Source organism: Colwellia sp. RSH04 (assembly GCF_003545765.1).
Classification (GTDB): Bacteria; Pseudomonadota; Gammaproteobacteria; order Enterobacterales; family Alteromonadaceae; genus Colwellia.
In genome coordinates this window covers 57,672-101,361 of record NZ_QXIO01000012.1, presented here as the reverse complement: position 1 = coordinate 101,361, position 43,690 = coordinate 57,672, and the positions used below count along the sequence as shown (strand labels likewise).

Annotated in this window: 35 protein-coding genes (1 of these 35 running past the window's edge); 10 read left to right on the top strand and 25 right to left on the bottom strand. The window is 36.2% G+C overall.

Annotated features, from left to right (window positions below; all coding sequences use genetic code 11):
• Window positions 1–253: 253 nt before the first annotated feature.
• The 3 genes from D1094_RS16330 to ppsA form a co-directional block, all read right to left on the bottom strand.
• On the bottom strand, window positions 254–1,399 hold the full coding sequence (locus D1094_RS16330) for a porin (RefSeq protein ID WP_118961178.1): 1,146 nt from the start codon (window positions 1,397–1,399) through the stop codon (window positions 254–256).
• Window positions 1,400–1,462: 63 nt separating this feature from the next.
• On the bottom strand, window positions 1,463–4,555 hold the full coding sequence (locus D1094_RS16325; RefSeq protein ID WP_118961177.1) for an FAD-binding and (Fe-S)-binding domain-containing protein: 3,093 nt from the start codon (window positions 4,553–4,555) through the stop codon (window positions 1,463–1,465).
• Window positions 4,556–4,781: 226 nt separating this feature from the next.
• Complete coding sequence (gene ppsA, locus D1094_RS16320) at window positions 4,782–7,163, bottom strand: phosphoenolpyruvate synthase (RefSeq protein ID WP_118961176.1); 2,382 nt, start codon at window positions 7,161–7,163, stop codon at window positions 4,782–4,784.
• A 195-nt stretch (window positions 7,164–7,358) separates the two neighbouring features.
• Here ppsA and D1094_RS16315 point away from each other — a divergent pair, with 195 nt between their 5' ends.
• Window positions 7,359–8,168, top strand: coding sequence for a pyruvate, water dikinase regulatory protein (locus D1094_RS16315; RefSeq protein ID WP_118961175.1), 810 nt, complete (start codon window positions 7,359–7,361; stop codon window positions 8,166–8,168).
• A 169-nt stretch (window positions 8,169–8,337) separates the two neighbouring features.
• A complete protein-coding gene (locus tag D1094_RS16310) occupies window positions 8,338–9,387 on the top strand; it encodes a 3-deoxy-7-phosphoheptulonate synthase (RefSeq protein WP_118961174.1) in 1,050 nt (349 codons plus the stop codon).
• A 112-nt stretch (window positions 9,388–9,499) separates the two neighbouring features.
• On the opposite strand, the gene D1094_RS16305 is transcribed toward D1094_RS16310, so the two are convergent.
• From D1094_RS16305 to D1094_RS16280, 6 genes are all read right to left on the bottom strand, one after another.
• Window positions 9,500–9,982 (bottom strand): low molecular weight protein-tyrosine-phosphatase, encoded by a 483-nt coding sequence (locus D1094_RS16305; protein WP_259337991.1) that lies wholly within the window; start codon window positions 9,980–9,982, stop codon window positions 9,500–9,502.
• A gap of 326 nt (window positions 9,983–10,308) precedes the next feature.
• Window positions 10,309–11,547, bottom strand: a complete 1,239-nt coding sequence (locus D1094_RS16300; RefSeq protein ID WP_118961172.1) for a DNA cytosine methyltransferase — start codon at window positions 11,545–11,547, stop codon at window positions 10,309–10,311.
• Between the two features lie 49 nt (window positions 11,548–11,596).
• Window positions 11,597–12,340, bottom strand: coding sequence for an Eco47II family restriction endonuclease (locus D1094_RS16295; protein ID WP_118961171.1), 744 nt, complete (start codon window positions 12,338–12,340; stop codon window positions 11,597–11,599).
• Window positions 12,341–12,730: 390 nt separating this feature from the next.
• Window positions 12,731–13,030, bottom strand: a complete 300-nt coding sequence (locus D1094_RS16290) for a PilZ domain-containing protein (RefSeq protein ID WP_118961170.1) — start codon at window positions 13,028–13,030, stop codon at window positions 12,731–12,733.
• A gap of 115 nt (window positions 13,031–13,145) precedes the next feature.
• On the bottom strand, window positions 13,146–17,252 hold the full coding sequence (gene hrpA, locus D1094_RS16285; protein WP_118961169.1) for an ATP-dependent RNA helicase HrpA: 4,107 nt from the start codon (window positions 17,250–17,252) through the stop codon (window positions 13,146–13,148).
• A gap of 228 nt (window positions 17,253–17,480) precedes the next feature.
• Window positions 17,481–17,915 (bottom strand): CBS domain-containing protein, encoded by a 435-nt coding sequence (locus D1094_RS16280; protein ID WP_118961168.1) that lies wholly within the window; start codon window positions 17,913–17,915, stop codon window positions 17,481–17,483.
• A 243-nt stretch (window positions 17,916–18,158) separates the two neighbouring features.
• On the opposite strand from D1094_RS16280, the gene D1094_RS16275 reads away from it, so the two are divergent.
• Window positions 18,159–18,749: a zf-TFIIB domain-containing protein gene (locus D1094_RS16275; RefSeq protein WP_118961167.1), complete on the top strand. Its 591-nt coding sequence runs from the start codon at window positions 18,159–18,161 to the stop codon at window positions 18,747–18,749.
• Window positions 18,750–18,814: 65 nt separating this feature from the next.
• Here D1094_RS16275 and D1094_RS16270 read toward each other — a convergent pair whose 3' ends face one another.
• The 3 genes from D1094_RS16270 to D1094_RS16260 all read right to left on the bottom strand — a co-directional run bounded on the left by D1094_RS16270 (window position 18,815) and on the right by D1094_RS16260 (window position 20,761).
• Window positions 18,815–19,024 carry a hypothetical protein gene (locus D1094_RS16270; RefSeq protein WP_118961166.1) on the bottom strand — a complete coding sequence of 70 codons (210 nt, stop codon included), beginning with the start codon at window positions 19,022–19,024 and terminating at the stop codon, window positions 18,815–18,817.
• A gap of 170 nt (window positions 19,025–19,194) precedes the next feature.
• Window positions 19,195–19,605 carry a phosphate ABC transporter substrate-binding protein gene (locus D1094_RS16265; RefSeq protein WP_118961165.1) on the bottom strand — a complete coding sequence of 137 codons (411 nt, stop codon included), beginning with the start codon at window positions 19,603–19,605 and terminating at the stop codon, window positions 19,195–19,197.
• Window positions 19,606–20,116: 511 nt separating this feature from the next.
• The gene (locus tag D1094_RS16260) at window positions 20,117–20,761 is read right to left on the bottom strand and encodes a hypothetical protein (RefSeq protein ID WP_118961164.1); all 645 of its coding nucleotides are present in this window, start codon (window positions 20,759–20,761) and stop codon (window positions 20,117–20,119) included.
• Between the two features lie 325 nt (window positions 20,762–21,086).
• Here D1094_RS16260 and D1094_RS16255 point away from each other — a divergent pair, with 325 nt between their 5' ends.
• Window positions 21,087–21,857 carry a hypothetical protein gene (locus D1094_RS16255; RefSeq protein WP_118961163.1) on the top strand — a complete coding sequence of 257 codons (771 nt, stop codon included), beginning with the start codon at window positions 21,087–21,089 and terminating at the stop codon, window positions 21,855–21,857.
• Window positions 21,858–21,944: 87 nt separating this feature from the next.
• Window positions 21,945–22,253 carry a DUF6172 family protein gene (locus tag D1094_RS16250; protein ID WP_118961162.1) on the top strand — a complete coding sequence of 103 codons (309 nt, stop codon included), beginning with the start codon at window positions 21,945–21,947 and terminating at the stop codon, window positions 22,251–22,253.
• Between the two features lie 65 nt (window positions 22,254–22,318).
• Here D1094_RS16250 and D1094_RS16245 read toward each other — a convergent pair whose 3' ends face one another.
• From D1094_RS16245 to D1094_RS16235, 3 genes are all read right to left on the bottom strand, one after another.
• Window positions 22,319–23,101 (bottom strand): ABC transporter substrate-binding protein, encoded by a 783-nt coding sequence (locus D1094_RS16245; protein ID WP_259337990.1) that lies wholly within the window; start codon window positions 23,099–23,101, stop codon window positions 22,319–22,321.
• Between the two features lie 429 nt (window positions 23,102–23,530).
• Complete coding sequence (locus D1094_RS16240) at window positions 23,531–24,301, bottom strand: elongation factor-1 alpha (RefSeq protein ID WP_118961161.1); 771 nt, start codon at window positions 24,299–24,301, stop codon at window positions 23,531–23,533.
• A gap of 156 nt (window positions 24,302–24,457) precedes the next feature.
• On the bottom strand, window positions 24,458–24,985 hold the full coding sequence (locus tag D1094_RS16235; RefSeq protein WP_118961160.1) for a GbsR/MarR family transcriptional regulator: 528 nt from the start codon (window positions 24,983–24,985) through the stop codon (window positions 24,458–24,460).
• Window positions 24,986–25,867: 882 nt separating this feature from the next.
• Between D1094_RS16235 and D1094_RS18680 the strand changes: the two genes are divergently transcribed.
• Both D1094_RS18680 and D1094_RS16230 read left to right on the top strand, forming a co-directional pair.
• Window positions 25,868–26,041: a hypothetical protein gene (locus tag D1094_RS18680; RefSeq protein WP_182440220.1), complete on the top strand. Its 174-nt coding sequence runs from the start codon at window positions 25,868–25,870 to the stop codon at window positions 26,039–26,041.
• Between the two features lie 170 nt (window positions 26,042–26,211).
• Window positions 26,212–27,141, top strand: coding sequence for a hypothetical protein (locus D1094_RS16230; RefSeq protein WP_118961159.1), 930 nt, complete (start codon window positions 26,212–26,214; stop codon window positions 27,139–27,141).
• Between the two features lie 82 nt (window positions 27,142–27,223).
• Here the strand turns inward: D1094_RS16230 and sucD are convergent, their stop codons facing one another.
• From sucD to sdhC, 8 genes are all read right to left on the bottom strand, one after another.
• A complete protein-coding gene (gene sucD, locus D1094_RS16225; RefSeq protein ID WP_118961158.1) occupies window positions 27,224–28,096 on the bottom strand; it encodes a succinate--CoA ligase subunit alpha in 873 nt (290 codons plus the stop codon).
• Window positions 28,096–29,262 (bottom strand): ADP-forming succinate--CoA ligase subunit beta, encoded by a 1,167-nt coding sequence (gene sucC / locus D1094_RS16220; RefSeq protein WP_118961157.1) that lies wholly within the window; start codon window positions 29,260–29,262, stop codon window positions 28,096–28,098. Before sucC ends, sucD begins: the two co-directional genes overlap by 1 nt.
• Window positions 29,263–29,425: 163 nt before the next feature.
• Window positions 29,426–30,892 carry a 2-oxoglutarate dehydrogenase complex dihydrolipoyllysine-residue succinyltransferase gene (gene odhB, locus D1094_RS16215; protein WP_118961156.1) on the bottom strand — a complete coding sequence of 489 codons (1,467 nt, stop codon included), beginning with the start codon at window positions 30,890–30,892 and terminating at the stop codon, window positions 29,426–29,428.
• Between the two features lie 62 nt (window positions 30,893–30,954).
• Complete coding sequence (gene sucA, locus D1094_RS16210; RefSeq protein WP_118961155.1) at window positions 30,955–33,759, bottom strand: 2-oxoglutarate dehydrogenase E1 component; 2,805 nt, start codon at window positions 33,757–33,759, stop codon at window positions 30,955–30,957.
• A gap of 189 nt (window positions 33,760–33,948) precedes the next feature.
• Window positions 33,949–34,656, bottom strand: coding sequence for a succinate dehydrogenase iron-sulfur subunit (locus D1094_RS16205; RefSeq protein ID WP_118961154.1), 708 nt, complete (start codon window positions 34,654–34,656; stop codon window positions 33,949–33,951).
• Window positions 34,657–34,667: 11 nt separating this feature from the next.
• Window positions 34,668–36,434: a succinate dehydrogenase flavoprotein subunit gene (gene sdhA / locus D1094_RS16200; protein ID WP_118961153.1), complete on the bottom strand. Its 1,767-nt coding sequence runs from the start codon at window positions 36,432–36,434 to the stop codon at window positions 34,668–34,670.
• The gene (sdhD, locus tag D1094_RS16195; protein WP_118961152.1) at window positions 36,435–36,782 is read right to left on the bottom strand and encodes a succinate dehydrogenase, hydrophobic membrane anchor protein; all 348 of its coding nucleotides are present in this window, start codon (window positions 36,780–36,782) and stop codon (window positions 36,435–36,437) included.
• Window positions 36,776–37,150: a succinate dehydrogenase, cytochrome b556 subunit gene (sdhC, locus tag D1094_RS16190; RefSeq protein WP_118961151.1), complete on the bottom strand. Its 375-nt coding sequence runs from the start codon at window positions 37,148–37,150 to the stop codon at window positions 36,776–36,778. The genes sdhD and sdhC overlap by 7 nt, the downstream gene beginning before the upstream one ends.
• 560 nt (window positions 37,151–37,710) lie before the next feature.
• On the opposite strand from sdhC, the gene D1094_RS16185 reads away from it, so the two are divergent.
• Window positions 37,711–39,000, top strand: a complete 1,290-nt coding sequence (locus D1094_RS16185; protein ID WP_118961150.1) for a citrate synthase — start codon at window positions 37,711–37,713, stop codon at window positions 38,998–39,000.
• A gap of 246 nt (window positions 39,001–39,246) precedes the next feature.
• Window positions 39,247–40,056 (top strand): tRNA cyclic N6-threonylcarbamoyladenosine(37) synthase TcdA, encoded by an 810-nt coding sequence (gene tcdA / locus D1094_RS16180; RefSeq protein WP_118961149.1) that lies wholly within the window; start codon window positions 39,247–39,249, stop codon window positions 40,054–40,056.
• A gap of 32 nt (window positions 40,057–40,088) precedes the next feature.
• Here the strand turns inward: tcdA and D1094_RS16175 are convergent, their stop codons facing one another.
• Window positions 40,089–41,768 (bottom strand): SufS family cysteine desulfurase, encoded by a 1,680-nt coding sequence (locus D1094_RS16175; RefSeq protein ID WP_118961148.1) that lies wholly within the window; start codon window positions 41,766–41,768, stop codon window positions 40,089–40,091.
• A 203-nt stretch (window positions 41,769–41,971) separates the two neighbouring features.
• On the opposite strand from D1094_RS16175, the gene D1094_RS16170 reads away from it, so the two are divergent.
• The gene (locus D1094_RS16170; protein ID WP_118961147.1) at window positions 41,972–42,298 is read left to right on the top strand and encodes a hypothetical protein; all 327 of its coding nucleotides are present in this window, start codon (window positions 41,972–41,974) and stop codon (window positions 42,296–42,298) included.
• Window positions 42,299–42,319: 21 nt separating this feature from the next.
• Here D1094_RS16170 and D1094_RS16165 read toward each other — a convergent pair whose 3' ends face one another.
• A protein-coding gene (locus tag D1094_RS16165; RefSeq protein WP_118961146.1) for a hypothetical protein crosses the window boundary here: on the bottom strand, window positions 42,320–43,690 show its 3' portion. 108 nt of this gene lie beyond the right edge of the window; only the last 1,371 of its 1,479 coding nucleotides appear in the window; its start codon lies beyond the right edge, outside the window — the gene reads right to left on this strand; the stop codon is at window positions 42,320–42,322.

Genomic DNA, 43,690 nt, shown 5'->3' with positions numbered 1-43,690 from the left:
CCAAGTGCAATACACAATGCACTGATTATAATTCCTGTCACACCTAAAGATTCCATATATTCACTAAAGTTGTGCAAATAAATTCCTAATAGCAACAAGCATAAGCCAATAGCAATTGATGTTTTTAATAGCAATATTATCTTATTTTCTGACATACCATTCTTTTACAATTAACATATTCATAATACTTAGAGTGTTGTGCAATAAGTACTTATCAAAACCTAAATACCTTTATACTTTAATAAGCCTGAATTTAAAAAACAAACATCATACCAATACCTGTAGCATCTTCAGCTAAGCTAGTGGTGTTTTCAGAAAGGGTTGAATCATCAATTTTGCTTTCTACATAAAGATAAAAGTTCTCATCCCAATGATATTTCGCACTAACAATGTAATACTGCTTATGAAACGTACCATCAGAACCAATTGCTCCTGTAGAATTATCTTTTAAAGAGTTATATCCAAGAATTACAGATATATCATTTTCAAAACGATATGATGTCAGCAACTCAATACCTGAAGATTTGCTCATTATTTTACCGACATCATTGATATCATGATATTTCATATCTGTATAAACAGCTGCAATATGTAAACCTATATTATCAAAAGTTTTGTATGTAACATGCACGGTAATTAATTCATCATCAACAGCATTTGTACTTTGACCATTAGCGCTTAATTTAATTTTTGCTTTGTTATAAGCAAGACCTAAGCCGATATCATAAGGCGCTTGATAGATAACTGAAAATCCAAAAGAGTTACTAAAATTCAAAACTGCGGATAATTCTTCACCATTTTCTCCAGTTGTATGTAATTCATCTTCAGAAGCTAAATACTGAGCACCAAAACTAACATTTTGAAAGTTATACCTATATTGTAAAGCCTGCTCTGCCCTACCACTACCTGAAAAACCGCCATCAGTACCAAAGTTATAGGTTCCAGAGGCTTCAGCACCAAAGATTTCAAACCAGTCTGTGACACCACCAACATCATATGAAACCCCCCACTGTTTACCTAAGGTAAGCTGACCATAATTGTCATGATTAAAGCCGACATAGCCTTGCCTTAACCATAAGTTATCAGTTGCTGGCCCAGTACTTGTTAAACCATTGTGGTTTACAATTATTTTGTCATCGGTGTTTGAAAGTTGAATACCCCATTCGATTTTTGCTATAGCTTGCCAGTCATCTTTCATTTTATGTGAGAAATCAAAATAAAAACGCGAAAAACCATCATTAACTTCTTCAAAATCTTTATTTCTTAGGTAATAAATAGACAAGTTGCCTTCAAGATCAAAAGTACTTTTGCCATTATTATATAATTCTAATCCTTGTGCAGTTGGTAAAGCAAAAACTGAAATAGCACTTAATACAAATGAAAACCGATTGAAATTCATAAATAATCCTTTTAGTGAGTCTAATAAGTACGTGCTATTACAGCATCATGTTAATGTAGCAAATTAAGACATTGCTGCAACTAAAGCTTCTACAGGGTGTCGTGCTTTCTTCTCTGAGAATCTTTTTACTTGGCTTCGACAAGAAAAGCCTGTAGCAAGTACCTGTTTTGAATTAAGTTCTTCCAGCTTTTTCTGCCAGCTTAACTCAAAAAGTCCCTTAGAGTTTTCTACATTTGAACCTTCATGGCCATAAGTACCTGCCATACCACAACAACCGACTGCCACTTTATCTAATGATAAACCAAAGTGTTTATATATTGTGGTCCAGTCATTTTCACTGTTAACTAATGCTGTTTTTTCGGTGCAATGAGAGAATAATTTAAATGACTCTTGTTGCTCAGAAGAAAGAGTTACCGACTGTGTTACCTGTGGATTATCATTAATATAAGAAAGTAACCATTCGTGTGCGAGCTGTACATTAAAATCACCGCGCTTATCAGACAGTATTTTTTTATACTCATCTCGATAACAAAGTACCATCGAAGCATCCATACCAATCATAGGAATTGATAACATAGCGAGTTGATTCAAAAAATCACTACTTGATTTAGCTGTTTTAGCAAACTTAGTTAAAAACCCTTTAACATGTTGCGCTTTTCCATTTGGCTTAAACGGTAATAATATCGGCTCTAAACATAACTTTTTAATTAAAGCCATCATCGATTCTACGGTTTTTGCATCATAGTAAGAAGTGAATGGGTCTTGAACAATAAATACATACTGTTGGCGTTGCTTAGCTGTTAACTGTCGAAGTTTGTCTAAATCAAAGCCACAATAGCCTTTTTCTTTAACCTGTTCGGCCAGTGTTGGTACTGATAATAAAGGCGTATCGACATAGCCAATCACTTTGCTTGATATTTTTTCATAAGCTTTAGAAGATAATACGCCATTCACAACCTTAGGTAACTTAGCCATTAATGGTGCTAATAATTCAACATTCGCCACTAGGTGATCTTTAATTGGCCTTGGATAGCGAGAGTGATATAAATTAATAAAACGCGCTCTAAAGTCTGGTACATCGACTTTTATAGGACATTGACTAGCACATGCTTTACAAGCTAGACAACCTTGCATAGCTTCCATCACTTCATGAGAAAAGTCCTGACTGTTATCAAGACGATTAACTTTAAACTTTTCTAATGCAGTGTTTAGTAATTTTTTTACAGACCAATGGTTTATATCTTGTTCAAGGGCTAGTACATCGACACCTTGTTTTTCTAGCAAACGTAACCATTCTCTCATTAAGCCTGCCCTGCCTTTTGGCGAATGTCGGCGATCTTTAGTAATTTTACTCGAAGGACACATTGGGCTATCAGTGTCATAATTAAAACATAAGCCATTACCGTTACAATCTAATGCAGCATTAAAACTGTCTTTGACGGTTACTGGGATTTGTCTATCATAAAACCCTCGTTTAACGTCATCCACACTCACTAATTGTTCATCAGATTCAATCGGCGTACAAATTTTACCGGGATTCATTTTATTGAATGGATCAAAAACCGTTTTAATGTTTCTTAATTCTAAAAACAATTCTTCGCCAAAGAACTCAGGCCCGTATTCGCTGCGATAACCTTTACCGTGCTCACCCCACATTAAACCACCATATTTAGCTGTTAATTTAACAACTTCATCTGATAGTGTCCGCAGTAATTTCTCTTGGTTTTCATCACACATATCAAGCGCAGGTCTTACATGCAATACACCTGCATCAACATGACCAAACATACCATAATGTAAATTATGCCCATCAAGTAATGTTCTAAACTCTGCAATAAAGTCGGCTAAATTTTCTGGCGGCACTGCAGTATCTTCAGCAAAGGCTAAAGGCTTTTCTCTACCCTGAGTATTACCTAGTAAACCAACCGCTTTTTTGCGCATAGCGTATATTTTATTAATGCTTGTTAAATCAGAAGTTACTTGATAACCAATAACGCCTAAATTATCTTTTTCACTAGCGACTAACTTATCTAATGAAGAGGTTAAAACACTAACTTGCTCAGCTAACCCTTCAACGCTATCGCCATTAAATTCTACAATATTAATACCGTCCATGACTTTATTTTCAACATCACTAATAAGGTCACTTACTGAATGCCAAACAATATCTTGCTTAGCAAGATTTAATACTTTGCTATCTATTGTCTCAACAGAGGTTGCTTTAGCTTCAACTAAATGGGGAGAGTGTCGTAATGCAGAGTCAAAGCTATAGTATTTAATATTAATTAACGTTTTAGCGGCTCTAATAGGGGTGATGTTCAGTTTTGCTTCACTGACGAAGGCAAGTGAGCCTTCAGAGCCTGTAATTAAGCGAGATAGGTCGACACCTACTATGTCATCATTTTCAGTTTGAATAACATTCTCAAGATCATAACCTGTTAAAAACCTATTTAATCGTGGAAATTTGGCTAATATTTTTTCTCGTTTATCTACACATGAAGATAAAACTTGTGACATTATTTTACCAAGACTTGTTGGCTCTTTAGCTAACGCTTGAGCTTGTGATAATGTCATTGGGCTTGTTGCTAAACTTTCACCATTTGCGAGTACTGAGTTTAACCCTAAAACATGATCTGACGTTTTGCCATATACTAACGACCCCTGACCTGATGCATCAGTGTTTATCATACCGCCAATAGTAGCTCGGTTACTGGTTGATAAATCTGGAGCGAAGAAAAAACCATAAGGTCTTAAATAATCATTAAGCTGATCTTTGACTACGCCCGCTTCAACTTTGACCCAGTTTTCATCAACATTTATCTCTAAAATACGGTTCATGTATTTAGATAAATCAACAACAATACCGGGGGTTAAACTTTGTCCATTGGTACCCGTACCGCCACCACGCGCACTAAACTTTATTTCAATAAACTTATCTTTACTCGCTACGTTAGCAATAATCGCTAAATCTTGATGACTTCGAGGGTGAAGTACTAACTGGGGTAGCTGTTGATAAATACTGTTGTCAGTAGCAACCGCCAACCGACTACTGTAACTGGTATTTATATCACCAGTAAACTGACTTAATTTAATGGCTTGAACAAAATCTTCATAAACAGGAGAAAGGTGAGCACTTATATCAATATGGGGCAACATAATCAGGGGCTTTTTTAAAATTTTAACAGGACATTAACGCGAGTATATCATGTAGAAATTGAATTTTTCCTCTAAAAGTGACTATTTATGCATTGTATACATTTATTGATGAATAAAAGGGTTCACAGTTGAAGTAACTCAATGTAAAAACTAACTACCAGGCAATAAAAAACGCCTTAACCAATGAAAGTTAAGACGTTTTAACGACAGTAACTTAGAAAACTAACTATGAAGTAGTTTTCATCTGTTCCGCTAAATATAGCCATGTAGGTAAAACAGTGTCAGGGTTTAGTGAAACACTGTCTATTCCCTGCTCTACCAACCACGCAGCAAAATCTTCATGATCTGATGGACCTTGACCACAAATACCTACGTATTTTCCACGTGCTTTACAGGCTTTTATCGCCATAGAAAGTAACGCTTTTATAGCTGGATTACGCTCATCAAATAAGTGTGCAATTAAGCCTGAATCTCTATCTAAACCTAACGTTAATTGCGTTAAATCATTTGAGCCAATAGAGAAACCATCAAAATAATCAAGGAACTGATCAGCTAATAAAGCGTTTGATGGTAATTCACACATCATAATAATACGTAAACCGTTCTCACCTCGTTTTAAACCATGTTCAGCAAGAATATCAATGACCGCAGAAGCTTCTTCTAACGTTCTTACAAACGGGATCATGATTTCTACGTTCGTTAAACCCATTTCATTACGCACACGCTTGATAGCTTCACACTCTAAAGCAAAACAATCTCTAAAATCTTGTGAGATATAACGAGACGCACCACGGTAACCAATCATCGGGTTTTCTTCTTCAGGTTCAAACTCTTCGCCGCCAACTAAGTTAGCATACTCATTTGATTTGAAATCTGACATACGCACAATAACCTTTTCAGGGGCATATGCTGCTGCAAGTGTTGAAATACCTTCGGTAAGTTTAGCAACATAAAACTCAACAGGGCTGCTATAACCTGCGATAATATCTTTGATCTCATCTTGTAAGTCAGCTGATTGACTATCAAAATTAATCAATGCTTTAGGATGTACACCAATCATTTTATTAATAATAAATTCAAGACGGGCTAAACCAATACCTGCGTGAGGTAAACGAGCAAACGCAAATGCTCTATCTGGGTTACCCACATTCATCATTATTTTTAAGGGTAAATCTGGCATTGAATCAATTTCAGAGGTTGTTACCGTGTAATCCAATTTACCTTGATAAATGAAACCTGTATCCCCTTCTGCACAAGAAACAGTTACTTCATCACCCGTTGATATAACTTTTGTTGCGTTACCACAACCAACAACAGCAGGTATACCCATTTCGCGTGCAATAATGGCCGCATGACACGTTCTTCCACCACGATTGGTAACAATCGCTGAGGCACGTTTCATGATAGGTTCCCAGTCAGGGTCTGTCATATCAGTTACTAATACATCACCTGGTAAAATTTTATCCATTTCCTCAAGTGAAGAAAGTACTTTTGCTTCACCACTACCAATTTTGTGACCAATCGAGCGACCTTCACAAATAACATTTGCTGTAGATTGTAATTGGAACTGTTCCATCACATTAGCATTTTCACGACTTTTTACTGTTTCTGGACGTGCTTGAACAATATATAGTTTATTATCTAAACCATCTTTTGCCCATTCTATATCCATTGGGCGGCCGTAATGCTTTTCAATAATCACTGCCTGTTGCGCTAACTGTTGCACTTCATCATCAGTTAATGAGAAGCGATTTGAATCTGCTTCATCAATATCAATTATTTCAACTTGCTTAGAGTGTTCTTGGCTTTGAGAGTAAACCATTTTTATCGCTTTACTACCAAGGGTTCTGCGAACAACCGCTGGGTTACCTTTGGCTAAGGTTGGTTTATGAACGTAAAACTCATCTGGATTTACTGCCCCTTGAACAACCATTTCACCAAGGCCAAAGCTTGAAGTGATAAATACTACGTCTTCAAAGCCAGATTCAGTATCAATTGAGAACATGACACCTGAAGATGAAATATCACTTCTTACCATACGTTGAATACCCGCAGACAAGGCAACACCGCGATGATCATAACCTTGATGTACGCGATATGAAATAGCTCTATCATTGAATAAAGACGCAAATACGTGCTTGATAGCCACCATCACAGCGTCTAACCCACGTACGTTTAAAAAGGTTTCTTGTTGTCCTGCAAAAGATGCATCTGGCATATCTTCGGCCGTTGCAGATGAACGTACAGCAAATGAAGCATCATCAGCAAAACCTGCTGCTAATTTATCATAAGCTAACTCGATATCACGCTGCATTTCAGGTAAGAAAGGTGTATCAATTATCCATTGTCTAATGGTTGCACCACATTCAGCTAACGCATTAACATCATCAACATTAAGCGTATCAAGTAGCTTATATATTTTTTCATTTATGCCACTTTGCTCAAGGAATTCATTAAAAGCAAATGCTGTCGTAGCAAAGCCACCAGGCACTTGCACACCAACATTGGCCAAATTTGAGATCATTTCGCCCAGTGAAGCATTTTTTCCACCAACACGTTCGACATCATTCATTCCTAGGTGTTCATACCAAAGTACGTTCTCTTGCACAACTCATCTCCAAAAGGATTAAAATAGTTAAATTAGGGTTTCCATTTTAAACAACCTATTAATAATAGTTTTAAAACTGAAAACTTCTCAAAAAATACCTCTTTATATTCAACGGCTATCATTCTACACTGCCCTATATCTAAAAAGAATCACAATTTAGTATAACTAGGTAAAAGTTTTCATAAGGAACTTCAAATGCGCTCCGCTTTTTATATCTCTGATGGTACAGCAATCACTTCTGAAGTGTTTGGTCATGCATTATTGTCACTTTTCCCCACAGAGTTTGAACACCACACTATCTCTTTTGTAGAAACCATTGAGAAAGCCAATGAAGCGAAAGAAACCATTAATAAAGCTTATAAGCGCTCAGGGCAACCGCCTTTAGTTTTTCACACATTTGTTAACAACGATATTCGTGAAATTATTGATAGCTGCGATGGTGTTATCTATAACTTTCTAGAACATTTTGTTTCCCCATTAGAAAAAGAGCTAAAACTTGAAGCAAAACCTAAAGCGCACAGAACACACAGTATTCATGAAAATAGTTACGACTACAGAATTGAAGCCGTTAACTATGCTCTTGCTAATGATGATGGCTCAAACGTCAGCAACTATGAACATGCAGATGTTATTTTGGTGGGGGTATCACGCTCAGGGAAAACACCAAGTTCACTATATTTAGCGCTTCAATACGGCATTAAGGCTGCGAACTACCCTTTTACTGATGATGATATGGAAGAGTTAAAGTTACCTGACTTTCTAAAGCCCCATAAGAAGAAAATATTTGGCTTAACAATTGATGCTGACAGATTAATGGATATCCGTGATGGTCGAATGGCAAATAGTAAATACGCTTCTGCTAGACAATGTCGTATGGAAGTGAGAGAGGTAGAGAAACTTTATAAAAAAGAGAAGGTACCTTACCTCAACACGACTAAGTTCTCTGTTGAAGAAATTACCGCGAAAATCCTTTCTGCCACAGGTCTGCAAAGATATAAATACTAATTTGTACTAATTCATATCAACTAATGTGATTAATTATCAGTAAAACGGTTCACATTAGTTGTGAATTTAGCTATGTTAGCGGCATAGATTATACTGTGCTGACTTTGATATATTCTTAATATACCTTCTGTCTCAAAGAAAATAGCGCCATAACAAACATAAGATTTTCATGACTATTAAAACAGACGAATTACGTACGAGCCTAATTGAAAATTTAGCCTCGCCCGCTGAGCTTTCTGAGCAAATTCCTTTAACAGAAAAAACAGCTGATTTTATTATTGAAAGCCGACGTGAAATTGAAGCGGTAATAAACGGAAGCGACAAACGTCTACTTGTTATTGTCGGCCCATGTTCAATTCACGATACTGAAGCAGCGATTGATTACGCTAAAAAGCTAAAAATCTTACGTGAAAAATATAAACATGAATTACTTATTGTTATGCGTGTATATTTCGAAAAACCACGTACTACAGTAGGCTGGAAAGGTTTAATCAGTGACCCTGACCTGGATAAGTCATTCCAAGTCGCAAAAGGTTTAAAACTCGCTCGTAATTTATTAGTCGATATAAACGATCTTGGCTTACCCGCAGGCACAGAGTTTTTAGATATGGTGACAGGCCAATATATATCTGATCTTATAAGTTGGGGAGCTATTGGCGCTAGAACGACTGAAAGCCAAGTGCATAGAGAATTGGCCTCTGCTTTATCATGTCCTGTTGGTTTCAAAAATGGTACCGATGGCAATGTAAAAATAGCTATTGATGCTATAAAAGCGTCAAGCGTTCCACATGTATTATATTCACCCGATAAAAGTGGCCAAATGTGTATTTATCAAACACATGGCAACCCTTACGCTCATGTCATATTGCGCGGTGGTAAAGAGCCAAATTATCATGCTGAAGATATTAACTCGACATCAGAACAGTTAAATAAAGCTAACTTACCTGAAAGTATTATGGTTGATTGTAGTCATGGAAATAGCTACAAAGACCACAACAAACAGGTTGATGTAGCAAAATCATTAGCTGAGCAAGTTATTAATGGTGAGCAAAGTGTCTTTGGTGTGATGATAGAGAGTTTTTTAACCGCCGGCAATCAAGCGGTAAAACCAGGAGAACCGTTAGTTTACGGGCAAAGTATAACTGATGCATGCGTGGACTTAACTGTCACTGAAGAAATATTTGCATTACTCGCTGATGCCGTGAAAAAGCGCAAATAATTACAATAAATATCGAACACAAAAAAGGCGATGGTAACATCGCCTTTTTACTTATATTTTGTGACCCGTCCTAAATAAGGATTATCACGATAGCATTATGATCTATCGTCGATTACTTAATCTGGGAAATTAAGCCATCACTTGCCGCTTCAATTAAATCTAATACATAATCAAAGCCTTTTGCGCCGCCATAATAGGGATCAGGCACTTGTTGCTCTTCTAACTCAGTAGCAAAGTTTAAGAATAATTGGTTTTTATATTGAAGCGCTTTGGGTGAAACATTGTTCATGTTAACTAAGTTATCATCATCCATAGCCAAAATTAAATCAAACTTATCAAAATCAGCTACTGTTAACTTACGTGCTTTAATTCCATCAAAAGAATAACCGCGCGCTTCACCCGCTTTTAATGAGCGATGATCTGGTCTTTCTTTCGCATGTGCCCCTAAAGTGCCTGCAGAATCTATAAACAAAGAAAGACCTTGCTCTTTCGCTTTATGACGAAATACCGCTTCAGCACTTGGCGAGCGACAAATATTGCCCATACAGACGAATAGTACGGATTTAATTCCTTTTAAACTCATATCGTTTGACATATTACCTGCACCAATAAAAATGAATAAATCTTAATACCTTCAATAAAATCAGTAGGTTGTATTAAAGGCTGATTAAATAAATATCTATTTTGAGCGATAAAATTAAAAACGTAAAGACTATTTACTCATTTCTATTAATTTTTTGATATTTTTATCAACTAAAGTTCATCATTGAGGAGTAACACATCAAACTATTTATCGAAAAATTTATTTAGATACCGCTACTTTTGTAAATAAAGAAAGGTATTAAAAGTTACTGACTGATATTTTATAGTAAAAAAGTTATGCCTGATAAAGACACCTAATTATTGCTTTCAATCTTAAATTTATAATTTATTTAAATACTGAACTAAAGCTCTGCCAACAGCAGCAGCTAAATTCACCGGAACCGCATTTCCAATCTGTTTATATACTGAAGTCAAAGATCCTTCAAAGCGCCAATCATCAGGAAATGTCTGAATTCTTGCATACTCTCTGGTTTGCAAAGGCCTAGTCTCTATAGGGTGGCATCTTTCTGTTTGATTTTGAGCAGGAGACGTTGTGAGTGTTAAGCTTGGCTCATCTAAAGAAAGTCTTCTAGCCATGCCGGTCTTACCTCCACTTAAATAAAAACTCTTTTTCATATATTCTTTCTGCAAATCAAGTGGTAAATCTTTCCAATATCCTCCTTGAGGTACGTGAGACATAATCTCCTTTTTCCTCTTGGGATATTCCTGTCCTTTAGATTTAATTACATCAGAATTAAAAAGTTCGCCTTTAAAAAGTGCATCTTTTAACGTCATGACTTTATGATATGGTGAAGGCCAATCAAATTTAGGCTCTTCTCCATTTAAAAGATCTTTTCTAATACCGACTAAAATTAAGCGTTCTCTTTTTTGTGGAACTTTATAAAAAATAGATTTTAAAACTTTAGGTTCAACTAACGCATAACCTAATTCTTCAATAACATTTTTAATTGTATTGAGAGTATTACCATTATCATGAGTTAATAATGCTCTAACATTTTCTGCTAAAAATATTTTTGGATTTGTTTCCTTAATAGCTCTTGCCATTTCAAAAAACAAAGTTCCTCTAACATCCTCAAATCCTAAGCTTTTACCTGCATAAGAAAATGCTTGGCAAGGAAACCCCCCTGTCAATAAATCAATTTGATCATGGTAATTAGAAAAGTCGACTTGAGAAATATCACCTTCAACAACATTCCAATCTGGTCTATTAGCTCTTAGAGTAGCACAAGCATTTTTATCAAGTTCATTTAATAAAACGGTATTAAAACCAGCTTGCTCCATTCCTAAAGCTAGTCCACCTCCACCAGCAAATAATTCTAATAAATTATATTTTTTATTAGGTTTTATTAAAAGTTCTGACTCCCATGTTGAATTTATCAAACTTTTTATTTCAGGGAGATGTGACACTTGCTTTTCAGATATCAAGCCAGATTCTTTGCATTGGATGAGTTCACCTTTCTTAACTTTAGACTCTACAGATCGCTTAGGAAGTGAAAGGACATCTGCTAAAATTTCTAAAGTATAAAAGTTCTCAAAAGTAGTTTGTGTATTTAGCATATCTTACGAACCTAAAAGCTGTATATAAAAACAGTATAGCATAAATTTATTATTTATCTTTTAAATTAAAATTTTCGAAGCCATTATATTTATTGAAAGAAAGTAAATATATACTTTTAACTAATTCTGGTGATAACTCATTTAATTCATCAAAAACAGTATTTCCAATTGTACCTATTTGAGATTCTTTAGTAACATTCTCTATGACTAAGGGTAAAACTTCACATAACTTTTTAAATGCATCAGGTATACCTGTTACAATCTCATAAAATCTATCTATTGATGTCCTTCTGATATTCTTATTAGAAACTTGTTCACCATCCAAACTAATCTTCCATGGAATATCTTGGCTATTTTTTGCAATAACCTCCACTAAGTAGCAAGTAGCCTCATCATCTCTTAATATCTTATTTTGCATTTTAATATAAGTTTTTTGAGATGAAGCTGAATTCATAGTGTTATGCTTATTTTTCATTTCAACGAAGATTTTTTTTTGCTCATTAATAGCATCGAACCCTTGCTTAGGTACATACCACCCTGAAAAATAATTAAAAATATTTTGATGAAAATAACCAATATGGTTGGTATTTGATTTATCAATTTGACGAAGAGCTTCTGACTCAATTATATCTTCAATACTTTTACCATATACCTTAGAATCAAAACTTAGTTTTATAGGGTCTATCAAATTTTTATTAAACTGCTCTAAATTTATCGAAAATCGATATTTAGAAATTGTTTCTTTGACATGTTTAACTAAATCCTCATCAGAAATAAAACCTAATCCGTACATATATTTTTAATTCCATATTCTTGTTATAAAAATCATCTAATTAAAAGAGCTTTAAATTATAGCCTCTACTGCTAGAGGGGGATTATATATTAATTAGCGAATCTAAACATTAACAACAAGTTTCTACTTTCTTATAAAATAAACTTGAAAATATGAAACTTAATTATGGTAAAAAGGTAAGTACACTACTTGAAGTAGTGAAAAAGATGATATTATGAGCTAGAGAGTTATAGTCTGAGCTATTGTAAATAGTTTTTAGAGAAGTTAAGCAAAGTGGTGCCTTTAAGCGAAATGTTGACAAACATACCCACTATAGTCGTAATCATTATTCTCCAGATAATATATATGTAGTAAAATTATAATTTTAGCCACCTAATTAAAACTGATAACTTAGTCTATTTCTTCAATTGTAATTCCAATGAGGTAACAGTCCTTACTTTCTTCTTCAATACGTACTACTTTACCGCTTACGTCTAATGCTTGAACTTGATTACTTGCAGAATCCACTTTCACTCTAACATGGGTTGATATTTCCAGTGGATGTTCCATTTCCACTGCCATACCTGTAGCACTTAAATCTCTACAAGTTGCTGAAAGTTGAGAGTTAACCTCATCATCTAGTATTGTTAGCACAACTTCAGTGTTCAACATCATTCGATAAAAATTACGTTTATCATCATAACTATTCATTACCACTCCTTTAGAATGTAAAACAACTGTGAACAGTTATACTGAGCCAAAATCGCGCTGTCAATAAACTTAAGTAAATTCCTGCTATTTCCCTATTAAATATCCTGCACTTAAATTAAACAGCAAACTCTTTTAAATGGTTAAGTATTCGTTTGACCGAAATAGGCGCGGCAGTTCCTAAATTTTGTGCAAATAATGATATACGTAGCTCTTCAATTAACCACCTTGTCTCAAGAAGAGCAATATCTAGTGGCTTATCTTTACGTTGTTTGGCTATTAATGCGTCGTAGGCGCCTTGTACTTTAGTCACTTCTATTAACTTCAATCTATCTTGGTTAGGATCAATCGGGAGTTTCTCAAGTCTTCTGACTATTCCTTTTAAATATCGAATAATATCATCAAGCTTAGCTATACCACTTTTATTAACAAAGCCTTTAAAAATAAGCTGTTCACTCTGTTGCTTTATATCACCGTGTGATTGAATCACAGTAAGCGAGACATTACCTTTTAGCTTCTTACCAATATCATGACGTAAACTAAGCGCCTGTTCGACTTTAATCGCAGCTGCTAGCACAGTGTCTGCAATCTCAGCTCTAACAAAGTCACTACAGTGTTTGAAGTCTTTTTCTGTTCTAGGTAAAGATTGACACCTATCACCCTGTTTCGATAGAAATGCCATAACCAAATGATTACAGGCTGCTTGAATACAATCTTCTAGCAATTCATTAATTGAACCAAACGGATTAAAATATAAACCTAGCTTGGCTTTGTTAGGTAGCTTTTGTTGTAGGTATTTAATTGGCGAGGGAATATTTAAAAGAATTAAACGTGTGATACCCGCTAACATTGCTTGCTCTGCATGCTCTTCTTGCTCAAACAATTCTATTGCAACACTTGTTTTATGATCAACTAAAGCAGGAAACGCTTTAATAGAAATATTTGCTACTTTTTTCTCGTAACCTTTTGGTAGTTCTTTAAAATTCCATTGCTTAATGTCAGTTTTTTCAATACCTTTTTCTGCAACCTTTTTAATTGATGCTTTTACTTTTCCTTGAAGCTCAACCTTTAAGTCATGTAAATCTCTACTTTGATTTAATAACTTACCTTGTTCATTTACGACTTGAAAGTTCATAGTTAAATGGGCAGGTAAAGCTATTTCATTCCATGCATCATCAGGCAATCTAACACCCGTCATACGAAGTAATTGTTTTGCTAGACTATCGGTAAAGCTCCCTTCAAATTCAGGCATATTATCTAAACACGCTTGGGCATAATTTGGTGCAGGTACAAAGTTACGTCTTAACGTTTTAGGTAACGCTTTAATTAACGACACCGCTAAATCAAAACGTAATGCTGGGATCAACCAATCAAAACCTTCAATTTGCACCTGATTTAAAAGGGCAATTGGAATAACAACACTGATACCATCATCAATGTCACCAGGGCTAAAATGGTATTTTAATGGTAGTGTTAAACTTTGCTGTTGCCACGTGTCAGGGTATTCTTTTTTAGATAAGGTTGTAGAAGTTTCATTAAGTAAAAATGCTTCGGTGAAGTTTAATAATTTAGCATTGCGTTGTTTTTCTTTTTTCCACCACGCTAAGAAACTACGTTGACATATGACTGTGTCAGGCGTTTTTTCTAGATAAAACTCTATCAATTGCTGTTCGTCTATTAAAAAGTCTTTACGGCGCGCTTTTTGCTCTAACTTTTCAATATTCGCCACTAATGTTTGGTTATGCTTTAAAAAGTCTTCTTTAATAAAACAATCGCCGTGCACTAACGCTTCTTGAATAAATAATTGGCGACAGGTGTCAGGTTCAATTTGGTTAAAGTTTACTTTACGTTTACCGACAATTACCAAGCCATATAAGGTGACTTGTTCAAATGCCATCACCGCGCCTTGTTTTTTCTCCCAATGCGGTTCACTATAACTTTTTTTAATGAGGTGCTTTGCTAGTGGTTCTATCCATAACGGATCAATTTTCGCGTTCATACGAGCGAATAACCGACTAGTCTCAACTAACTCTGCCGACATAATCCATTTAGGTGGCTTTTTCGCTAACGTAGAGCCAGGAAACACAAAAAACTTACTACCACGTGCTCCCTTGAACTCTCTGTTTTCATCTTGTTGACCCAGATGACTTAATAAGCCTGATAAGAGTGCTTGATGTACTGTTGTTAACGATTTATCCGTACCTTCATCTTCAGATTTCTTTTTATCTTTTTGATGAGGGTTTTCAATCACTTTAAAATGATAGTTAACGGTTGACAATGCTATTTTTTGCTCTTTAAGCGTTAACTTTAATTGACTAAAAATATCCTGCCATTCTCGAATTCTTACATACGATAGATATTCTTTTTGACACAGTTTACGAAATTGATTTTGCGAAAGTTCGCCCTGCTGTTCGGTTACATAACACCATAAGTTAAGCAAACTAATAAAATCAGATTGTTTATCTTTAAATCGACTGTGTTTTTCATCACTCGCTTGTTGTTTTTCGTGAGGTCTCTCTCGCGGATCTTGAATGCTTAAAGCACTCACTATAATTAATACCTGCTCCAAACAACCAAAATCAATGGCACTCATTACCATTTTAGCTAATCGAGGATCTATTGGAAATTTAGACAACAGCCGACCAGATTTAGTTAACTGAGTATGAGATTGGTTAGCATGCTTATTTTTACCTGTTGTCGGTTTTATCGCTGCGAGCTCTTCTAATAATCTTACACCGTCATTGATATTGCGATTATCTGGAGGCTCAACAAAGGGGAATTGACTAATATCGCCAAGATCTAACGCCAGCATTTGCAGAATCACTGTAGCAAGGTTAGTTCGAAGGATTTCAGGATCGGTAAACTCAGCACGATTAGTAAAGTCTTCTTCGCTGTAAAGGCGAATGCAAATACCTTCAGAAACACGACCACAACGCCCTGCTCTTTGATTTGCGCTCGCTTGAGAAATAGCTTCAATGGGTAAACGCTGAACTTTAGTACGGTAACTGTACCTCGATATCCTTGCAGTTCCTGGATCAATAACATATTTAATACCCGGAACGGTTAAACTTGTTTCTGCTACGTTGGTTGCTAAAACAATATTTCGGCCACTATGTGCTTTAAAAATACGGTTTTGTTCTGCTATGGTTAAACGAGCATACAAAGGTAAAATTTGTGTATGAGGTAAATTCGCCTTTAATAATGCTGCCGCAGTATCGCGTATTTCTCTTTCACCGTTCAAAAAGATCAGGATATCCCCCTGACTCTCATGACTTAGTTCATCTACGGAATTTAGTATGCCCGAAACAATATCATTGCCCTCATTTTGGCGGGGTAATTCATCTTCTTCTTGAGCATCATCATTTAAAGGTCGATATCTTATTTCTACAGGATAAGTTCTCCCTGACACTTCAATAATTGGAGCTTCAATACCCGTTTGTGTAGCAAAGTGCTTTGCGAAACGTTGTGGGTCTATTGTTGCAGAAGTAATGATAACTTTAAGATCTGGTCGCTTAATTAATATTTGCTTTAAATAACCTAAAATAAAATCAATATTTAAACTACGTTCATGTGCCTCATCAATAATAATAGTATCGTACTGACGTAGTAATCGGTCTTTTTGCATTTCAGCAAGTAAGATACCGTCCGTCATTAATTTAATATAACTGCGTTCACTTACTTGATCATTAAAACGAACTTTATAACCAACTTGATCACCTAATTGAGTGCCTAGTTCTTCGGCAATTCGATTAGCTACTGTGCGAGCTGCTATTCTTCTTGGTTGTGTATGGCCTATTAAACCGTTTACACCACGCCCTAGTGCTAAACAAATTTTAGGAATTTGCGTTGTTTTACCTGAGCCTGTTTCACCGGCAATTATCACCACTTGGTTATCAACTATAGCCTGACCAATTCGTTCAGCACTGTCAGAAATAGGTAAGCCATCAGGAAAAGTGACTTTAGGTAAACTAGCAAGCTTTGCTGCTTTATCGTTTGCTGACTTGAGAATATCTTTATGAATTCTTTGCAAGGTGTTTTGCAGTTTAGTTATTTCATTTTGTTGTTCTTTTTGATTTTCATGTTGCTGTTGTTTTTTTATTAATGTTAATTTCTTTTTAACATCAACCAATTTTTTCTTAAGGCGTGGCACATCACATTGTTTAACTTGGTTTAACAAATCAAACAGTGGTTGTACATCAAGATTATTAGTTTTAAATTCAGACATAGACAAGATTCAGGATACAAGAAAGCAGACATGGCTATTTAATTCAGGTTAACTAGCCATAGAATAAAAGATGCATTTTAACAGTTAATATTTTGATTACCAGTGAGTAATGTTAACAGCACAATTTGTGATGTTAACTATTTTTGAAAGCATAAAAAGGTAAAAGCTCAATTTGCATAACAAATTGAGCTTTTACCTGATTAAGTAGGCGATACTAAATTCAAAAACCTATATAGCTGCGTGTACTTTATCATTAGCTAAGGAGGCTCTTCTATGGGTATCAAAAGCTCTTAATACTTCATTACGACTTATAGTACCAAGTAATGTACCTTCATCATCAACCACCGGATATAACTTAGGCTTACTTTTAAGCATTTCTTGAGCGAGTTCCAAAATTGAGTCGTAAGGTTTAACCGACAACACCTCTTTTCTCATTATATCACTGACATAAGCAGTTAACTCATTGTAATAAATAGTATCTAACATTTTAGAAAGCACGTCACTTTCAGAGATAAAACCTAGCAGCTTATGATTACTATCAATGACAGGGCCACCTATTTGTTTGGTTTTTAGAAAACGTAACGATGCATCCACCAATGCCATTTCAGGCGTAAAAGTAATGGGATAGTGGTTCATATATTCTTGTACTTTTAATGACTCCATCTTAATTCCTAGCTAATTTAAAGCAAATTGTATCAATACAACATATCTATATGTAAATGTAGATAACGCCTTGCAAAAAGACCAGTTTTTCATGAATTTATTGTGATTTTAGCCTTCACTGCTATTAACAAACCTACTAGCTTCAAATTAACTACATGACTCAATAAAAAAAATAACTGCTTAACCCGCTTAGTTATAATATTATGATAGCCTTCATCATATATAAATAATGGAAGCTTATAGATGTCTCAATCTCAATGTACTGGGTGTAATCACGTAATTAATGGCACAGTTAGAAATTGCCCCATGTGCGGTTCAACCATGAAAATAGTAAGGGAGTCAAATGAAAGGAATTGCCCAAGATGTAGAGAAACTTTAGAAATACATCAGTTTAACAAATTTCAAATAGATAGATGCACCCGCTGTGATGGCTTATGGGTAGAGCCAGAAAAGTTTAAGGTACTCACTAGTGAATTTGATGTTTATCGCGATGACACCTCTGAACCTAATTATATTAAAAAGCCAACTCCAAAAGCTGAAGCTTACTTACCTTGCGCTTGCTGTGAAAAGCTAATGACAAGGAAAAACTTTAAAGCGATATCAGGTGTAATTATTGATAGCTGCATTCATTGCGGCATATGGCTTGATAAAGGAGAACTAAATCAAATTAGAAGTTTTATTGCCAGTGGTGGTCTTGATAAAGCGCAAGATAGGCAAATAAGCCATAATAGTGAAAATATTGATATTCTAGAAGATAGAGTCTCTGATTTAGAAATGATGGAAAAAATGCTTAATAAGTTTAGCCCAAAAAGAATCTTTTTCCGTGGTTTTTAAGCAATGCTAAATAGCGAAAATTAGTGTTCGCAGCTTATAACTAGTTTTCAATAACAACGTCAATATTACACACTAATATTGACGTTATTCCCGCGTGATTCGTCAATGTTTTGCTGAGTTTGTGCTGTTTTTTCTGCTTGCTCAGCGTTTAATTGCTCTTGACGCTTTTGTTCATCATTATTTTTAGCCCGCTGAGCTTCAACTTGTTTATTCTGTTCTTTAAGAATATCTGCAACAGCATTTTGCCCTGATGAATTACTAACTGAAGAAACCATCATTCCTCCCATTTTACTGATTTAGCTTTATGGGTAATTATAGCACTGTACGAAATTAAAAGACTTTTGTTAAATAGCTGATAAAGGTGACGTCTTTAGAAGCTGTTTATATTTTTACACAAGCCTAAAATTACGATACTGTCCGTTAAAAATTATCTCTTTAGGTGAACTTAAAATGTTGCGACAACTTTTACACTGTCATCAACATTTTTCGCATCAATATACCCTATTATATTTGGGTTACTAGATACTAAGCTGATGACTTCCTGATCATTCATCATTTCTTTTGGTGGTTGTCCTTTACCTGTAAAGAGCAACTTTGACCAATACGCTTTTAACTGACTAGCAGATTTAGATAAGACTTTTTTATCAAATTGATTTTTGACATCTTGATCTGCATTTTGGGAAATAGGAATAACTGTCGCTCCCCCCGAAAATTTCTTCTGCTTTCCTAAAAATATCTTACTGATTTTGCTACGATCTAAGTCCGCAGAATTAGATGGATGGACAATAACAGCTACCTCGGCTAAGCAAGGAAAAGAAAATACAGCTAAAAGTATTACATTAATCAATTGTTTCATTATTATATTCCTTAAAAGACTATATCTACGCCAAAAAACCAAATAAAGTAATCATCGCTAAATGCGCAATTATCATTGCTAATAAAATACTACCTGAGCCATTTAACGCCCTTAAAGCTAAGCATTCATTTCCTTTACCTGCTCTTTGCCAAATTGGGCGAAAGACATAATGCGCCTATTTAAAATAACAAGTTCTATTAAAGACAAAGTAAACCGCTTTTAGATATTAAAGTTAATCTGAGCAAAATTTAAAAACGTGTAAAAATTATTGTTGATAAGTGATGACCACACTAAGGTCATCACTTCTATTTACACTAAATATAGACTAAGGAATTAAAATAGCTAAAATTATTAATAACATTAGAACAATAATTATAAATTACCTGAAAAGAAGCTCACACAAGCGACTTTTGATTCTGTAGACAGAAATGCTACAAAATAAAGCAATAAAAATGGAGCTTATAGCTCCATTATATAAATATGCCTAATGCCGTTAAACAATTATAAAGACTTAATCGTTAATGCTTACATAATCAGGTTGATAACCATTAGTGTGAACGGATAGACAATTATTATTAGCATCAGTAATCATCCACTTATTACCTGGGTAGCCCGTTTGTGTAACACGCTCACCTTGCGCTAAGGTTTTGTAGTAAATACGCTCTGCATCTTCATACTTTAACCAAAATACTTTTACGTCTGTTTCACGATTATTTGTAAATTCAATGCCGTAGTACTCATCAAACGTTTCAGCCGTTGAAGGCGCAGCATTACTGCAATCATTTTCATTTGCTTGTGCAATAATAACAGTCTCTTGATCGATGTAAGGACGTAAATGCGGAATTTGAGTAACAGCGGTAATGGTATGAGTACCAGGGCTTAACTCGGCTAATGCAGTGCTGCCATAACCAATATTCCCGTCAATATTTGATGACCATACAACATAACTGCTGATATCGCTGCCATAACGAATAGCTGATGCACTTAATGACACACTATTACCATTAATGTTATCAATATTGATATCAATACATGTTGCTGGGCCTGATGGTGCGCCGCCGCTTGGAATTTCGGCATAGCAAGTCCCTGCTGATGATTCATAACTAATTAAAGAAGTAGCTGCTAATACTAATAATGATGCGAGTTTATTTGACATATCCGTAATACCTTATAGTAAGAAAGTTAATCCTAAACCTGTTCGCCCCTTGTGAACCAAACAAAGTATACAAAATACAAAAGTATTTAAAAGCAAAACTCACTCGAGTTTTTTTTTGACATTCACATTAGTTATTTAAGGCCAAGAAAGTAAAAGATTCACAAAAATGACATTGTATTTTAATATAAAAATGAATAAGTTAAGAAATCATCAATTAACAATACTCTTGATAAAGTCAGGCAGTTCAATAAAAGAACTGTAACAAAAACATCACATGCTATACTCTCGTGGTTAAATAACTTTCAACTAAAAGTATCTATAAGTCATGAAGCAAAAAATAATTTATTTTATTATTGGAGCCACCGCAGGGTATGTTTCATCAACACTAGTTAATTATTTGAGTACTCCTCCTCTACGTCACTTCCCTGAACGTAATATTTTTCATAAAAACGAAAGTAAAATTCCCTCAACGGAAGAAGCGGCTCAAATACCTATTGAAGAAACTTTTTCAAAAGACATGTCGGCGCAGAAAAAACTAACGCAAAATGAAAAATATAAGAACATAGAAAGTGTTAATCATCATCAAGAACTTAATAGATTAAAAGAGACGATAAAAGAACTATCAGACGAGAAAGCAATTTTAGAAAAACAATATCAACTGAGTAACAATCGAGTAAACGAGTTAACTTTAGCTGTTCAAACACTTGATGAAAGCGATATTACTGACGCTCAAATGCTGGCACTTAAGCCTGATGGTTTTGAAGAATTCAGACGTCAGTTTCGTGGCAAACAGCGAGATGAAATTTATCAATTCCATCAAGAAGAAGCTGATTTAGACTGGGGTTATAACATGCAAACTCAACTATCTGACTTCATACAAACACATCTTAATGCCAGCTTTATCAATCTCCATGGCGTTACTTGCAAAGTAAAACGATGCGAATTATTAATCACCCAATTAGAAAACAACGCTTGGGAAAGCATAATAAAAGATATGGCAACACAAAAGTGGTGGCAGTTCAACTCAACGCATTCTTCAAGCAGGTCTAAAGATGGTGAACAGCACTCCTTTTATCTTTATTTAATACAGTATTAAATATCAACGCGGTTAACTACATTCAAGTATGCTAAACTCACGAAAAATTACACTATAGAATTCTATATAACCTTTTAAGGTACTCTCATGAAAAAAACATTTTCATTAACCCATGAAAAAATTAAAACTCCTCGCCTAGTTGATGCTATAAAGCATGAAGTAAAAAAATACCTCAAACGAGAACGAAATAAACAATTACCTGAAGGCGTAGATTTTTGGGATTTTGATTGCAAATATGGTGATAAAGAAAATGAAGCAGAAGTAGTGCATGTTTCAGCGTTAAACAAATCAATCGATAAAGCAGAGCAAGCTGGTCTTAAAAGCTTTTATATAGAAATTTTAGCTAAACCTGGCTATCGTAATAAGCAAGTTGATGCAGAACTTGGAGACGAGTAAATAAAAGTCGACTGCAATCAGTTAATGAGATGTTTATCATTATTATATAACTCAATTTTAACATCTCATTCAATTTTATTTTGTTGAATAACCTCTGCTTCCGCAGCTAAAATGATTTCTGTTAACTCACCCGTAGCTTGCATATTGATAATTGCTTGGTTAATAACAGGCACTAAGTGTTTATGTTTTTTATGAATATAATGAAAGAGTGGTAAACGAGCTAATGGATTTAACGAAACAATTTTTTCGTTTAAACCAAGCCTCGACAATGTTAAAGCACCATCAAGTGTATTCGTTAATACAACATCAACCTTACCATTAAGTAATAGTTTAAACATATCCGCTGTAGTACTCATGTCATAAACCTGACTAAGATCTTTCGTTATATTATTGGTATGCTTAACACCGCGTACTTTGCTCAACCTATACTTTTTAAGATCGTGTTGATTCTCAATTGTAATATTTGAATTTTTTAACACAAATGGCATTGTTTCTAAATAGTAGTAAGGTGTAGAGACTCGAATTGTATTAGGGTTTTCATCACCATAACTCCAGATTCTCATTATTTCTCCATCACTAACGCCTGAATTAGCAACGTATTGTGCCCGATTGCCCGGTAAAGGAGTGACTTCAGCTTTAAAGCCAATATTATTATAAATTTTAGGCAAAACAATTCGCCCTACTTCTTGCTCTATTAAAAATTCAATCGAAGCAAAGTGATATGTTTTGTGTGGTAATAAATCAGATTGAATTGATTTAGTCGAAACATCACTGTTAACTTCTGAGGCAATGACACAACTATTAAATAGAATAATCATGTTAATAATGGCATTCAATAACAACTTCACTGAATCTATAACCTCAAACTGATTGTATTAATGTTATTTATGTAAATCTAAAGGCATCACCGTTAGCACTTTAATAATATATTATTACTTAACTTACTATCAATAACCACTTCAGGGGGTAACAAACAAACTAATCAGTTAACATGCTTTAATTTAGGCATAGCAATTAAAGTATCGTAAAACGTCATAAATGAGCTAGAACAAAAAAACATATTTAAACATATCCGAGGGGCGGCATTGATTGTAGAGAGACCCTAATTAAAATCAATAACGATGTATAAACCGTTAAACTCGCCCTTCGGTAATGCATCGACACCATGATTACGTTATTAACTTTTTTGATATAGAATGACTATACTCACACAACTTTTATTCAAATGTCGCCCATGTAGCTCAAAGAGATTACTACTTTATTCAAAATGGAATTACTTATTTATAGGAAAAAAACCAAGGGTTTTCACTAGAAGTAATTCCCTGATGTGGATACCACCACATTTGCCAAATAGATATAAACCACATATATGCTGATGCGAAGGTATAACCGACACCTGCAATAATAGTTAACCAAGCAAAGCTAGGGTGTATTTTAGTTAGCCACCATGAAAGCACATCAAACAGTAAAAAAACAAACGGCATCACGATAATTAAGGTTTTCAACCACTTCTTAATACCGATAGTTAAACTAAAAATTAGCCCTACGAAAAAGAAGATAAATGCGATACCAAATAAGTGTATATGTGATACTCGCGTTAAAGAACTAATTGATGCACCATCATCTATCTGAGCAACAGCTTTTACTCCTTGATAAGTCCTAAAATCAGGTAAGCCAGGAATAACACTATGACATTGAACACAGTTATTGGAAAACTTCTGTTGAATACTCTCATCCCATTGAGCTTCTGACGAGCCATTTCTCACCCATTTAATAATATCCTGCCTGACAACTCTAGGGGCTTTGTCTTGCATAGAACCATATAACTTGTTCTCTAATTTGCTACTTTGTCTATCGCCATAATAACTATAAACAACATCATCTACCGATAAACCAAACTTACCATCTGCCATACCATGTGTTAGCAGTATTTGTCCTCCTGCAACTAATAAGCCGACACCTATCACAAGTAAATACCCAGTGAACAAAGCTCTTATAGTGCTATTTAAAGAAGGTAAATTAAAGCCCCCTGTTTTAGTGTTTTGCATTCTTATACTCCATATATTTTAATCCCAACCCTAATTACTGTTATTTCTGTCAAAAGAGAAATGACAAATTAAATTTTTAATGTCCCTGTTCTTTAGCCTACTTTATAAATAGGAAATCTTGATAAAGTAGCTTGTTATAATTCAGTGTTGCTAATATTATTTTTTAGAAAGCCATGAGGTTAACAGTGATCCCACTTTGAAAAATTTTACTAACAACTTACGATCCATCTGTTTCATCTGCTGATACCATTTACTCATGGTTTGCATAAAATCACTCATTTGTTGAAGTTGTTCAGAAACATATTCTGGTGTTTGATTGTCTTTTTTCGCTTCAGCGAGACACTGCTCTAGAATTTCTAATGTTGGATCGATTTCACGCTTTTTACGTTCCTCTGCTAAAATTTGCAGCATATCCCAACAATCTTTAATCGCAACAAAGTGATCGCGGCGATCGCCCAGCTTGTGGTTTAAGCTAACTAAATTTAAGGATTGTAACTCCTTTAAACTATTACTAGCATTTGAACGCGCAACACCTAATGTTTCAACTATTTGCTCGGCATTCATAGGATCTTTACTTAATACCAATAAAGCAAATATTTGAGCTACGGTACGATTTACGCCCCATCGAGAGCCCATTTCGCCCCAATGAACAATAAATTTTTCCATGGAAGGTGTAAGTTGCATAAAGTCTTTCTCTTATTTCTGTTTTAACAGAAATAAATGTAATCAAAAACTTGATCTAAATCAAGTTCTGTTTGTTTTTAATTTGATTAACTATTTTAGGCTCTGATCAGCAGACCAAAAATATATCATTAACCTGATAAAGGTTTTGAGTTTTATGCTCTGTTTGGCGTCCAAATCGACTGCATAGTTGCAGGAGTTAAAGCAACGCAAGAGCAGTTACCGAGGCGACTGCACCCAAAAAGAAATGGACACTGCCTCCTCTATCAACCTATCCTTGGAACCCCACGGAATCACTGCTCAGTGAAAGCATAAATAACCATTATGAGGTTGTAGTCAATACCTGATTTCCTTACCCAACAAAAGTCGTCCATGAAAAGCGGCAGTCTTCGCCATCCATGGCTCTGCTTGACTGACACTTTTCAAAATGGCGATTCATTCACTGAATTGGGAATTAGGGTGTTTAGAAATTTAAGTACTCAAAGAGCAACAGTTATTGTTTTGATAATCAAAAAAAATAACAACGATAAGTTAAATCCCTAACCTATCGATATGCACCAAGTCTGCTTGAATCAAGTGCCGCAATGAAAAGCAATATTCACGTATTGCCATCAGGATGTTGGCAAAAGTAATGTGGCACATGGATGTGCGTTCATTACTGTTACGTCGAATATATTGCTTTGAATGTAGGGTGACACTTGATTAGCAGCGCCGAGGGAGTCCAGAGGGAGGTCGGCGTCAGCCTCCCTTTGGGTGTAGTCGCCACCGCGAAAAATATAAAATTGACCACATCAAGTATTTAATTGGGCTCTGGCCACATTTATTAAACAGGATAATCCCCTAACCTAACAAAATCCACCAAGTCTGCTTGAATCAAGTGCCGTAATGAAAGGCAATGTTCACGTATGTTCATCAGGGATGATGAACAAAGTGATGTCTGCACATGGATATGTACAGAATGTACGGTATTTAGCGGTGCCATGGATGGCAAGGAGCTATGAGCCTTCATTACTGTTACGTCGAATATATTGCTTTTCATGGAGGATAACACTTGATTAGCAGCGCCGAGGGATTCCATAGAGAGGTCGGCGTTAGCCTTCCTTTGGGTGTAGTCGCCACCGCGACAAATTACCTGTAAAGAACATTTAAAAACAAATACTTACTCTTAAGGTACCTTTTCTATAGAATAAGTTGAAAATATTTTCGTTTAAATAAGAGCCTTTAGCTAAATGACTGCAAAAAAAACTGAATTGTTCAACTCAAGGGTTTCATTTTTAAAACTACCCGTTGTTTGGATTACTATAGCAACTGTTTTAGCTTTTGCTATTATTGAGTTTTTTATAATTTACAATAACGGCCATTATATTTCATGTCATACAGCTGAATGCTATAACACATTTATAAGTGACTTTAAATTTCCTCTTGGAGTAGCCACCTTATTAATTCCTATCTTAGCAATATATGCAGCTCAGCATCGCTCTGAGATATCAGTTGCACAAATCGAAGCAACAGAAAGTCAAAATATATTTGCTAATTATTATAAACATCTAGAAGAATTCAAAGTACTTTTAGAAGACCAGAATATAATAAGTGAAATTGAAAATTACAGACAACTGCATTTATCATTATTTATTGATGTTAAATCTGGAAATTATGAAATTCAAGAAAGTACAAGGGGCTTTATAATTTCTAACTTACTATCTGTTTATAGTAGGTTAAAAGAAGTTGAAGAATTAAGTCATAATTTACTTGATAGTAACGAAAAACAATCTATAAAAAAGCGTAAGATATTGAGTGCCTTTGTTCTTGCTTATGAACCTATAAAAAAACTGAGAGAGCATTTTAAATTTACCCCCAAAGATCTGGATACAATTACTACCGAAGGCTTGTCTGAGCTAGTAGACAAAGTTCACTTATATAGCTACATTTCAGGAATTAGTCATTCGGTTAGTAACTTGATGGAAGTATCAAAGTTTTGTGGAGAGTTTAAAGTACCATTAATTATGGTGGCTCTATCTGAACTTGAAGAAGAGAATGGCTTAATACACGGCATTCCAACTGATAGGTCATACAAGTTAAACCTACCCCAAATATCTAATGATGGTGAAAGAAGAAGGGTTACTAAAACTTTTTCAATAAATACTACATTAAAAAATTGATACGATGTAACAATAACTTTAAACAAAAAACCCGCTAGATAGCGGGTTTTTATTAAGAAATCAGTTTGCAATCAAAAGCTGATTACCAACCTGTTTTCTCTTTAAGAGCGTTACCGATTTCAGCTAAAGAACGAACAGTTTTAACACCAGCCGCTTCTAATGCTGCAAATTTCTCATCAGCAGTACCTTTACCACCAGCGATAATTGCACCAGCGTGACCCATACGCTTACCTTCTGGAGCAGTAACACCAGCAATGTAAGATACTACAGGCTTAGTAACGTTAGCTTTGATGTATTCCGCAGCTTCTTCTTCAGCAGTACCACCAATTTCACCAATCATTACGATTGCTTCAGTTTGAGGATCGTTTTGGAACATTTCTAAAACGTCAATGAAGTTAGTACCTGGGATAGGATCACCACCAATACCTACACAAGTAGATTGGCCAAAACCAGCATCAGTAGTTTGTTTAACGGCTTCGTACGTTAATGTACCAGAACGTGAAACAATGCCAACTTTACCTGGTAAGTGGATGTGACCTGGCATGATACCGATCTTAGTTTCGCCTGGAGTAATAACACCAGGACAGTTAGGACCAATCATGCGAACGCCAGTTTGCTCAAGCTTAACTTTAACGTCAACCATGTCTAAAGTTGGAATACCTTCAGTGATAGTTACGATAAGCTCGATGCCAGCATCGATTGCTTCTAAAATAGCGTCTTTACAGAACGGAGCTGGAACGTAGATAACTGTCGCTGTTGCGCCAGTAGCTTCTACGGCTTCACGTACTGTGTTAAATACTGGTAAGCCAAGGTGAGTTTGACCACCCTTGCCTGGTGAAACACCACCAACCATTTGCGTACCGTAATCGATAGCTTGCTCTGAGTGGAAAGTACCTTGACCACCAGTGAAACCTTGACAGATTACTTTAGTATCTTTGTTAATTAATACAGACATTATTTGCCCTCCGCAGCGGCAACAACTTTAAGTGCTGCGTCAGTTAATGATTCAGCAGCGATGATGTTAACATCAGAGCTTGCTAATACTTCACGGCCTGCTTCAGCGTTAGTACCTTCTAAACGTACAACAACTGGAACTTCAACGCCTACTTCTTTAACAGCAGCGATAATACCTTCAGCGATCATGTCACAACGAACGATACCACCAAAAATGTTAACTAATACTGCAGAAACGTTATCATCGCTAAGGATGATTTTGAAAGCTTCAGCAACACGTTCTTTAGTAGCACCACCACCAACATCAAGGAAGTTAGCTGGCTTACCGCCGTGTAAGTTAACGATATCCATTGTACCCATTGCAAGGCCAGCACCGTTAACCATACAACCAACATTACCGTCTAATGCAACGTAGTTAAGTTCCCATTGTGCAGCGTGCGCTTCGCGCTCATCTTCTTGAGATGGATCGTGCATTTCACGGATTTTAGGTTGACGGTATAAAGCATTACCATCGATGCCAATTTTACCATCTAAACAGTGAAGGTTACCTTCGTCTGTAATAACTAATGGGTTGATTTCTAATAAAGCAAAATCATGATCGTTGAACATGTTTGCAAGACCCATGAAGATCTTAACAAATTGCTTCATTTGTGTTGGGTTTAACCCTAACTTGAAGCCTAATTCACGTGCTTGATAAGCTTGAGGACCTACTAGTGGATCAATCTCAGCTTTGTGAATTAACTCAGGAGTCTCTTCAGCAACCGTTTCAATTTCAACACCACCTTCAGTTGACGCCATAAATACTACTTTACGTGTACCACGGTCAACAACTGCACCAAGGTATAATTCGTTAGCAATATCAGTACAGCTTTCAACTAAAATTTTAGCTACTGGCTGACCATTCTCATCTGTTTGATAAGTTACTAAGTTCTTACCTAACCAGTTTTGAGCGAAATCTTTGATTTCTTCTTTAGTTTTAACTAGCTTAACACCGCCAGCTTTACCACGGCCACCCGCGTGTACTTGAGTTTTAACAACCCACATGTTGCCGCCAATTTTGTCAGCCGCTTCTGCTGCTTCTTGAGGGGTATCGCAAGCGAATCCTTCAGAAACAGGTAAACCATATTCAGCGAATAATTGTTTCGCTTGATACTCATGCAAATTCATGGTGTTTTATCCATTTATCTGTAAATGATGGTAGTAAGCTCAAAATAGCTAACCACCAGTGAAAAGTCGCCCGATTATAATACAGTAACGCTCTTTACGATAGTAAAAAGCGTTACGACTATAGTCTAAGCGAGTATATAACTACGCCTGTTGTTAACGAAACTTAAACGTCAAGTAACAAACGTGTTGGGTCTTCTAATAGCTCTTTAATTGTCACTAGGAAACCGACAGACTCTTTACCGTCGATTAAGCGGTGATCATAAGAAAGTGCTAAATACATCATAGGTAAAATTTCAACTTTACCGTCAACCGCCATCGGACGTTCTTGTATTTTATGCATACCTAAAATACCTGCTTGAGGTAAATTTAAGATAGGCGTTGATAACAATGAACCAAAGACGCCACCATTAGTGATAGTAAAATTACCACCAGTCATATCGGCTAATGCAAGCTTGCCATCACGGCCTTTGATTGCTAAATCACGGATACCATTTTCAATACCTGCCATACTTAGTTGGTCTGCATCACGAAGTACTGGTGTTACTAAACCACGTGGTGTAGATACCGCAATCGAGATATCGAAGAAGTTATGATAAACAATATCATCGCCGTCAATTGATGCATTCACTGCTGGGTAGCGTTTAAGTGCTTCAGTTACCGCTTTAACATAAAAAGACATAAAACCTAAACGGGTATCATGTGTTTTCTCAAATAAGTCTTTATATTGCTTACGTAAGTCCATGATTGGCTTCATGTTAACTTCGTTAAACGTCGTTAACATAGCCGTTGAGTTTTTAGCTTCTAATAAACGCGTAGCTATCGTTTTACGTAAACGAGTCATAGGAACACGTTTTTGAGAACGTTCACCTAAATCTGCCACAGGTGCTGGAGCCGCTGGTGCTGGAGCTGCTTTTGGCTTGTTGGCAGCAGCTTCAACATCTTCCTTAGAAATACGTCCGCCTTTACCAGTACCTACTACGTCAGCCGCCGTAAGACCTTTTTCAGTCATTAAACGACGTACAGATGGGCTAGCCAAATCATCAGAACTTACTGCTTCTTCAATAGGGGCAGCAGTAGCTGTTGTTGCAGCGGTAGCACCCGCTGCTAATTCACCAATTTTTTGTTGACCTAGAACCGTATCACCTTCGGCGTGTAAAATCTTACCGATGACACCGTTATCTTGAGCGACAACTTCTAAAACAACTTTGTCTGTTTCAATATCAACTAAGTTTTGGTCAGCAGTTACCGTATCACCTTCAGCGACATGCCATGTTGCAACAGTAGCATCGGCTACTGATTCAGGTAATACCGGCACTACAATATCAATCACTTTACCTGAAGCAGCAGCTGGTGCCTCAGTAGGAACGGCGGCTGGTGCTTCAACTGAAGCATCTGCTGCACCTAATATTGCAATAACTTGCTCGCCTAATACAGTTGCCCCTTCGGCTTCTGAAATTGCCGTAACTACACCGTCTGTCGGTGCAGGTACTTCAAGTACTACTTTATCGGTTTCAATATCAACTAAAACTTGATCTTGAGTTACTTTATCGCCAACTTGAACGTGCCAAGTGGCAACGGTTGCATCAGCTACTGATTCTGGTAATACCGGAACTTTGATTTCGGTTGTCATTTTATAATTCCTTACAAACTTTTTCGCGCTTACTTTTCAAATTAAGTATGCACACTTAAGAGTTAATCTACTGTTAACGCTTGAGTGACAAGCGCTTGCTGTTCTTTCACATGAACGGACATATAACCTACAGCAGGAGCTGCTGAAGCATTACGACCAGCATATGTTAAATAGGTACCTTCAGGGATTGCCGCTCTAAAATGATGCTGTGAACAATACCAAGCACCTTGGTTTTGTGGCTCTTCCTGACACCAAACAAATTGCTTAACGTGTTGATAATCTTTCAACACTGTTTGTAACTCTTTATCTGGGAATGGGTATAGCTGCTCAATACGAATAATGGCAACGTTATTTAATTCATTTTTACGACGTTGCTCTAAAAGTTCGTAATAAACCTTACCACTACAGAAAACAACTCGTTCAACGGCTTTTGAATCAATCTCATCGACTTCACCAATCACATTATGAAATACGCCCGTTGCTAACTCTTCTAGTGAAGATACAGCAAGAGGATGACGTAATAATGACTTAGGTGACATAACAACAAGAGGACGACGCATAGGACGAACCACTTGACGACGCAACATATTAAATACTTGTGCCGGTGTTGATGGAACACAAACTTGCATATTGTGATCAGCACACAATTGTAAGAAGCGCTCTAAACGAGCAGATGAATGCTCTGGCCCCTGCCCTTCATAGCCATGAGGTAATAACATGGTTAAGCCACATAAACGGCCCCACTTTTGCTCACCAGAACTAATGAATTGATCAAATACCACTTGAGCACAGTTAGCAAAATCACCAAATTGTGCTTCCCAAATAGTTAATCCCGCAGGCTCAGCTGTGGTATAACCGTATTCAAAAGCAAGTACAGAGACTTCAGACAATACTGAATCGTGCACATCAAATGGACCTTGGCCTTCACGGATATTTTGCAATGGTAAATACGTAGAACCATCTTCTTGGTTATGTAAAACGGCATGACGATGGAAGAAAGTACCACGTCCTGCATCTTGTCCGGTAATTCGAACACGCTCTCCGTCATTAATCACAGCAGCATACGCTAAGTTTTCAGCGAAACCCCAATCAAGTAACTTCTCACCTGAAGCCATTTTCTTGCGGTCATCGTATATTTTTTTAACACGCGAATGCACAGGATGGCTATCAGGATAACTTGACACTTTATTTGCTAGATCTTTTAATTTATCCATTGGCATACTAGCATCGTATGCATCATCCCAGTCATGTCCTAAGTATGGTGTCCAATCAACAGAGTGCTCTGTCATTGGTCGCCATTGCTCTACAGTACATTGACCTTCATCTAACAATTTACGGTAGTAAGCCGTTAATTCATCTATTTTAGCTTTATTTAAGCTACCTTCAGCGGATAATTTATCTGCATAAAGTTGACGAGGTGTTGGATGTTTCTTAACAATTTTATACATCAAAGGCTGCGTAGCACTTGGCTCATCAGCTTCGTTATGTCCATGACGTCGATAACAAACAAGATCGATAACTACATCACGTTTAAATTCATTTCTGTAATCTAGTGCAATTTGCGATGCTAGAATTACGGCTTCAGGATCATCACCATTCACATGAATGATAGGCGCCTGAACCATTTTAGCGATTTCAGTACAATATTCACCAGAACGGGTATCGTCAGAACGAGATGTAGTAAAACCAACTTGGTTATTTACCACAATACGAACGGTACCACCCACTTTAAATGCACGCGCTTGTGACATATTAAAAGTTTCTTGTACAACACCTTGACCTGCGATAGCAGAATCACCATGAATAGTAATTGGTAAGACTAAATCACCTTGATTACAATCACGTCTATCTAATCGAGCTCTTACGCTACCAATAACCACAGGGTTAACAATTTCAAGGTGCGACGGGTTAAAAGCAAGTGCTAAATGAACATTACCACCAGGGGTAACAAAATCAGATGAATAGCCTTGATGATATTTAACATCACCTGAGCCAAGTAGCTCATCATGCTTACCACCAAATTCATCAAATAATTTAGATGGATTTTTTCCCATAACATTAACAAGAACGTTAAGACGACCACGATGAGCCATTCCCATAACCACTTCTTTAGTACCAGTTGTACCAGCACGGGTTATTAGTTCTTTTAACATTGGAACAAGTGAATCACCGCCTTCTAAAGAGAAACGTTTCGCTCCTGGAAATTTTGCCCCAAGATATTTCTCTAAACCATCAGCAGCAATCAAGCCTTTAAGTAACTCAGTTTTTTCATCAACTGAAAGCTTCGCTTTTGATTGCACTGACTCTAAACGATTTTGTAACCAACGTTTTTCTTCCGTTGAGGTGATATGCATGTATTCGGCACCAATAGAACCACAATATGTAGTCTTTAATGCTTTATGTAGCTCACCTAGCTTCATAGTATCTTGGCCTATGGCAAAGGATCCTATGTTAAACTCTTTATCAAAATCGTTTTCAGATAAATCATGATGAGAAAGTTGGAGGTCGCGTACTTTATCACGCTGCCATAGACCTAACGGGTCTAAATTAGCGTTTTGGTGTCCGCGGAATCTAAAAGCATTAATCAATTGTAAAACTTTGACTTGCTTAGCATCACCACCACTTGAAACAACGACTTGTTTATTGGCTTGTTTTGCTAATGCTTTAAATTCATCACGAATTGCAGAGTGACGATATTCGACTTCACTGCCTTCGACTTTTGGGAGTTGACCAAAGATTTCTTGCCATTCTGCAGATACAGATGCTGAGTTATCTAGGTATGATTCGTACAATTCTTCGATATAAACAATGTTGCCACCGTTTAAATGGGAAGACTCTAGCCAAGCCTTCATTACACCTTCTGGCATTGCCTTGTTCCTTTGCTGAGGTAAAGCAAAAAAAATAAGTAACCACTTAACTAGAACCAATTAAACAGTTACGCTTAAATTCTAAATAAATATATACTAAAAGCACTTAAAGTGCTTAAAAATTCAGGATATTAGGGTACATTTTCTTTTACTAACTAATATCCTGAACTTATATAAAGCTATATCTTATTAAACCGCACGTTTTAATAACATTGATTTAATATGACCAATCGCTTTTGTTGGATTTAACCCTTTTGGACAAACATCTACACAGTTCATAATGCCATGGCAACGGAATACGCTGTAAGCATCTTGTAAACCGTCTAAACGTTCTTCAGTTGCAGTATCACGGCTATCAATTAAGAAACGATATGCGTGCAATAAACCTGCAGGGCCGATGAACTTGTCAGGATTCCACCAGAATGAAGGACATGACGTTGAACAACATGCACATAAAATACACTCATAAAGACCGTCTAACTTTTCACGCTCTTCAATCGACTGTAAGTTTTCACGTGCAGGCTCTTGTGAATCATTAATTAAGAATGGTTTAATTTTCTCATATTGATTATAGAACTGAGTCATATCAATAATTAAATCACGTACTACCGGTAAGCCCGGTAAAGGACGTAAAACAATTTTATTGGCTTTCAATTCTGATAATGGCGTAATACACGCTAAACCATTTTTACCATTCATGTTCAAGCCATCAGAACCACAAACACCTTCACGACATGAACGTCTAAAAGATAATGTTGAATCTTGCTCTTTAAGTAACATTAATGCATCAAGTACCATTAAATCAGAGCCATCAGCTAGTTCTAATTCGTAGTCCTTCATGTAAGGTGCATTATCAACATCTGGGTTATAACGGTAAATCGAAAATAACTGTTTCATTACAATGCTCCTTAGTATACACGGGCTTTCGGAGGGAAAGCTTCGCGGTGAATAGGTTTCATGTTTACATCACGCTTTGTCATTTCTTCTGTTTCTGGCGTATATACAGAGTGACATAACCAGTTTTCATCATCACGCTCGGTAAAATCTTGTCTTGCATGCGCACCACGAGATTCAGTACGGAAGTTAGCCGCTTTAGCTGAACAGAAAGCTGTTTCCATTAAGTTATCTAGCTCTAAACACTCAATACGTTGTGTGTTAAATTCAGATGACTTGTCGTCTAAGCGTGCTTCTTTAAGGCGCTCACGAATTTCAGTTAATTCTTTCATGCCTTGAGCCATTGCTTCACCTTCACGGAATACCGAGAAGTTAAGTTGCATACACTGCTGTAAGTCTTTACGAATTTGAACTGGGTCTTCACCTTTCGTTGAAGATTCCCAGCGATTAGTACGTGCTAATGCAGCGTCTAAATCAGATTCAGTAGCTTCTTTACCAAACTCAGTATCATTTAGGTATTTACCTAAGAAATTACCTGCTGCACGGCCAAATACGACTAAATCAAGTAACGAGTTACCACCTAGACGATTTGCTCCATGTACCGATACACAAGCAATTTCACCAACAGCAAATAAGCCGTCAACGATCGTTTCAGTACCATCAGCCGCAATATTAATAGCTTGACCATTAACATTACAAGGTACACCACCCATTTGGTAGTGACACGTTGGAATAACTGGAATAGGCTCTTCAACCGGATCAACGTGAGCAAATGTACGTGATAAATCACAAACACCTGGTAAACGTTTCTCTAACGTTTCTTTACCTAAGTGATCTAGTTTAAGTTTGATATGTGGGCCCCAAGGACCATCACAACCACGACCTTCACGAATTTCAGTCATCATTGAACGCGCTACAACATCACGACCTGCTAAATCTTTAGCATTTGGTGCGTAACGTTCCATGAAGCGTTCACCGTCTTTATTAAGTAGATAACCACCTTCACCACGACACCCTTCAGTTACAAGTACACCAGCACCAGCAATACCCGTTGGATGGAACTGCCACATTTCCATGTCTTGCATTTGAATACCAGCACGAAGTGACATACCAACACCATCACCCGTATTAATATGAGCGTTGGTCGTTGACGCAAAGATTCGCCCTGCACCACCTGTTGCAAGCACAGTAGCGCGCGCTTTAAAGTAAACAATCTCACCTGTTTCAATACAAATAGCGGTTGTACCTACAACGGCACCATCTGAATTTTTAACAAGATCTAATGCATACCACTCAGAGTACACATTCGTTTTATTTTTTACATTTTGTTGGTAAAGACAATGTAAAAGTGCATGACCTGTACGGTCAGCAGCAGCAGCAGTACGAGCAGCTTGCTCTCCACCGAAGTTTTTAGATTGACCACCAAATGGACGCTGGTATACGCGGCCATCTTCAAAACGAGAAAATGGTAATCCCATTTTTTCTAATTCTATTACTGACTCTGGGCCAGTTTTACACATGTATTCAATAGCATCTTGGTCACCGATATAATCAGAACCTTTTACTGTATCGTACATATGTTGTTCCCAGTGATCTTCATGGGCATTGCCTAAAGCAACGGTAATACCACCTTGAGCAGATACTGTATGAGAACGAGTTGGAAATACTTTTGAGATCAAAGCACATGATTGGCCTGACTCAGAAATAGCTAATGCGGCACGCATACCTGCGCCACCTGCGCCAATTACTATGGCATCGAATTCACGAATAGGAACGCTCACTTACACACCCCACACAATTAAGAAGCCTGCAGCAACGTAGACTAATAAAAGAACTGAAAAGAAGAATTGCAAAACACCACGTAAAAAAGGCGCTTTAATATAATCTGACAATACTTGCCAAATACCAATTTTAGCATGTGCAAGTAATGCAGCTAATGCTAACAAGGTTGCAATTTTAACACCTGTACAAGCAAAAAAGCCTTGCCAAATATCAAAGGTAACGTTTGGCGTTACAACAAAGAATCCTGCAAGAAGTAAGGTGTATAGTACAAGAATTACTGCACTAGCTCTTAAGAGAATAAAATCATGCACGCCATTACGGCCTGCTGATGCGACAATATTTACCATAACCAAACTCCTACTATAACGGTGATAACCAACCAAAGTACGATAACTAATTTGGCGGTCATATTACCTGAAGCTAGTTCTTCAAAGTGACCTAAGTCCATAAACAAGTGACGTACACCTGCTAAAATATGGTAGGTCAAAGCAGATAAACAGCCTAAGACAATAAATTTAAAGAATACGCCATCAAGATAATCTTGAATTTGCGCAAATCCTTCAGCAGAAGATAGAGAGGTTGAGAGTGTCCACAATAAGATACCTATTGCAAATACCATAATTACACCAGAAATACGATGTAAGATAGAAGCATTTGCTGCTGGATGCATCTTTATTGTAGTTAGATCTAGGTTTACAGGACGTTGTTTTTTCACAATTGTTGCCTAAAGAGCTCGAAAGCCTTCAACTTTTATTATTGTTACTCATGAACTACCTTTATAGAAAACCAATGGCTAACATAAAAAGTAATTCCCGAAGTGAACGGTAACTATTTACAGACCTAAACAGTATATTATGTATACAATTCATAAATACACATATTTTGTTATTTAAGTAAAGTTTACCAAATCGAACACAAGTTTAACTAACTTAATCAAACCTTACTAGTTAGACTTTGGAATAAGATCAAAATGAAAAATTCAATTTAAATCTATGAACAACAAGTAAAACAGCTACTGAACGCAGAGATTATATAGCTGAAATACAATAATTACAATTATCCATGTTAGCTAACAACATGTGCCTTTTTTTTAATCAATTTAATGACCCATGTTAAACTTTAGTATAATTACTCTTACAATTTAAATCATTTTCAGGGTAGAATGTCGACAGTTTTATATTCAGTAAAAGTGACTAATTTTTCAACGCAGCAAAATTTGCTACAAATTTAGTTATTATTAAATTACAAAATTATAATTGATAGGGGATAAAACATATGGCTGACTCAAAAGCCTCTCTAAGTATTGATGGCAAAGAAATAACCGAACTGCCAATTTTAAAGGGTACGGCAGGCACAGATGTAATTGACATTAGAACCTTAGGTAGCCATGGCTACTTTACATACGACCCAGGCTTTTTAGCAACTGCATCTTGTGAATCTTCAATCACTTATATTGATGGCAGCAATGGCATTCTTCAACACCGTGGCTACCCAATTGATAGCCTGGCTAAAGAAGCAGATTACCTTGAAGTTTGTTATATTTTATTGAATGGCAGCGCGCCTACACAAGCAGAATATGATAAATTCACCTCAATAATCACAACGCATACCTTAGTACACGAGAAACTTGCGCATTTCTTCCATGGTTTCTTACCTGATGCTCACCCAATGGCAATGCTATGTGGTGTTGTAGGTGCAATGTCTTCTTTCTACCATAGTGATTTAGATATTGATGATCCGGAACAGCGCAAGCGTAGTGCACATCGTTTGATTGCTAAAATGCCGACTATTGCAGCAATGGCATACAAATACAGTATGGGACAACCTTTTGTATATCCACGTAATGATTTATCTTACGCGGAAAACTTCTTACATATGATGTTTTCTGTTCCTGCTGAAGAATATAAAGTTAGCCCTATTCTCGCGCAAGCGATGGATAGAATATTTACTTTACATGCTGATCATGAACAAAACGCTTCAACATCAACAGTACGTTTAGCCGGCTCTTCTGGTGCTAACCCTTATGCTTGTATCGCAGCTGGTGTTGCTTCTTTATGGGGACCAGCTCACGGTGGTGCTAATGAAGCCTGTTTAACGATGCTTGAAGAAATTGGTACTTTAGATAGGGTTGATGAGTATGTTGCTAAAGCAAAAGATAAGAATGATTCATTCCGCTTAATGGGCTTTGGTCATCGTGTGTACAAAAACTTTGACCCTCGTGCTACCGTGATGCGTGAAACGTGTCATGAGGTACTAAAAGAGTTAGGAATTAAAGATCCACTGCTTGATGTTGCCATGGCTCTTGAAAAAGTAGCACTTGAAGATCCATATTTTATTGAGAAGAAGCTTTACCCTAATGTTGATTTCTACTCGGGTATAATTTTGAAAGCTATTGGTATCCCTACCAGTATGTTCACAGTCATCTTTGCTATGTCTAGAACTGTCGGTTGGATTGCTCACTGGGATGAGATGTTATCTCAACCAGGTCAAAAAATTGGTCGTCCTCGCCAAAAATATACCGGTGAAATCAATCGTGAATTTGTTCCTTTAAACAGTAGAAAATAGTTCTTACTATAATCACGACTTTTAAAGGCAGTTTTTACTGCCTTTTTTATTGGGTTGTTTTTGTCACACCAATAGAATTAAAAATAATAATTATTCACAACGCTAATATCGCATATTGTCGACAGTATATCTTTATTTTGTATTTTATTGTGCCCTGCTTTATTTAAGAAAATCTTTTCTTTACTGAGTGTCTTCGAACGTTATAATACCGCCAATTATTACCTTATACTTATTTCGTTCTAATTTATGTCTGATTATTCTTTACGTTTCGGTGGAATTACTCGCCTATATGGTCAACAAGGTGCCGACTTTCTTCATCAAGGTCACTTCTGTGTTATTGGTATTGGTGGTGTCGGCTCATGGGTAGCAGAAGCTTTGGCGAGAAATGGCATTGGTAATTTAACGCTCATCGATTTAGATGACATTTGTATTACTAACGTTAACCGACAAATTCATGCATTAACAGACAATATTGGCTTAAGCAAAGTTGATGTTATGATGGAACGCATCAAACAAATTAACCCAGATTGCCAAGTCAACGCCATTGAAGACTTCGTCACTAAAGATAACTTAGCAGATCTCATGTCTGTCAATTATGATTATGTAATAGATGCCATCGATTCTGTTGATATTAAATCTCGTTTGATCGCTTATTGTAAGCGAAATAAAACTCCCATAATTACCATTGGTGGTGCAGGTGGTCAGGTTGATCCGAGTAAAATAGCAATTAGCGATTTAAGTCAAACCTACCAAGATCCACTTTTAGCAAAGGTAAAAAATCAGTTAAGACGCGAGTTTAATTTCCCAAGAGCTGACTTGTCAAAAGCAAGTAAACGGAAATTCTCAATTGATGCTATTTTTTCTACCGAGCAACTCCGTTATCCTGATGCGCATGGTGATGTCTGCTTTGCAAAACAACAAAACGAACAAAAAGGCAGTTCAATGCGACTAGACTGCAGCGGTGGCTTTGGTGCTACCACACACGTTACAGCTAGCTTTGCATTTTTTGCTGTCGGAAGAGCTATTGATAAGTATTTAAAATGGAAGAAGGTTTAATCCATTTCTAATTGTCATAATGAATAAGACAGTTATTTAACTGTTCTTTTAATAGTTTCAACAATAGCCCGTAGCCCATTACCTCGTGATGGGCTGAGATGTTGAAGCAAACCAAGTTTGCTGAAATATTCTTCAATAGTAAACTGTTTAATTTCTTCCGCTGTTTTCCCGTTATAAGCAGATAAAACAATAACAAGCAAACCCCGTATTATCTTTGCATCGCTATCTGCAGAAAGTAAAAATGTATTACGCTCAGTTTTTTCTATTTTTAACCAAGCAAGCGACTCGCAGCCTTTAATTAAATATTCGTCTCTACGCTCCGCTTTATTTAACCGAGTTAACGTTTTGCCAAGCAGCATAATTTCGCGATGTCGATTATCCCAGCCTTTTATTTTACTGAATTTTTCTATAATACTATCAAGCGTTATTTCATTTAGTGACGTTCTTACGTTTTCTTGTGCTGTATTATTTGAATCAATAAAATTCTCATTAGACACTATGTTATGTATTGCGTTAATCATAATATCTATTTCTTCATAGGTATTATAAGGTGCTAATGACACCCTAATACATCCTGAAATAGTCAAGTATTCCATCAGAGGCATAGCACAATGATGCCCTGCTCTTACCGCGATACCATAACTATCAAGCATACTTGCTACGTCATGATTATGATGGCCGTTCAATGTAAATGAAAGCACAGGAATATCAGGAGTACCTTCGCTAATAAAAGTAACCCCTTTAATACTTGCTAGTTGCTGATAACAATATCGGGTTATCTGTTTTTCATACTCACTATAATCAATCGACTCTTGAATATATGGCTTAATAAAGTCAATTGTTTTAGCAAAAGCAACGATGCTTGAGATGTTAGCTGTGCCTGCTTCAAACTTAAACGGCAAAGCATTAAAGGTAGTGGGTTTATAAAAACTCACTGTTTTAATCATTTCTCCACCTGATTGATAAGGCTGCATGGTATTCAATATAGCTTCTTTACCATACAAGACACCTACTCCCGTTGGACCAAATACTTTGTGAGCTGAAAAAACATAAAAATCACAATCTAATTTTTGTACATCAATAGTAAGATGAGCAATAGCTTGTGCACCGTCAATTAGGGTTAATGCACCAACCTTTTTGGCTCTATTTATTACTGTTTCAATAGGGTTAATTTTACCCAAAACATTTGAAACATGTGCTATAGCAACTATTTTTGTTTTAGCGTTAATTATTGTCTCGATATTTGAGATATCAATAGTGCCAAACTTCGTCAACGGTAACACTCGTATGGTTACACCCATTTTCTGAGCAACTATTTGCCAAGGAACAATATTCGCATGGTGCTCTGATTCAGATAAAACGATCTCATCACCTTCTGTTAAGTGATCCAACCCCAAGCTTTGACTAACTAAATTGATACTTTCAGTCGTCCCTTTAGTCCAAATAACTTCTTTTGTACTACCGGCATTAATAAAAGCTCTCACTTTTTCACGAGCTTCTTCAAAAGCAGTCGTTGCTTCACTACTTAAATAATGTGACGCACGATGAACATTAGCATTTTGATATTGATAATAGTGATTAATAGCCTTTAATACACACTGCGGTTTTTGAGTGGTTGCAGCATTATCAAAATAGATAAGCGCTTTGTTATCAATTTTCAAATGAAGTAATGGAAAATTATTTCTAAACTGGGTCGGTGAGAACTGTGTCATAGCGGTAGAAAATAAAAATTATTGATAAATTTCGACATCGATTATACCTGAATTTTTACATTTATTTTAATATCTTATTTAAACATTAGACTAAAAGGCTGTAAAACTGTGGCTTTAAATAGCAATATAAGCAAAGTAAAAAGAGGAATTAAAGAAGAAACTCAACTATAAGTATATAGGTAAATATAAAATGGTGACAGTCTATGAACTTCCACTCTTGGTTTGTATATGTAGCCGTTCAATTGACAAGCAAAATTAGTTTTCGCACCAGAAGAAACTTTTTAGCTCAACAGCTCAAGGAGGAAAATGAACGGATTAAAGGAATTCAAAAAAAGTCGGCTCAAGAAATTGAGTACATAAGCAAATTCACTTATTGGCCTTTAGCACAAGCTAAGAATGATAAATGCGCGCCTAAAAACTCAGTAATACCACTAAAATCTCCTACCCAGCCAGAAATAAAACCATATTCATTAAATGATAAACCAGAAACTATTCCATTAAATCAAACTAAACAAAAGGTTAGTCAATAACACATGTATCAAGCTTCACAGTTAATTGTCGGCTAGTTTAAAGTGCCATGACTGTGATATGGATAACCAGTGTTTTGCCTCTTTAGTATTGCCAGCTAAATATTGTGCTAAAGCAATATTCCAATGAAAGCTTGGCATAAGGTAGCTTTTTGGCTGTTGAGCTAACAATGATAAATATACAGTGGGTATTTCATACTCGAAATACTCCAAATGTGTTCTTTGATAAAGTGGTTTAAAAGCCTGTATCAAATTTTGTGATTGTAATAGAGTACTTTCACAACTATTTGCCGGAAATAGTCCTACTTTATGTTGATACTCTTTTGGCGTACCTAATCGCCAATGTTTTTTAGCTCCTGCAAGGGGTTGTAAAATTGGGGTTGTTTTCTCAATCGCTTTTGACCAAGATATTTGCTTTAAAATTTGAGCTCTAACTTCTTTTCGCTCTCCTTGATATGTGGGTGATAGCACAGATATATTATGCGCAAACGTCTCTGTTTGTATGCCAGAACAAGCATCATGTTGTTCATTTAACGGATATTCATCAATAAACCCCATTAAATGAGTTATTTCATGACTAAAGACGTCTACAGAATCATTTTTATCAAAATATAAAATACCAAAATGAACGTTAGCACCGCCTTCACCAAGCATTATGCCTATATGCCGAGTGTCAACTGTTGAGGCAACATGGGAAAAGCCTGTTTCATCACAAGCGATAGCTAAGTTATGCTCAGTTTTACAATCGAGCATTTGGTTACTAATATAACGAATTGGCGCAATACAAATGTGCTGACTTAGTTTTTTTTCTCGAAAGCTTGTCACAAGCTCTTCTAATTTATATAAGTGAGAAAGTTGGCTGGCAAATAATTGCAAACTACTTACACAGGATTGATAGTTGTCAGTCTGATTTGATTCTAACGGTAAAGCTAACACGTTAAACTTATATATATCATTTAATAAGCTTTGCCCTTCAACGGTTTGCTTAAGATTAGCTTCATGTTTTTTCATCAATATTTGAAGCTGACTTTGATCGCCAGTTGCAATAGCTAGTTTAATTTTTAATAAAACACCTTGCATGCTTTGTTTTGGTATTGCCTGTATGACTATCTTTGCTTTATCAAGTAATTCATTTTCTAAATAATGTTGAGCTAAAATAGCACTGGCTTCTATATTTTTTAATCTTACCGCCTGCTCTAACCACATTTCCATTTTATGCTTAGTTAAAGTGTAATTTTCAAGTGATAAATTCGTTAATAAAAGGCTTTGCTTTTGATACCACTTTGCAAGCGATAATGCAGCGTTTGCATCAATTTTTGCTAATGCTTTTTGTGCAACAAACCAAGGTTCACTTCCCTTTCGGCTATTCAATACAACGTGACGAAATGCTGCACT

Coding starts and splice junctions, on each gene's coding strand:
- D1094_RS16330 (WP_118961178.1), bottom strand. CDS start 1,399: ATGAATTTCAATCGGTTTTCATTTGTATTAAGTGCTATTTCAGTTTTT.
- D1094_RS16325 (WP_118961177.1), bottom strand. CDS start 4,555: ATGTTGCCCCATATTGATATAAGTGCTCACCTTTCTCCTGTTTATGAA.
- D1094_RS16315 (WP_118961175.1), top strand. CDS start 7,359: ATGCGCTCCGCTTTTTATATCTCTGATGGTACAGCAATCACTTCTGAA.
- D1094_RS16310 (WP_118961174.1), top strand. CDS start 8,338: ATGACTATTAAAACAGACGAATTACGTACGAGCCTAATTGAAAATTTA.
- D1094_RS16305 (WP_259337991.1), bottom strand. CDS start 9,982: ATGTCAAACGATATGAGTTTAAAAGGAATTAAATCCGTACTATTCGTC.
- D1094_RS16300 (WP_118961172.1), bottom strand. CDS start 11,547: ATGCTAAATACACAAACTACTTTTGAGAACTTTTATACTTTAGAAATT.
- D1094_RS16295 (WP_118961171.1), bottom strand. CDS start 12,340: ATGTACGGATTAGGTTTTATTTCTGATGAGGATTTAGTTAAACATGTC.
- D1094_RS16290 (WP_118961170.1), bottom strand. CDS start 13,030: ATGAATAGTTATGATGATAAACGTAATTTTTATCGAATGATGTTGAAC.
- hrpA (WP_118961169.1), bottom strand. CDS start 17,252: ATGTCTGAATTTAAAACTAATAATCTTGATGTACAACCACTGTTTGAT.
- D1094_RS16280 (WP_118961168.1), bottom strand. CDS start 17,915: ATGGAGTCATTAAAAGTACAAGAATATATGAACCACTATCCCATTACT.
- D1094_RS16275 (WP_118961167.1), top strand. CDS start 18,159: ATGTCTCAATCTCAATGTACTGGGTGTAATCACGTAATTAATGGCACA.
- D1094_RS16270 (WP_118961166.1), bottom strand. CDS start 19,024: ATGGTTTCTTCAGTTAGTAATTCATCAGGGCAAAATGCTGTTGCAGAT.
- D1094_RS16265 (WP_118961165.1), bottom strand. CDS start 19,605: ATGAAACAATTGATTAATGTAATACTTTTAGCTGTATTTTCTTTTCCT.
- D1094_RS16260 (WP_118961164.1), bottom strand. CDS start 20,761: ATGTCAAATAAACTCGCATCATTATTAGTATTAGCAGCTACTTCTTTA.
- D1094_RS16255 (WP_118961163.1), top strand. CDS start 21,087: ATGAAGCAAAAAATAATTTATTTTATTATTGGAGCCACCGCAGGGTAT.
- D1094_RS16250 (WP_118961162.1), top strand. CDS start 21,945: ATGAAAAAAACATTTTCATTAACCCATGAAAAAATTAAAACTCCTCGC.
- D1094_RS16240 (WP_118961161.1), bottom strand. CDS start 24,301: ATGCAAAACACTAAAACAGGGGGCTTTAATTTACCTTCTTTAAATAGC.
- D1094_RS16235 (WP_118961160.1), bottom strand. CDS start 24,985: ATGCAACTTACACCTTCCATGGAAAAATTTATTGTTCATTGGGGCGAA.
- D1094_RS18680 (WP_182440220.1), top strand. CDS start 25,868: ATGAAAGGCAATGTTCACGTATGTTCATCAGGGATGATGAACAAAGTG.
- D1094_RS16230 (WP_118961159.1), top strand. CDS start 26,212: ATGACTGCAAAAAAAACTGAATTGTTCAACTCAAGGGTTTCATTTTTA.
- sucD (WP_118961158.1), bottom strand. CDS start 28,096: ATGTCTGTATTAATTAACAAAGATACTAAAGTAATCTGTCAAGGTTTC.
- sucC (WP_118961157.1), bottom strand. CDS start 29,262: ATGAATTTGCATGAGTATCAAGCGAAACAATTATTCGCTGAATATGGT.
- odhB (WP_118961156.1), bottom strand. CDS start 30,892: ATGACAACCGAAATCAAAGTTCCGGTATTACCAGAATCAGTAGCTGAT.
- sucA (WP_118961155.1), bottom strand. CDS start 33,759: ATGCCAGAAGGTGTAATGAAGGCTTGGCTAGAGTCTTCCCATTTAAAC.
- D1094_RS16205 (WP_118961154.1), bottom strand. CDS start 34,656: ATGAAACAGTTATTTTCGATTTACCGTTATAACCCAGATGTTGATAAT.
- sdhD (WP_118961152.1), bottom strand. CDS start 36,782: ATGGTAAATATTGTCGCATCAGCAGGCCGTAATGGCGTGCATGATTTT.
- D1094_RS16185 (WP_118961150.1), top strand. CDS start 37,711: ATGGCTGACTCAAAAGCCTCTCTAAGTATTGATGGCAAAGAAATAACC.
- tcdA (WP_118961149.1), top strand. CDS start 39,247: ATGTCTGATTATTCTTTACGTTTCGGTGGAATTACTCGCCTATATGGT.
- D1094_RS16175 (WP_118961148.1), bottom strand. CDS start 41,768: ATGACACAGTTCTCACCGACCCAGTTTAGAAATAATTTTCCATTACTT.
- D1094_RS16170 (WP_118961147.1), top strand. CDS start 41,972: ATGAACTTCCACTCTTGGTTTGTATATGTAGCCGTTCAATTGACAAGC.